A 56995-nucleotide genomic window follows, 5' to 3' on the forward strand; every position below is an offset into this window, starting at 1 on the left:
CGATGACCGAGGCGTTGATGACCTCATGGAAGAGATCGATCATCTCTTTGTTCACTCAACTGCTGAAGCTAACGTGCAAAGCTGAGTCAATGAGTGCGGGCATCGCGGACCTCCTGCTGGGACAGATCGAGGACTCGCCCGCCGAGCAAGTCGTCGCGCCCGGCGCGTCCTGCCGGTCCCAGATCGACGACTTCGGCGACGGTTCCGCGGAACCGCCACATCCTATCGAGATGGTCGCGGCGGCGCTACAGTAGGTCAGCTCGCGTTGCTGGGGCCACGAGGCACGGCATCAGATTCCGATGCCGTCCCGCTGTTGTACCGTCACGTCGTGTCCGTCGACTGTCGACCGAAGCGCCTGCGTGAAGGGCTCAGCGTCGAACTGGCCGTGGACTCTGACCGTTGTCGAACCGCCTGTCAGCGGCTGGGCCGTGATTTTCGGCCGACCGACCCGGCCGCCAGTGTGGATCTCGATTCTGTCGAGCGTGTCGTAGGACTGTGTCTCCACCTGTTCCGCGGTTTCGAGGGCTGCAGGGACGCCCTCCTCGGATACCTGTGACGCGAACGCCGCGGCCCGCTGGTCCGGCGACCCGAACAGCAGGTCGACTGGCGTCAGATAGTCGTACTCGACGAAGTAGGCCCGCTCCGTACAGAACAACACGTCGACCAGCCGGAGCGGGTACGACCCCCGCATCGTGTAATGCAAGTGAACGCGGAGTTCGTCAGTCACGAGAACCACCCTTGCGCGGTGGCGGCGTCAGTGACCGTTCCGTCCGCCGCGACCTTCGCACGCCCCACCCGATACATCGTATACGCCTGGACGAGCAGGCAGATCGCCCAGAGGGCGTACCCTCCCAGTGCGCTGCCGAGCACCGTCGTCTTGACGGCAAACGCCTGCAACCCCAGCCGCGTCGCCAGCCCCGTTCCGACCAGGAGGACACTGAAGTAGCCGAAAAACGCCGCGGCGACCCACATCGCGACGACGCGGCCCCAGCCCGGCATCGTGTGCTCCGGGAGTCGGACCGTGTTGACGAGCTGGACGATGACGATGTACGGCCACATCAACAGCCCGGACATCGCCGCGCCGACGACCAGGAGCCCGAAGGGATCGGATATTGATATCGGGAGGGTGAGGATGAAGATGCCCCAGCCACAGAAGACGGTCAGCAGTCCCCAGAACAGCCGCGGCAGGCTCCAGCCCGCCTCCCGACCGTACAGCTCGTAGATGATGTCGGAGCTGTTCCGGACGAACGACTCGATTATCGCGTATTCGGTCGTGAACAGGGCGAGAAACAGCGTGACGTAGATGACGCTCGTCGTGAACCCGCCGACCGACGGCGCGATCTCGATGAGCCACATATCGACCGCGTCGCTCGTCGCTCCCGGGGCCTGTGACACCGCGATGACGACCAGGATCGTCGTGACGAGGAGGAGGCCCAGCAGGAAGGTCAACAGGTGTTCGAGCTGTGTCACGCGCCACCACCCTCGCCAGCGTTTGAGGTTCTGCATGTCCGGGGTGAACGTGAACCCGTCCTCGTGGACCGTCTCGGGGTCGTCGCCGGCGAAGGGGTTCTTGATCCGGCCCTGATACCGCCCCATCCCGTAGCCCTTTTCGCGTATCCAGAGGCTCTGTGAGAGGTTGAGGTAGCCGCCCGCGCCGGCATAGGCCAGTGCCCCGACCAGCACGGCGATGGTTCCGACCGGCGAGTAGTCGCCGACCTCCGTCAGGCTCCCCGGAACACCGACCAGCACATCGACCGACCCGATGAGAACGAACAGCAGCAGCGTGAACGCAATAGACAGCGCCACCAGAACGAGCTGGAGGCTCTCGACGACGTTGTACATCAGCGGCGTCACCTGGTAGGTCACCCAGATGAACACCATGAGCGCGATGCCGAACAGTCGCCAGCCGACGATGTCGACGCCAGCGACGTCGTACGTGCCGAGTCCGAGGCCCTGCGCGCCAATCTGCGCGGCGCTCGCGGCCCACCCCGGCCAGCCGAGGCTGATGAACCCGCCGACCAGCATGGCCAGCGGGAGGACCGGATGGACCCGTTCGAACGCCCGGAACACGCTCTCACCGGTCGCCAGTGTCCACCGCTGTATCTCCGTGTTGATGACAAAGTGGAGACAGACAGCCGCGAGGAACAGCCAGTACAGTCCCCACCCGTAGCTGGCGACCAGATGCGGCCAGAACAGCGTCTCACCGCTGCCGAGCGACGCCCCCAGCATGATCGCGCTGGGACCGACGACGTGGCGGAGTTTCGGCACTTTCGGCAACGAGAGTTCTCTGAACCGCCCGCCCGTCCCCGTGTCCGGATGGGCCTCGCTCTCCGGTGCCGCCTCGAGGTTGTCGTACGCGACTGGGGTGTACGACGAGATGGGATACCGCTGCTCTTTGCGAGAGGCGTACACTTCCGATGTCTCTGACTCCGCGTCTTCCGCTACGTCCGACTGTTCCGTCGGCTTTTCCTCTGGCATCGGTGAACTCACCCACCGACGTAGTGCCAGACGTGCTCGTGGTCGGCAGCCAGGTCGACCTGCGGGAGGTCTTCGAGCGCGGGTCCGATAGCGTCCCACCACTCGTCAGCGGTCTTGTAGCCCGCCGGATGCTCCTGAAACACCTCGGTAATAAGCTTCCCGGCATCCGTGTCGGGGTTTTCACGGAGGTAGTCGTACGCGGCCCTCAGCGCCGCACGTCGATCGTCGAGTACCTCCCCCGTCCCCGGCAGGTCCGCGTCGGCGATACTGTGCTCGACCGGCGGCTCTCGCTCCTGTTGTGATTGCGTGCCCGAGCCGACGAGCTGGGAGAACGGGATCCACCAGACCCGACTCCGTGCACCGACCTTCCGTGTTTCCAGCTCACCCCGTTCGACGAGTACTTCGAGCTTGTTGTGTGCCGTCTTCCGGGAACAGCCGAGTGCGTCCATCACATCGGTTGCCGTCAACGGCTTTGCCTGGTCCGCTCGGTCCCGAAACACCGAGAGCACTCGCTCCGGTGTGAACTCTGCCGTGGACGGTGGCGACCCGTCGGCCCGACCATCGTCCGCGGTATTGCTCATACGTAGCCATTACAGTCGTATGTAATAGACTTTTCTGCAGCGAACTCCGTTTCGGGAGCAAACGACCTCCTTCCGTCTGACGCTCGATGGGTCTCAATTTCACACGAAGGTAGGCATCACTTCCCCGTCGACGCACCGACTATGGCTGTTGCAGATATCCCAAATCCGGTCCACTTCCGACGGCAGCCACGTTCCCGTCGGACCGGCCCACCCCTTACTCGGCCGGTTCCCGCGGCGGCACCGACTGCTCAGTTTCCACGACCGCACGGTCGGGGAGTTCGGGGTTGGGTGTCCGACCGACCGTCAGCAGGCGTTCGGTGAGTGTCAGCTCCTCCGGACTGGGGCTCGGTTTCTGGACTTCCTCGTAGTCGACGACCACCTGCCCGTCTTCGGCCGTAATGCGCACCGCACAGAGCTGGTAGGAGGGGTAAAACACCGGGGGAAGGAGCCCGATGATGCCGTCCCGACGGTGGAGGCGTTTGAGCCAGGTCCCGCTGTTGACGACCAGCCCGCCGTCGACCGACTGCACGCTCGGCCGGTGCGTGTGACCGTAGCAGAAGACGACCGCATCTTCCTTTTCGTCGAACACTTCCCGGGCGGCTTCCTTGTACGGCGTCTGGGTATCGACCGTGAGATCGGTCTCGAAGACCCCGAATCGGTTGATCGTCTTCTTGATGTCCTGGCGCAGAAGATACAACGGGATGCCCACGAGCAACAGCAGCCCGGCCAGCGACGCGTTCACGACAAGCAGCAGCCAAATGGCGGTGCCGACCGTGCCGAACTGGCCCAGAAACGACGTCGTCGTTTCGACCGGCGCGGACCAGACGCCCAGCAGGTTCAGCGCCGCCAGAATCGCCAGGATGGCGCTGATGTTGAACAGCAACAGGAACGGGACCAGCGCGTACCGCAGCAGCGGGTTCATCTCCCGGTAGAAGTACTTCGAGAGCATCCACACTGGAACCCGCTCGGTCGGCGTTACGGCCTGTACGTCCTTGAGCCAGTTGTACCGGCCCCGGTCCGAAAGCTGGCCGGCCCGACTCGTCACGAGTGTGTTGTAGTAGTAGCCAAGCGGCGTCACGTTGGTATCCCCCCAGTCTTCGATGCGGTTGTTGGGGTCCTGCTGATTGCCGTGTTCGAGGTGGATGGCCTGGTCCCCCACCGGACGGGTAATCGACTTCGACTGGACAAGGTCCACGTTGTACGCCGCGAACCGCTCCACGTACTCGTCGTAGGCCGCGAGTTCGTGGTCGTGGTTGCCCGGTATCAGCGTGATCTGGATGTTCTCGCCGGTCTTTCGCAACTGCTCGAACAGCGACGGATAGGTCCCTTCGAGGACGTCGAACTTCTCCAGTCCCGACATACCGGTGAACTCCCACAGCCCGAACGCGTCGCCGTTGATGAGTAGCTCGGCGTCCTCGTCGGTGGTCTCTAACCGCGCCAGAAAATCGAGCAGTTCGTCGAGAAATTCCACGTCCTCTAGCTGCTCGTCGCCGCCGATGTGGAGGTCGCTGATGACGTAGTAAACGCGGTCGTCGGCGGTGCCGTCCATTGAATACGGGTTCTTGACCCACAGACAAAGGCGTTGCTCTCCGGGAAATCACGACGGAAGATTGTGGTCTCAGCTGGGACTGTGGCTTATAGACGCGCTTCCACCGATATCGAGACCTGCTCGATTACAGTTCCAGCACGGCCCGGAACCGCGCTTCGTTGTCGATCATCCGCCCGTATGCTTCGTTGACGTCTTCGAGCGGGTAGGTCTCTATCTCCGGCGCGATGTCGCGGAGCGAACTGAACTCCAGCGTGTCCTGTGAGTCGCGCGCGTGCCCGGAGGCCCAGCCCTCGACGCCGCCCCGGCTCTGGACGAGCTGCTGTGCGCTCACTTCCACTGGCTCGCCGGGGACGCCGACGACTACGACTGAGCCATCGACGCCGATTCCGCTGACGATAGAACTGATAGCGTCACTCGACGGTGCCGTCGCCAGCACGACGTCGGCCCCACCGAGTTCCTGCAGTCGCTGGCCGGCATCCACCTCCGCCGCGTTGATGAAGTGGTCGGCGCCCAGTTCTTTCGCCAGCGATTCCTTCTCCGGCGTTCGGGAAATGGCGGCCGTCTCGAAGCCAGCCGCGTGAGCGTACTGGACCCCGAGGTGACCGAGTCCGCCGACGCCCTGCACAGCGACTAGATCCCCGACGTTCGCATCGCTGTTCCGAAGCGCGTTGAACGTCGTCACGCCCGCACAGAGCAACGGCGCTGCGGCCGCCGCGTCCAGCGCCTCCGGAATCTTGGCGAGCGCTTCCGACGGTGCGGTCATGTACTCGGCGTAGCCGCCATCGTAGCTCAGCCCAGTGATTTCGCCGTTCTCACACTGGAGGAAGTTCCCCTGTCGACACTGCTCACACGTCGAACAGTGGCCGCCGTGCCAGCCGACGCCGACCCTGTCGCCCACGTCCCAGGCATCGACAGCGTCGCCGACGGCATCGACGTGTCCAGCCACCTCGTGGCCGGGAACCCGCGGATAGGAGACGACCGGGTTGGTCCCCTCTTTCGTGAACACGTCGCTGTGACAGATGCCACAGGCATCGACCGAGACCCGTACCTCGCCGGGGTCCGGTTCGGGCACGTCCCGTTCGACGACCTCGAAGTCTGCCCCTGCCTCAGGCACGACCGCCGCTCGCATTGTGTCTGACATAGCGATACTTCCGGCTCGACGCGGATAAGCGGCCAGTTACCAGAGAGCTGTACGGGCGCGCTTGCTTCGATACAGCCGTGCCGACCGGGTCGGTCCGCCTCCCGATTCATACTGCCGGCTGTACGTCCGTGAAGACTCTCGCCACCTCGGGGTGGCAAATCTCTTGAAATAGTTACAGCCGGCAGTATCAGGACCGGAGCCGCTGAATCCGCTTCTCCGTCGGGGGGTGGGTCGAGAACAGTTTCTCGAACAGCCCCTTGTCGGCGTTGAAGATACAGAGGGCGTTCATGCTATCCTCGACTTTCGATTCGCGTCCTTCAGCACCGCGAGAGATTTTTTCGAGCGCACGGGCCAGCGGCTCGCCGGTGCCGATGGCGCGGCGCGCGTCCGCGTCTGCGACGTACTCCCGATACCGTGAGATAGCCAGCACGAACACCATGACCAGCGCGTTCGCGAGCGAGGAGGCGATCATCGCCATGATCCAGGAGCCGACGTTTCGCTCGCCGCCGAACAGCACCGCGAAGTAGGCGACGTAGCCGACGAGCATCCCGATGGATTGGCCGACGACCATCGTGATGACGTCCCGGTTCTTGATGTGGGCCAGTTCGTGTGCGATCACGCCCTCCAGTTCGTCGTCGTCGAGGAGTTGCATCAGTTCGCTCGACACGACGACGACACCCGCACCTTTCCGTCCGACCGCGAAGGCGTTGGGCACGCCCATGTCCATCACCATCAGCCGGGGCTCCTCGATATTCATATCTCTGCAGAGCCGCCGGACCATCTGGTGGACGTAGCCGAACCGCTGGTCGTCCGGCATATCCTCCGCGCCACGGAGTGCCAGCCACTTCCCGAGTTTGTACTGGATCGCCGGCACCACGAGGATTCCGACGAGGAGCACCGGGACGAGCGGCAGGCCCAACAGCACCGACAGTGCCGTGCCGGCGAAAACGTAGAACGCGAACAGAATCGCACCGACGACGAGCATCCGCACCTGTAATCCAAAGTCTGCCATACAGGGTCAAGTCCGTCCGGCCGTATAAACCGTCTGGCCGACGATGCCGCTCGTGTCACTGGGTTTCGCCGCAGATGTGGTGACGACTCCGAGGAAATTCGCCGGCTTAGTCGGTACAGCGGACGGTCCTTACTCCCTGGAGAGCGCGTAACTCCGACGGTCGTGCGTTTCGAGCGTGAGAGACGCCAGCCGCCAGTCGGTCTCCGCACAGAACTGGTGGACGGCAGGGATGACGCCGTTCACGATTTTGTAGTCGTCGCCCGCGATGTAGCCGCCCGCTGTGACGGCCCGCTGGCTCTCTCTGAGTTCGGCCAGCGTCGCCTCGTACTCGTGGGAGCTGTTGATATACACCCAGTCGAGCGAGTCGGTGTCGGCATCACGAAGCACGGTGATCGGTTCGGCGTCCCGCAAGTGAACGGTGCCCTGATGCTCGCTGAATCGCCGCTTGACAGCCTGGCGCTCCCCGTCACTTGCCCACTGATCGACCAGATAGAGGGTCTCCGGCTGCGTGATCCGGACGATTGATTCGGCGAAGGAACCGTCTCCGGGCCCGAACTCGGCGGCGGTCGCGCTGGTCGGCATGTGTTCGAGGAGGGCCGTCCGGTGGGGGAGGAGTTGCACGTTTTCAAGCTCTGCTGCCGGGAGCGACTCCGGGACGGCTGCCTCTCGGTCCAGAACGGTTGCCGCTGCGGCTCCCCCGGACGTGTCGGGTGGGAACGCGGTCTGGTAAAGTCCGGCGACCACCGGGTAGCGGCGGTCCGGACAGGACTCAGTGATAGCGCGTTTCACCCGCGATAGTGATATTATGATGTCACGATACCGCAACGGAGCCTAAAAGCATGCCGACTCCGACTCTCACTGGAGAGCCGAAAACCTATGCGCTTGGGTTCGAAACGACCCTGGCATGTCTCTATCCCGTTTTGTCGGGCGGTTCCGGCCTTACTCCGTCCCGATCTGTCTGTTTGCCGTGGTGGCTATCGCTGTGCTGTTCGTCCCGACCCTAGTTCTCGGGGGCGCGACCGGACGCACGTATGCCCTGACCATGGCAGTTCTCATCGTCGCGATCTCGTCGGTCCTTCCGTATGCCGTCGCCGTCGGTGTGCTGACCGTCCCGTTCCTCTACACTGGAATCGGTAGTTACGCGGCCCCGGAGGTGTTGCCGACCGATGCAGAGCCGTTCGGGCTGGCTGCAGCACTCCGGCACGTCATCGCTGGCATCTCGTATGTCGTCGCGGCCACCGCCGTCGGCGCTGTCGGCATCGGTCTCGATTTCGCGGCTTCGAGTGGTTCGGACCCGTTTCCGGCGGTCGGTTTCCCGCCGTTTCCGGCACTCGGGTTTCCGCCGTTTTTGCTGCTCGGCGGGGTGGTCATCGCCGGTGTCTACGTTGCGGTCCAACTGTGGCGGTACGAGCGACCGGTTCGGGGCCTGGGGTGGGATACGGTTCTCGGGACAGGCGTCCTCGGCGCGTTCCTCGCCGCATCGCCCCTCGTCGCGCTCTGGATTTTCGGGTCGTACGGCTTCTGAACGCCCCTGTGCTACCTGTGATAGCCGGCTTCTCCGTATACTACCGATAGTCGGCGCTACCCGCCGGCTTCCAAACGGCTTAAAGTCGCAAGCTCCGGTATCCGATAATGACTCAGCAACAGTCACCGACAGACGGCGGTCCACGAGCGAGCGGCATGCCGATGCTCGGGCTCGGAACGTGGCAGAACGACGACGCAGAACAGTGTGCGGAAAGCGTCCGGACGGCGCTGGAGGCCGGCTACCGACATATCGACACCGCACAGATATACGACAACGAAAGCGCCGTCGGTGACGGTATCGCCGCGGCCGACGTGGACCGCGACGATATCTTCCTGGCGACCAAGGTCTGGATCTCGAACCTCTCGCACGACGACGTGATCGAGACGACCGAGGAAAGCCTCGACAAACTCGGCGTCGATTCGGTAGACCTGCTGTACGTCCACTGGGCGGCGGGCGAGTACGAGCCCGAGGAGACGCTCCCGGCGTTCGACGAACTCGTCGACCGCGGCCTGATTGACAACGTCGGTGTCTCGAACTTCGAACCACACCACGTCGAGACGGCGATGGACGTGCTCGATGCTCCGGTGTTCGCAAACCAGGTCGAGACGCATCCGTTCCTCCAGCAGTCGGAACTCCGCGAGCACGCGGCGGAACAGGACTACGAACTGGTCGCGTACTCCCCGCTGGCACGCGGTGAAGTGTTCGGCCACGATGTCATCGAACCCATCGCCGACGACCACGACGCGAGCGAAGCGCAGGTCAGCCTCGCGTGGCTCCGCGAGAAGGGCGTGACGGCGATTCCGAAAGCCACGAGCGAAGCCCATATCACGGACAATCTGGCGAGTCTCGACCTATCGCTGACAGACGACGAAATCAACCGTATCGACAGTATTGAGACAGTCGACCGACGCGTCGATCCGGACTGGTCGCCCGCCGCCTGGGACTGAATCGATTTCGAGCGTTCCCGGTGGGAGTTGCCGATACGACTGTCGGCCCGTGACACCACGTCTCCCACAGCCCTCTTCACATTTCGACCCGTTACACAGGTTATGAGATATCTTCGCTCTAACGGGTGGTCCAACTGACCTGGCCTATGTTGCGGTCCACGTTTTCCGATCGGCCCTCACTCCCGGCCCGCTATCGTGACAGCGCGTTGTTCGTCCTACTCGCGGTATTGTTCGGCGGCTCGTTCGTCGCGATCAAGACCGGGCTCCGTGAGCTTCCGCCGGTGCTGTTTGCCGGCCTCCGATTCGACCTGGCAGCGGTGACGCTGCTTGGCTACATCGTCGTTACCCGGCCCCGGTCGACGTGGCTCCCGCGGACTCGCGAGGACTTCGTTGGAATCGGGATGGCGGCGCTGTTCCTGATCGCGCTCAACAACGGGCTGTTGTTCCTCGGTCAGGGAACGACGACGCCCGCAGCGGCGTCCGTGATGTACGGCCTGAACCCGATACTCGCCCCCGTGTTCGCCTGGTGGCTGCTGGGCGACCGCCTCTCCTGGATCGGTGCACTCGGTATCGGTATCGCGCTGAGCGGCGTTATCCTCATCGTGCAGCCGTCGCCGTCGACGTTCACCGATGCGAGCGCTATCGGGCAACTTCTGGTCCTCGGCGCGGCCGCGGCCGTCGCACTTGGCAGCGTGCTCCTCCAGCGTGTCGGCCCCCAGATGGACAGTACACCGCTGACTGCGTGGGCGATGGCTGTCGGTGCGGTGCTCCTCCACGTCGCGAGCCTGCTGGTCGGGGAGTCGCCCACGGCCGTCATCGGCATCGGCCCCGAAACGATTGCGAGCATTGTGGCTGTGGGCATCCCCTCGACGGCAGTCGCGTACGCCATCTACTTCGGCCTCATCAAGCGCATCGGCCCGGTCCGTGCGAACTTGGTCGCGTACGTCGTGCCGATTTTCGCCGCGCTCATGGGCTGGGTACTGCTGGGCTCGCCGGTGTCACTGTGGACGCTCGTCGGCTTCTTAGTCGTCGTTGCGGGCTTCGCTCTCATCGAGCGTGTGACCATCCGCATGGAACTGCGCCGGCTCTATCACCGCTTCGAGGAGACATCCTCGTCGAAACAGACGCCGCCGTGTGACGACTGACGTCAGCGGTTGCAGTAGAGCGATCACGATCTGGATTTGACGAAACGGGCCCAGCCAATCATGTACTGGCAGCCCCAAGCCACGATATGGACTCTTCCGACGTGGAGACGGTGTTCGTCGCCGGAGCCAGCGGCGGGACCGGGCGCGCGACGCTCCGACTGCTCAGTTCGCGCGTGCCGACGGTCCGAGCACTGACCAGCACGCCGTCGAAAACAGACGACCTGCAAGCGGCCGGCGCTGACGAGGTTGTCGTCGACGACTTGCTGAACCCGGCTGCGTTGGCCGAGGCGCTGTCGGACGTTGATGTCGTCCTGAGCGCCGTCGGCTCGAACATCACGGACGTCTGGTCCCGGGACGAGTACGTCGACGGTGCGGGGACGATCAATCTCCTCGATGCGGCCGTCGACGCTGGCGTCGATGCGTTCGTCATGGAATCCGCTATCGGCGTGGGCGACGAGCCGGCCAGTCCGCTCGCGACGGCCTTCGACGTCGTCATCCAACCGATACAACGTGCGAAAGCGGAGGCCGAGGCCGCGATTCGCGACGCTCCGGTTCGACACACGATCCTCCGCCCGGGCGTGCTCACGAACGGACCGCGAACTGACACCGTCTCCGTCGCCGAGCCCGGGGCGAAGCTCTGGGGCAGCGTTTCGCGGGCCGACGTGGCCCGACTGATGATCGCATCACCTGTCACACCGGCGGCCGAAGACCGGACGCTGGAAGTCGTTGCCAGGCCGTCGTTCCCGAACCGCGCGCTGGACATCGAGTGGCGGCTTCCCCGGAGTGGGGGGTCGGAGACCGTGACAGTCGATACCCCGGATGACGACCCGTAGTGGGCAATCCACCCGTGTGCAAATACGCCTCCAGCGTGAAAGGCGGCTGATGACTGACGTGGACCACGCGAACGCTGGCTATCGGCGGCTGTTCGGGGGGGACGGCCTCTCGTTCGGCCTCGGGTTCCCGCTCACGGGCGAAACGGAGTCGACGCCGGATATCGACGCGGAACTCCGGCTCGCAAGCCACGCCGAAACAGTCGGCTTCGACGCGCTCTGGGCGCGAGACGTGCCGACGTACTGGCCGCGTTTCGGGGACGCCGGCGGGGCCTTCGACCCGTGGTCGCTGCTGTCCCACGTCGCCGCACACACCGAGTCGGTGGCGCTTGGCACCGCGAGTATCGTTCTCCCGCTGCGCCATCCCATCCATGTGGCGAAATCGGCCGCAACCGTCGACCGGCTCTCCGACGGCCGTCTCGTGCTGGGCGTCGCCTCGGGCGACCGCGACCCGGAGTATCCGGCGTTCGGCGTCGACCCCGAGAACCGGGGCCAACTCGTCCGTGAAAGCGTCGACGCGCTTCGCGCGCTCTGGCGCGAGGAATACCCGACGCTCGATGGCTCCTGGGGCCACCTCGACGGAGAACTCGATGTCCTCCCGAAGCCGACGACGGACACGCTCCCGCTCTTCCCGACTGGTAACGCCAGACAGTCCACGGAGTGGATCGCCGAGAACGGCGACGGCTGGATATTCTATCACCTCCCCGAGTCGACGCTTGAGTCGTACCTCGATACGTGGCGGAGCCACGCGTCAGAGAAGCCGTTCACGATTGCCGTTCAGGTCGAGTTCGCTGCTGATCCGACGGCGGAGCCCGAACCGCTCCACCTGGGCTATCGGGCCGGTGTCGAGTGGTTCCGGGAGTACTTCAGACGGCTCGAAGAGTACGGCCTTGACCACGTTATCGTCGGACTTCGTGCGGCGGAACCAGAGGCGGCGATGACGACCTTCGCCAGCGAAATCATCGACGAACTGTGACTCCAGCCGTCGATACCGTTCCTGCGAAACTCGCGGCGGATGACGCTGCCGTCGTTCCAACTGACTGCCTGCCGTATTCCGGTCTGGACTTCCCAGCAACAGCCCTCTGAGCTGGGCTTACGGATCGAACTCGTTCTGCTTGAGCCCTTTCCGGACCGGTTCGTGTTCGGCGTCGGTCGGCGGCGGTGCCGTCACCAGTAACGCCTCCAGTCGACTCTCCTCGTCCGCTTTGACACCGCGGTCGGTGTCGGCCTCGACGACCACCACGTCGCCCGGTTCGACCGCCCGCTCCGTGTCACCGTCACGGACGATACCGGTCCCGGACTGGACGTGTATCGCGACATCGCTCGCGGGCGCGTGTACCGGAATAAACTGGCCGGGTTCGAAGTAGCCACAGACGACTTTCATCCGGTCGCTGCGGAACACTTCGACAGCCGAGAACTGGTCGTCGTCGTATTCCCGGACGGCGTCGAAATCGGTCGCTGTCATCGCGCGTCCTCCCGATAATTGTACTCTCGAAGAACTACAGGGCCGAAGTCGCGGCCGGTCGATGCGGACTGGCTCGAACGTCGGCAGGTGCGTGAACTCGCTCGCTGTTGGTTTCGGTGCTGTGGGTGCATCGCGAGGAGTTCCGACCGCACGACGGAAAGCCTCGGTCCCGAACCGCTTCGTCTGTAGTCGCGCCGCTTCGTACTCTGGATGCATATAAACCGTCTCCGAACATCTTCCCGATAAGAACCACGGGCAGTCCGTATAAAGACCCTCCAAATGGTGTCTGTAGGCGCATTGGCGACGACAGTACTGATGGCGGTACTGCTCGTCGGTATCGCTGGGATACTCGTACGGATCGAAGACTGGCGGTCGTATACGATTGCGATCGGTGGCGGCCACGGGACGCACGAACGCACCCACGCGGAGAAGCCGAGCGGGATTCTCCGGTGGCTGACGACGGTCGACCACAAAGACATCGGGATTCTCTACGGCGTGTTCGCCGTCGTCGCGTTCGCCTGGGGCGGTATCGCCGTGGTTCTGATGCGGTTCGAACTGCTGTACCCCGCTGAGGACTTCCTCAGTGCCAGTGCCTACAACGGCCTCCTGACGACCCACGGCATCACGATGCTGTTCCTGTTTGGGACGCCAATGCTTGCGGCGTTCTCGAACTACCTGATCCCGCTACTCATCGGGGCCGACGACATGGCCTTTCCGCGAATCAACGCCATCGCGTTCTGGTTGTTGCCGCCGGCGGCGCTGCTCATCTGGGGTGGCGTCCTCGGCGGGCCGTTCCTCGAAAACATCGAACCGGCACAGACCGCCTGGACGATGTACACACCGCTGTCGATCGAACAGCAGAACCCCGGCGTGGACCTGATGCTGCTCGGCCTCCACCTCTCGGGCGTCGCGGCGACGATGGGGGCGATCAACTTCATCGCGACAATATTCACCGAACGGAGCGAGGACGTGACATGGGCCACCCTCGATATCTTCTCCTGGACTGTCCTGGTGCAGTCCGCACAGATCCTGTTTGCCTTCCCGCTGCTGGGCAGTGCGCTGGTCATGCTCCTGCTCGACCGCAATCTCGGGACGACGTTCTTCACGCTGGACGGCGGCGGCCCGCTGCTGTGGCAGCACCTGTTCTGGTTCTTCGGGCACCCCGAGGTGTACATCCTCGTCCTCCCGCCGATGGGACTGGTGAGCTACATCCTGCCGAAATTCTGCGGGCGGAAGCTGTTCGGCTTCAAGTTCGTCGTCTACTCCACGCTGGCGCTCGGAGTCCTCTCCTTCGGCGTCTGGGCCCATCACATGTTCGCGACCGGCATGGACCCTCGACTACGGGCCTCGTTCATGGCGGTCTCTATCGCCATCGCCATCCCGAGCGCGGTGAAGACGTTCAACTGGATGGCGACGATGTGGAACGGCGCGTTACGGACGACCGCGCCGTTCCTCTTCTGTGTCGGGTTCGTCGGGAACTTCATCATCGGCGGCGTTACCGGCGTGTTCGAGGCCGCCATCCCCGTCGACCTCATTCTCCACGACACCTACCACGTCGTCGCGCACTTCCACTACGTCATCATGGGCGGCATCGCCTTCGCCGTCTTCGCTGGCATCTACTACTGGTTCCCGCTGTACACCGGTCGGTGGTATCAGCGGTCGCTGGCGAAGTGGCACTTCTGGCTGACGCTTGTCGGCACGAACGTTACGTTCTTCCCGATGGTCCTGCTCGGCTACGCCGGGATGCCCCGCCGGTACGCCACGTACGCTCTGACCGCTGGCCCGGTGGACCTGTTTACGCTCCTGCACCAACTGGCGACGCTTGGCGTCGTTCTGCTGGTCATCGGCCAACTCATCTTCGTCTGGAACCTCGTGACCTCGTGGCTGGAGGGACCACTGGTCAGGGACGGCGACCCCTGGGACCTGGCGGCGACGGACCAGTTCCCCCGGGAGTTCGCCTGGTTCGAGCGCGAGCGGCTCCCGGCGCTGGCCGACGGCGGCGAAGAACCGACCGGGGATTGATCTCCGAGTTCTTCTGGTTTCCCGTTCGCGGTACCCTTCTTGGTTGTTCTACGGCCACCTCTAGAGTGGTATAGAACCGTTATCACACCCAGTTTGAAACGGTCAATACAACTCAAGCAGTAAATGAGCTTGAGAATTGGTCGGACTGGACGACTCAATATGGGCGGGAAATCTACTATATTTACGGGAATATTTTTATTCTTTCCCACACTAAGGCTGAATACGTCATGTCGAAGACGACAGACGAACGAGGACGGATCTACCTCCCGAAGGATGTCCGCGACCGGTTCGGTGACCAGTATCGTATCGTTGAACTCCCGAGCCACGTCGCACTCTTCCCAGTTGACGAGGACCCGCTAGAGGGGCTCCGAGCGGCCGTTGGCGATGCCTTTGCAGAGACAGAGGCCGACAAGCTGAAAACTGAATCGCGGAAGGCGATCTCACGAGAGGTTCAAGAGGAAGCGGAAGATCGGACACAGGATGGCGAGGCGTAAGTCGTGTACGTTGAAACTGACTTTCTCACCGCACTGTTGAAGGACGACGACTGGCTTCAGGACGCCGCAGTCCGCGCCCTCGAAGAACACGATGACATACATACCTCGATACTCGCGTACGCCGAGGTTCTGGTGCTGTTCTACGACCGTGAGGCGGCCGAGTACGAGATCGATGCGCCGCGGGCAATTACCAACCTGCTCGAACTGGTTCCAATCGTGCCGGAAGAGCACGAGGACGCGGTTCTGGCCGCCGCGGCGTTCCTCGACGAGTACGATCTCACCCCGTTCGATGCACTCCACGCTGGACTCGTCACAACCGGCGAAGAGCGAGTCCTTTCGACCGAGCAGGACTACGACACTGTCGGCCTCGACCGCACATCGTTGGAACCTGCGCCCTCTGAGTGAAGATGGTAGATACGCAGACCGACTGTGCAGCTTGTTCAGTCTACACTGCCTGAAATCAATAGCCTGTGACGAGTTGTCTGACACCCTGTCTCCGTCTGCTACCCTACTCCGAGATGTCCGGATACGACTGCCGACCGCCCTGTGACTTCCTGGCGACCAGTTGGGCGGTGGCTGCGGTCGTCCCGTCCCTCGTCGCGGTGCGTTCGTCGTAGTGCAACACCGTCAGGTCGAGTCCGGCCCTGAGCAGTTCGTTCGAGGCGAACCGGTACCGGTCCCCGGAGGGGCCGCCGTCCACGTCGTCGGTCGTCCGGAGGTGGTGCTGGATGAACAGACAGCCGCCGTCGGCCAGCGCCTCGATAATGTCGGGGAGGCGGTCGACGGGGCGATAGAAGCTAATGGTGATGAGGTCGTACCTCGACGCCGGATACGCGAACGAGTCGAGGTCCGCCTGTATCCACTCGATATCGTCTTCGACGCCCGCTTCGCGTGCATTTTCACGGGCAATGTGCAGCCCCGCACGCGATTGGTCGACCGCATCGACGCGGTACCCGGCCGCTGCGGCCGGAAGCGCGTTCCGCCCCGTCCCGGTTGCGATATCAAGCGCTCGTCCCGGTGGAAAGGTCGGCAGGTATCGTTCTAACACCGGATGTGGGTCCGGGCGCTGTGGGTACGTACCCGCTCGGTATCGCTCGTCCCAGGTCGTCATGGCTCCGTCAACCGCCCGCCGAACCATGAAGCCTGTGGGCTGTGACACAGCTCTTGCGTTGCTTCCCGTTTCCGGACGCGACAATCTCAACTGACTTATCGGCACACCTGTACCTATCCACAAGCTGTAGCCATGGACAGTCAAACGGGTGTGACCAGACGGCGCCTGCTCATCGCTCTCGGAAGCGGACTCGGTCTGCTCGGGGGCGGCGGTGCCTACGTGTACTGGTCGCTACAGGGCGACTCGGGCGGGTACACTGCACCGGACTCACAGCCGGTCGTCACTACGCGCGGGCTCCTCGACGCGGCGGAGGGGCCAGCCTTCGAGACTGGTGGCATGTGGTCGTTCGACGACGCGTCGGAGGTGTTCCTGTTCGTCCACGGATTCAGTACCGACGCCGAGAGGGCGCGCGACAATGCCTATACGGCGCAGGTAGCGCTCGACGGAACACGGCCCACACCGGTTATCGCGTACAGTTGGGATTCCGATGTCGAGTGGGTGCAGGCGAAGGACAACGCCGAGGCGAACAGTACCCACCTCGCTCAGTGGCTGGTCGAGTGGGCCGAAACCGACGGCCGGCCGGTCCATTTGCTCGCTCACTCACTTGGTGCGCGGGTGACCGGTGAGACCCTCCGGGAGCTAGCCAAGCGAGGGGTGCCAGACGCGCTTGCTTCGGTGTCACTGCTCGGCGGCGCTATCCCCTACGATAGCGTAACTACAGACGGTCGTTACGGCGACGCCATAGCGGCCGTTGACGCTCCGGTGTCGAACTTCTACAGCCACAACGACAAGGTCCTCTCGTGGGTGTACCGAGCGTCGGACCGGACACACGCTGTGGGCCACGCTGGAACCCGCGATGCGGGGCCGCCTCCCGACGGCTATCAGGACGTGGATGTCACTGATCTCGTAGCCGATCACTACTCGTACTTCGAACCGGATGCGGGCTGTTTGCCGCGGGTCGTCGCCGAACTCGGGTAGGCTGTCGAGGGGAACTCAGCGACCAAATTCGTGTTCCCTGCCGCTCCGGTCACACAGCGAACAGTCGCTATATATCCAGTTTGACCGTCCCGGAGACACTTACCCGTCTACCGAGAGAACAAGGTATGGACCGACGACAGTATCTCGCTTCTGCTGTGGGACTCGGAGCCGGCAGTCTCGCCGGGTGTAACGGCTACTTCGCGGGCGAAACCGGCACCGCCGGGGACGACAATGGCTCGCCCGCACCCCCAAACGCGCTTTCGGCTGGTTCGTATACCGTCACGCTGGCCGACCCACGGGTCCGTGCGTCGATACGTGACGCCGGAGTCCACGTCGATGTCCGTGCTGAGCATGGGAGCCAGTTTCTCGTGCTGGATGCCGAGACAGGTGATGCCAGAGTCGAAGAGATCCCAGTGAGGGTTGTCGCGGACGGGGAGCCGATAACTGACCGGCTGTCACTCGTCGGCCGCCCCGAGCGGAAAACTGCGGGTGTCATCGGGTTCCCCGTTCCAGTGTCGGACTACCGAACCGTTGCGCTGGAGCTCGAATCAGCGGGGGAGACCGCCCGCTGGCGGGTCCCCGATGCCACTGTCGAGATGCTTTCCAGAGCTCCCGAGTTCACCGTAGACGGTATCGAGGCTCCCGACAGCGTGGACGTCGGCGAGTCTTTCGACGCGTCGTTCACCGTCGCCAACGACGGCGACCGCGACGCCCGCTTTCTCGCGGAGTTCGGGCACACGCTCCTCTCCGACACTGGGGCAGTAGAAGTCGCCGTGCCGGCCGGCGAGCGTCGCACGCACACCACCACTATCGACCCGTTCTACGACGAGAGTCCCGCCGAAATCCCGGTGATACTCGATTGGGGTCTTCAGGCTCACCATGCGACCGTTACCGTGAAGCGGGAGACGGCAACGGCCGACCTTCCACCGCGTTCAGATGCGCTCAGCATCGAATCGAGCTATCCCATCGACGGCACGATGGTCAACGTCGGTGTGGGCGGGACGGCCCGCAATACCAGCACGAGGGCGCTTACGAACTGTGTCATCGTGGCCTCGGGCGATGTCGGTGACCAGGGTTTCAGCGCGGCCACACGCCGTGACCGCCTCGAATCGGACCAGCCATGGGACTGGGAGGTCGCGTTCGGTGACGAAGCCGACGCACAGCGTGAGCCTGTCAGAAACATCACTATCGAGACCCGGGCAGAACCGTCCGGATGACAACGACTATACGGCCCTCCATGTCGGTACTGCGTTCGGTCATTGTCGTCATCTGTGGGAAGAAGGCATGAGTTAGCGGTCTGCAGTGACGCCACCAGCATAGCGGCCACAGGTGTCTAACTGTTCATCGTCGGTAATGGTAGCACCGGTGCGCCACTCTGTACTGCGAGGGTCACTGGCTTCGATATTTTCTCCTCTGGGGACACATCGGCTGCCCCCGTTGCGTCTGCGTCTCCGGACGAAGCGCCTGCCGCGGACAACTAACTTTTATTTACTGCCCTTTTCGACCCCCTCGTTCGGGGTTCGACGTGGCTACGTTTCGGGAACCATCGATAGACGAGTCCGGGTACGAGCTCGTGAAGTTCGGTAAGTACGACGATAGCCCCGGCGTATGCGACGGCGACGTATCGGCCGAATAATGACTACCTCTTGTCACACCGCTGCTACAGATGCATCACATATAAACCGGGAGGCAGTTCCGTCTCGCCTACGGTCTGTGGCAGTCAGCGCAGGCTCGGTCTCTAGCGGTGGGTTCGACATCAGTTGGGGTGATACGTTCGCTCTCATACACCTATATAGGGCTCATATAAAACGCCTATAGCAGATTCACCGACGTACCGTCAACGGCTCCACATCGATGGTCTCACCACCGACGTTTCATCCGGACCTCGGCGCATCACACCAGCGAATCCACGGCGATGACTGGGAGGAGATCTATGTCGTCGGCGACGTCCACGGCTGTCGCCCGACGCTCGAACGGCTCCTGACTCGGCTGGACCCCACAGCGGACGAACTGGTCGTTTTCGTCGGTGATCTCGTCCGCAAAGGGCCCGACAGCGCCGGTGTCGTCGATATCGTTCGACAGCATCCGAACTTCATCACCGTCCGGGGCAACAACGAACAGAAGATCATCGACGGCCGCAAATCCCTTCCCTCGCTGACCGACGACGACCTGTCGTGGATCGCGTCGCTCCCGGTGGCGATATCGTGGGACGATTCGCTGGTCGTCCACGGCGGCGTCGACCACCGAAAGCCTCTCGCGGAACACGAACTGACTGAACTGCTGAATATGCGCTCGCTCGTTCCGGACGGGAGCTACGACCGCCCGTACTGGTTCGAGACGCGCCGCGACGACCCGCGTATCTTCTTCGGCCACACGGTGCTTTCCGAGCCATTCGAGACGCCTACTGCGGTTGGCCTCGACACGGGGTGTGTGTACGGCGGGCAACTGACGGCGTACCAGTGCTCGACGGGTGAGTTCGTCACAGTCGCCCCAGAGACGACCCACGAAGACCGATCGTCCGATAGCATCGTCGACCCAGAGCGCGCACCGCCCACCTCATCGTAATCCGATGAATCAACCCTCAGAACCGGATATCCCCGCATACGAGCCGGAGGATGTCGACCTGAATGACCCGTCGCTGTATCTCAACCGTGAACTGAGTGCGCTCGCCTTCCAGCGGCGCGTACTCCACGAGGCACTGGACGAACGAAACCCGCTGCTGGAACGGGTTCGGTTCCTCGCTATCGTCACCCGCAATCTGGACGAGTTCACAATGAAACGCATCGGCGGCCTCAAACAGCAGATCGAGGCCGACGTGACCGAGACGGCCCCCGACGGTCGAACGCCAGAGGAGCAACTGGAAGCGGTCCACGAGACTTTGCGGCCGATGTTAGCGACGCAGGCCCGTTGCTACCGCGACGCGATTCGGCCCGCGCTTGCTGCAGAGGGTATCGAGATTCTCGACTACGACGATGCTTCCACCACAGAGCAGTCTGAGCTACGAACCTATTTTGAGGAATCCGTGTTACCGACGCTGACGCCGCTTTCGTTCGACCCGGCACATCCCTTCCCGTTCATTTCCAATCGATCGCTCTCGCTCGCTGTCCTCACTCGGCATCCGAACGCCGAGGACCCGACGTTCACCCGCATCAAGATTCCGCCGAACAGGCCCCGTCTGGTCCAGCTCGGGAACGAAACACGGTACGTACTGCTCGAAGAGGTCATCCGTGCGAACCTCGATCTGCTGTTGCCGAACGTCGAGATCGTCGACACGGCCCTGTTCAGACTGACCCGCAACGCGGAGGTCCGGCGGAATCAGGAGATAGCCGAGGACCTCATCGACATGGTCGAGGACGTGCTCGAACAGCGGCGCTTCGCGTCGGTCGTCAGAATGGAACTCGCTCCCGATGCAGACCCCCGTATTAGATCGACACTCGCGACACAGCTCGGTCTCGACGAGCGTGAAATATACGACCTCGCGGGACCGCTGGACTACCGAGACTTTGCGGAGCTGACCGATCTCGACCGGCCCGATCTCTCGCTTGACGAGTGGACGCCACAGCCGCATCCTCGTCTCAACGGTCGCCGACAACAGTCGTTCGGGACGCCGGATACGACGGACCCGAGCGTGTTCCGGCGTATCCAGGATGGCGACATATTGCTCCATCACCCGTACCACGACTTTACCGACACTGTCCAGCGATTCCTCTCCGCGGCAGCCGAAGATCCCGATGTACTGGCGGTGAAAGCAGCGATCTACCGGACTGCAAGCGACTCACAGATCATCCAGTCGCTGATAACGGCTGCGGAAAACGGGAAGCAAGTCGCGGTGATGGTCGAACTGAAGGCCCGCTTCGACGAGCAGAACAACCTCGAATGGGTACGTAAGCTGGAGGAAAACGGTATCCACGTCGCCTACGGAACGGTTGGACTGAAGACCCACACGAAGACGGCACTGGTCGTTCGGGAGGAAGACGACGGCGTCGAACTGTACTCACATATCGGGACCGGGAACTACCACTCAGAGACGGCGAAGGGGTACGTCGACCTCGGGCTGTTGACCGCTGACCGCGACATCGGCCGCGACCTGACGAAGGTGTTCAATTTCTTCACCGGGCCGTCGCTGGATGAGGAGTTCCGCGAACTCCTCATCGCACCGGTGACGATGCGCCAGAAGTTCACCCGGTGTATCCGTCGGGAAGCCCAGCACGCACAGGCCGGCCGTCCCGCACGTATCGTCGCGAAGGTTAACGGACTCGAAGACCCCGCTATCGTTGCCGAACTGTACCGCGCCTCGATGGCGGGTGTCGACATCGACCTCATCGTCCGTGACATCTGTCGCCTCCGGCCCGGACTGGACGGCATCAGCGAAAACATCTCGGTGTACTCGCTCGTCGGACGCTTTCTGGAACACTCCCGCATCTTCTACTTCGAGAACGGCGCACGGGCCGAACCCACTGCTGAAGACGACTGGGGCGAGCCCGAGTATTACATCGGCAGCGCCGACTGGATGACACGCAATCTCGATTACCGGGTCGAAGCAGTCGCGCCCGTGACCAGCCCCGAGATCCAGCGCCAACTCCGCTTCAATCTCGAACTCGTCCTCTCGGACAACCGCAAGCTCTGGGAGATGGACAGCGACGGCGAGTACCACCAGCGGTACCCGGATGACGGCGAGCGCGTGATCAGCGCACAGGACATTCTGATGCGTGAAGCGCTGAAAGCCGGTCGTTCGGACGACCTCGCCGCAGGAATCCCTGGTGACTATCCGCTAGCTGCTGAGCTCTGTGTCGTAGGCGACGGTGAGCACCAGCCAACTGCGTCAGCTACCCAGTCGGAATCTGCAACCGACACAGGCGGTGCAACTGCGGCCGATCGAGCGTCCTCCGATCCCGATGCCACTGACGGCGAACCATCTGAAGTCACGGACGGTGGAAACCCCGAGGAAATACTGTCTACATACAGCGACCAGTGGTATGTCCCCGACAGTGTCGTGTACAACTACACTGTTCGGACGCCCGACGGGGAGCGGCGCTACCGCAAAACCAAAGCCGGCGTCACTGATCTCCTCGAACGCTTATATAGCGATACGGAATAGCTATTCGACTATACTATTCCTCAGTTCCTTTTCGGCTCAGTAACTGCGTTGCTCCATCAATATGAGACCACTTCACACAAAATGCGTTTTAATCCTTCAAGAAGTCTATGAGCCTGGCCTGTCCAGTGTCTCGATGTAGCTATGGATTTACAGGAATTCGTCCGCTCCAACGCCCCCGTAGACGGCGGCGATGGGTTCCAGAAGGAGAACAACAGACTGCTCGACATCCCGCTCGACGGAACGGTGATGGTCAAAGCCGGGTCGATGGTCGCGTACACTGGCGAGGTGACGTTCACCGGCAAGTCCTCGGCGGAAGGCGGCATCACGGGCATCGTCAAGGAGGCCGTGAGCGGCGAAGGGACGCCGGTCATGGAGGCCGAAGGAAACGGCCACCTCTACGTGGCCGAGAACGGCAAGAAAGTGCAGGTGCTGGCCCTCGGTGACGGGGAGTCGATATCGGTCAACGGCACCGACGTGCTCGCGTTCGAATCAAGCGTTGACTACGAAATCAACACCGTCGGCAGTCTCTCCAGTATGGCCGCCGGCGGCCTGACGAACGTCTTCCTCACCGGCCCCGGCGAAGTCGCGCTGACAACGCACGGCGATCCGCTGGTGATGACGCCGCCGGTCTTCACCGACCCGGATGCGACCGTTGCGTGGAGTTCGAACCTCTCGCCGTCTATCGAGATGAACAAGACGTTCGAAATCGGCCAGACCTCCGGGGAATCGATACAGATGGAGTTCACTGGCGACGACGGGTTCGTCGTCATTCAACCGAACGAGGAAGGGTCTGTCACACAGAGCCAGAGCTAATCGCCGCCGAGTTATCGCGTCGGCGACGTGGCTCGCTTGCGGAGCCGTCCCCGAACGAACGGACGGATCGGCGTCACGCCGAGATTGAGCCGCCCGATTTCGACCACGTCGAACGACCGGTCAGCGACGAGTCGCGACCCTGTCTGCCGGGTGAGGTGGCAACCGCCGGCGAGCCGCCTCCAGAGCGGTGCGAGGGCCGACTGAATCTCAGCGCGCCACCCGTCGTCGATGACGTGCTCGAAGAACCGCAGTTCGCCGCCGGGTTTGAGTACGCGGGTGATTTCACTCATTGCGGACTCGATATCCGGAATCGTACAGAACACCATCGAGGCGATGACGACGTCGAAGGTGGCGTCGTCGTACGGGAGGGTTTCCGCCGGTGCTGACTCGATACGAATCGGCGTGGCCTGCGCGTTCGCCTTCTCTGTTGCCTGTCGCCGCATATGTGGGTCCGGCTCGGTAGCGTGAAACTCCGTCGCCGCGTTCGCAACGCTATCGAAATACGGAAACATCGCGCCGGTTCCGGCGCCGAGGTCCAGCACTGTGCCATCCAGATTCGCTACCAGATACTCACGATGTGGCCGTAAGAGCGTCCGCTCAACGAGCGCTGTGGCCGGATCGTAAATAGCTGCAAACAGCGGCGACGAGGGATCCTGACTGGCGTTCGGTTCTGTGGGCATGGCAGTAGTAACGGCGGCTCGCCTGAAAGTATTGGTTCACTTGCGGGGTGTCACTCGCTCGCCACCCACCGCTGTCAGTCTCCGTCAGCCGACATCTCGACGCCCGCTTCGTCAATATCGACTTTGGCTTCGGTGAGGTTGCTGTCTCGCCACGTCCCGCGTCGATACCAGCCGTAGGCGATGAGCGCCCCTGCGACGTTCGAGACGGCGAACGACAGCCAGATGCCGGATTCACCCATCGGGCCCGCGGCGAACCACGCAATCGGGAAGCGGATGATTCCGAGCATCAACACCGAGATTGCCGCGGCGGTGAGCGTCTTCCCGGCACCGCGGAAGCTCCCGGTGTAAGCCCGCATAATCCCGATAAACCCGAAGGAAAGCGCGACGTAGCGGAGGAACTGCGTCGTGATTTCGACGACTTCGGGGTCCGTCGTGAACAGGTCGGCTATCGGTGCGGCAATGAACCAGACGAGAACACCAGCCAGGGTGAGCACGCCGAACAGCACCGTCGCCGCGAGGCCGGCCGCTTTCGCTGCCCGGTCCGGTTTGTCGGCCCCCATGTTCTGGCCGGTCATCGTCTCGACGCCGCGAGCGACCGCGATAGCCGGCAGGAAGACGACCGAGAACACGCGCGTTCCGATGCCGTAGGCGGCGACGACCGTGTCCGGGAACATCGCGACGATGACCAACAGCAGGTTCATCGACAGCGCACGCCCCGTCCCCTCGACGGAGGCGGGTAGGCCGATGCGAACGAGACGGCGGAGATACGAGAGGTCCGGGGCCATATCGCGGAGGTGAATCTGGACGCCGCGGTTCCCCCGGAACATGATCGCCAGCCCGACGACCAGCGCCAGCGCCCGGGAAAAGACGGTCGCGATGGCGGCCCCTTCGATCCCGAGCTCGGGGAACGAAATCGTCCCGACGAGCGGCGCGTTCTCGACGACCGTCCAGCCGAATATCAGGAACGGGTCGATGATGATGTTGAGCACGACCGAGCCGAACATGACGAGCATCGGCGTTATCGTGTCGCCGTAGCCCCGCATGAGCGCGACGAAGACGAAGAAGCCGAACATGAACAGCAGGCCGAGCGAGATGACCTCCATGTAGCTGGTCGCCATGGGCAGGACGTCTTCGGACGCGCCCATCAGGCTCAGAAACGTATCGACGCCGAAATAGCCCGCGATGCCGAGAACGAACGAGACGATGACGGCGAACGTGACCGTCTGTGAGGCGGCGTACTCGGCGTCGCGCTCCTCGCCCGCGCCGGTGAACTGCGCGACGAGGACGCTGCCGGCGACGGATATCCCCATCCCGAGCGAGATGAGGAGGAACACCATCGGGAACGCGAAGCTGATTGCCGCCAGGGCGTCCGTGCTGTACTGGCCGAGCCAGAACGTGTCCGCGAGGTTGTACGCGGTCTGGAAGAGATTCGTGATGACGATCGGCATCGAGAGGAAGAACAGCGGCTTCCCGATGCCACCAGACGTGAGGTCGAACTCCTCGGGCCCCTTGAACAGCGCACTAACGCGACTTCGAATCCCCATCAGCGGGTCGCCTCCGCTGGCGTGTCCGTCAGGAGATGTGTCTCAGCGTATCGCGTAATCGTCTCTTTGAATCTGTCTATCGAACGGTCTGTGGCGACGTGTCGGGTATGGGCACCTGTAATCGCCGTCACGAGAAACTCAGCTGCGACGGCCGGCTCGACCCTGCTATCGAACTCCCCGGTTTCGACGCCGGCCGCGATGATTTCCCGCAGCCGGTCGAAGAGCACGGCATCGAACCTGGCCAGTTGTGTCCGGAAGGCGTCGTTGTACGGGGCCTGTGCCTTTATTTCGAGTATTGCCGTTCTGAACTCCTGACCGGGCGTCTGTCGCCCATCAGTGAGAACGGTGTCCAACAGCAAATCGAGTTCTTCCCGTGGTGTACTCCCGTCGACCCCCGTAATCTTTGCAGTGTATCGTTCGTACAAGAAGTCCAGAAACTCCGTAAAGAGGTTCTCTTTGCTGTCGTAGTAGTAGTGAATAGACGCTTTGCTCCGGTCTGCCTCGGCAGCGATGTCCTTGACCGTGAGCGCGGCGTACCCGTGCTGGCAGAGGGCGCGGTACGTCGCCTCGAGAATTTCGGTAGCTGTCTCGTCATCCATAGCGGCTGTGACTGTACTTACTAACTAGTTAGTCAAAAACGCTTTGAACTCCACAAAGTGAGTTATAAACGATAATTTAGACCGTTCAACACTCAGAGAACTAACTAACCGATAATTCAACTGCACAATAGTAGGTGGGTCACAACGGTTATCCAACCGTGGGTGAAACCGGTACACAATGGCTGGACCATCGGACCGCACCTTCTCGGACCAGACCGAGGAGATAATGCAGGCGACCTACCGGGCGCTGCGCGAGCACGGGTACGCCGACCTCACGATAAAACGGATCGCGGACGAGTACGGTAAATCGACGGCTGCAGTGCATTACTACTACGACACGAAAGACGACCTTCTTGCGGCCTTTCTCGATTATCTGCTGGAGCGGTTCGTCGATTCGATTCACGACGTCGAGACGACGGACCCCGAAGCCAGACTGGAAATCTTGCTCGATGAACTGCTCGTCAAACCCCAGGAAAACCCCGATCTCTCGGTCGCCCTGTTAGAGATGCGGAGTCAAGCACCGTACAAGGAGGCGTTCAGCGACCGGTTCCGACAGAACGACGAGTACATTCGGTATATGCTCAAGGCGGTCATCAATCACGGGATCGACGAGGGTGTGTTCAGCGACGTCGACGCGGATCACGTTACCCGTTCGCTGCTGACGATCATCGACGGTGCCCGGACCCGCGCCGTGATGCTGGACGACACCGAGGAACTCGAAACAGCCCGACAGACGGCGAGTGAGTACGCCGACGCGATGTTACGGTAACCAGCCACCTTATACCGCCACCGCTCAGCCGCCGTGTATCTGCATCACAGGGTCCTGACGACACCGGCTATCGTTAGCTCGAAGCCTCGGGGCCACAGACGTCACAGCCTATCGACCAGAGGGCGATCAGTGCGATAACGGCCGGCACATGCGCGAGGACTAGCAACGGGACGACGAGTCGACCGAGGCCGAGGGAACTTCCCAGGGTGCGGACACCAGTTCCGAATATCGGGAGCGAGAGCAACGCTCCGAGTGTTATCACGCCTCGTATAGACAGCGACTGTTCGTCGATGACGTGACGGAACTGCCGAATATGGTCACGTATCACGAACACTGCACCTCCTATGTGACGGCTGAGGGAGGGTTCTGGGCTGTGTCTGGCCTCTAGTTTTAGGCTTACCTAAACACATTCAAGCCTGACTGCGACCAGATACAGGAAAATGATTTGCACGAACGTGTTCGACACCTCAAAGATATTGGTTGACAAATCTTGGGTGGAGAGGAGCAGTACTGTAAAGGCTGTCAATCGGCCTTTTGACCGTCAGACTTGGCCCGCGAGCTGTGATTCCACCTGCGGGAACAGGACGTTGTTCTCCTTGTGGACGTGCATATGTGTGTCCTGCTCCAGTGTTTCGAGTCGTTCGAGCAGACTCTCATAGCTCGGACAGGCGTCGTCCGGAACTGCGTACCCGTCGCTCAGCTCCGCAATCCGTTCGAGGTGCTCGGCCGTCGCTTCGTGGTCCGATTCGAGGTCCGCGAGCGCCTCGTCCAGACGCGCTCTTTCCTCGCCTGTGAGTTTGTCTCCGCTGTCGAGCTTCTCGATGACGGGGAACACGTCCTGTTCCTCATCTGTCGTGTGCTGATGCATCTCTTCAGCCAGTTCGAGGACTTCCCGCTCGATGTCCGCCAGCTCTGGGTGCTCTTCCGCGTGGACGCTCCGAACTTTCTCAGCGAGCTGCTTTAGCGCGGGCAGCTCCTCGCGGAGGTACTGGTGATGGGTGTCGACGACGTGTTCGATGAGTGTAGTCATCGAGTCCCATTCGTCCTCGCCGTTTTCGCTTTGTCGGCGCGCCTCGTCCAGTTGCTCCCGGACGGCATCGAGATCGAGGTCCGCTTCGGTACAGGCTGTCCGGAGCATCTGGTCACCGCCACAGCAGAAATCAAGCCCGACTGCTTCGAAGACACGAGCGAACGCCGGGTTCTCTCTGACGAGTGCGCCGAGCGGTCGGTCCGGATCGATTGGTTCAGTCATTGGTAGCTGTTACTTACGTTCGTTGTAGGGAGCGCTCTGTTCCCCGCTCTCGAAGTTTGGGTCGGTAGTCCATGGTCAGAACGGGACCTCCGTCTCTTCGTCGGCTGACTCGTCGACGGTCGGCTCGGCCTTTCCGATCAGGACTCTGAACTCACCGGGGTCCTGCTGGCGGTAGGTCCAGCGGAACTCCGGGCCCGCCTCGGCCTCGAACTGGTGGTACAGCGGCTTGGGGTCGTGGTCGTTCACCAGCACGAACCCGCTCCCGGTGTCCAGTTCGGCGTACGCCTCGAAGATCTGCTCGTGTCGCTGTGCCGGCGGGAGATCTCTGACATCGAGTTCGTCGGTAATCTCGACTGACTCGTCGTCAGATGGGGCTGCCGAAACGTCATCGGCAGCGGTATCCGATTCACCGGACTCCCCCGTACTCTCAGTTTTCGTGATCTGGACGCGACAGCGGCCTGGCTCAGATTCGACGACCTCCCAGGCGAACGCGTCGCCGTACTGCTGTCTGAACTCCCGTTGCAGGGGCCGCGGCTCGTGTGGGGCGATGAGTTCCATCGTCCCGCCCTCGGGTATCATTCCGTATCGGTGATGGATCGTCGGATGCCGCTCCTGTTTGGGGATTTCGCGGACGTCGTACCGCGTAACGATGTCTTCATCGGTGGCCTCGGAATCGCCGGTCTTGACGATCTCGACCCGCCATTCGCCCCCGCCCTGACTCGCGTAGTCCCACTCGATTACGTCCCCATGCATCGATTTGAGCTCGTGGTACAGCGGCTTGGGATCGTGGTCGTTGACGAGGACGAACCCGTCACCCGCCGCCAGACCATCGAAGATATCCAGAAGCGCCTCGTGTCGCCGTTGTGGCTTCAGGTCACGGACGTCGATTGTGGGGAGCGACTCGTCCCCGAGCGGCTCGCCGACGGTCACCTGCAGCTCTCGCGGCTCTGCGTCGGGATGTGCGTATTCCCACTCCAGCGACCGGTCCTGTTCCAGCTGGTAGCGCACCAGCTGGGGGTCGATATCCCTGTCGGCCACGACTTCGATGGTATCACCGACCTCGGCTCCCGACAGTACGTCGAAGAGCTGTTCCCGGCGTTGTCCTTCCGACTGGTCTCGCAACTGAATCTCTCTTGGCATCTCTATACTGGATGGTACACGAGTGGACTGATGTCACCTGTCCCGAAGGGGTTCGGCAGCATTCCGATCCCTCTACCGATTGGACGGCAACCAGCCGGGTATCCTGTCACTGTCGTACCCGGTTCGAGACTGAGAACGGGCCGCGGATCCGCTCGCTAATAAGTTCGCCGTCACGGTCTTCCGCTGACTTGTTTGACGACGTGGAACGGGCGGTTCCGAACCGGCGAGAGATTCGATAGCGGGTGCTGACGACACTCCCCGTCTATGGAACGCACTGCTCGCCGTCGCCGTCTCCCTCTGGACAGAGGCCCAGACACGCTCCATCCACCTGGCTTCGGAGACGAAACACACCGTTTTTCGGGAGGAGGAAGCCGATATCGAACGCCGTCTCTTCGTCGAGGGTCGTATCTAACACCGATTCGAAGAAGGTGGAAACGACGCAGAAACGCCACCCAACCTCCGTCGCGAGAGCGTCCCCGCGATCCGTGAGCGTCACTCCCTGATATTTTTCGTAGTCCACCAGTCCCCGCTCGTCGAGTTTCGACACCATCTCCGTGACGCTGGCCGGGGTCACGTTCAAGAACTCCTGCAGTTCCCCGGTTGAAACCCGCTACGTGGGAGATTCCGAGAGGACAGAGACGGCGAAGAGATATCGGCCTGCGCTCCGCTCGATATCGGAAACCGACGGCGTGAGCGACGAAGCGGACCCTGTTTGCGATTCTGAGGACATATCTCTTGGTCTCTCAGCTATTGCGGAAAGTGTAGTCCCGAACCCCTTCGCTCTGTCTCGGGTACGAAACCGACCGAACATCTCCGGCCCCAGGGTTTTGATTAGGCGCACCTAAAACTGGTTTGCTCATGGGTACGGGAGAAGGTGAAAACAGGGCGATCTCGTTGCTCGGCCGTACTGTTCCGGTACAGGTACTCAAGCCGCGGCTCGTTTTGGCACTGTTACTGACCGGGTCGCTGGCTGGCATCTGGGTCGCAAATCTGGCTGCCCCGGTGCTGGTTCGGGGTATCAGGTGGGTTACCCTCGCCACGCTCGGTGCCCTTGTCGGTGGGCTCTATTGGCGACTCGCTCTCTTCGACCGGTCCGAGTTCGCCGATGACGACACGTACCGGACCGTCACGCACCGGTGGCAACGGATCGAAACACTCGCTGTCGTCGGATTCGTCCTCTCCGGGACTGTCCATCTCGGCCTCGGTGTCCGCGATGGCCAGTTCGGAACCGGCCGTGTGGCTCTCGGTCTCGGCGTCATCTCTGCCCCGGTTCTCTGGGTCGGTATCAGACGTATTGCTGACGGCTCGCCGACTCGCCGGGCGGTGTCGGTTCGGTCCACGCTGCTCCTCGCCAGCCTCGTTTCGCTTGCTGGATTCGCTTGGGTGGAAACGGGGACGACACTCGTGGACTGGGGGGTCCGGCTTGCTCACGTCGGCGCGTTCTCGCTGTGGCTCGGCGGCGCGATCTGGCACAACTTCGTCGTCTTGCCGACAGTACGGTCCCGACCCGACGCTGGCGAGGCGCTGAAACCACAGGCACACGCGTTCCGCCGCCACCTCCCCGTCGTTCTTCCGGTCGTGTTCGTGACCGGCGTTTACCAGACTGCCGGGCTCATCGGGCTGTCCGCTCCAGCGCTACTCGCTTCACCGATTGGGCACCTCGTCGCCGTCAAACTGCTCGTTCTCGCCGTCTTGACCGCAATAGTTGCCGCCAGCTTCAAGCGAAACGGGTAGTCGGCTTTACGGACCGCCACCACGGCCGAGTCGGCATCTCGCGCCGACTGTCTTCGGGTCACGAGGTCCGTCTGCCGGTAACAGTCCAGAGCGTACTCTGTATCGATTTGCCCACAAAGTACCCGATAAGGCCCCATAGAACGCTACTTTCGACGCCTTGCAACACGGCTCCGACACCAGCACAGAGGACACCGAGGACAACGCCGGGATAGTTCTGTGCAGGCGATAGTACTTCCATAGACCCTTTCAGCTATTTGTAAAAAAGAGCATTCGTCCGAACCTGTTCGTGTCTGCGTTGACAGACCGCTACCGAATTGTAGTAACAATTGACACGATTTCCACACTGATCGTACTGCCGTCGTGCGATCAGGTGTGCATTGATTTCCAACGGCTACTATAGCTGTGGCTGGTCGGGGATACCCTCTTGACCGTGATTCGGGTCCCGCCGACTGGGGCGGAGCCCTCGTATTGTCGACTGACGCCGACGGAAGCACGCTTTTGAACTACAGAACGGGCGTTCTAAACTCGCAAAATGCACCTTGTAACCGTCGCCGCTCGTCCCCATCAGCCAGCGACAATCGAATACATTCAACTACCAACCACATTCGTTTCGGCCCGTTTGAACAGCCGACGGGTCGCCTACGAGTCCACAGTATCGCCGCCGGCGACACTTTGTTCTGTCGGCGGCTGAATGGTCAGGTGATCTCGCTTCGATTCGATGAGGGACGCCGGCAATCGAATGTCGCCGTCGGAATCCCGCTCAACGCCGAATATCTCCTGCACCTCGCTGTTGATGACAATCGTCTGAAGTTCTCCCGTAGCTGTATCGAGCGTAATGTTTTGCAGTGTGCCGACTTCGCGGCCATCGGTACTCACGACCCGGACGTTGGAGAGCTGGTTTGCGAGGACCGTTCGCATACTAGTCACTCATCCCGAAATTACCATAAAAATACTGATCTCTCCCAACTTCCCACGCCCTGTCGTCTCTTACTGCAAAACGACTGCATATGTTGATGGTATGAACATCGTCGACGCCGAAACGGCATAACAGAGAGGACCGTTTGCAGCAGAGCGGCCTCACCGGCTCTCCAAGCTGATTAGTACTGCCGAGTTCAACGTGGTTTTAAGCTATCGCAGACGGTTTTTCAGTCCCACTGCAACTGCCAGTCGTATGCAAGCGAATTGCCCTCCACCTGCAAACCGGTACTGTCTGCAGCATCGCCCTCGAATACATGCACAGTTGCCTGCTCTGCGGGAGGTGGTTCTGTGAGGGTTCGGTCGGTGGCGCTGGCCGCGGTGCTTATCGCCGCAACGGCGACGGCTCCGGGGCTGGCCGCTGCTGAGCAACAGGCCACGGTCTCAGAGGACAGTCTTCCACTGCACTCAGACGAACAGCAGGTGATCACCGGAGAGACCACGCTGGAATCCGGGACTGAGATGACGGTCAGAATCCAGTCAGCTGATGCGTCGAACCCATTCCTTCAGCAAAGACAGGTCAGCGTGCAGCCCAACGGGACGTTCGTCGCCCAGTTCGACATGTCTGGGGTGCCGGCGAACACGTCCTACGAACTGTCCGCTCACGTCGACGGTGACACGCTGTTTGAACGTACTGGAACCGTCGCTGAGTGCGACAGCAACTGTACTGACCCGGTACCGGATATCCAGACTCCGACAGAGACTGACGAGGACGAAAACGTCGTCACGGTCTCTCAGGGAGAAACCGCTGAAATTCCGGTCTCGATGACTGATGGCGGGAACAAAACGCTCTCCGTCGGCAGCGAGGCAGTCAATTATCAGATCAACGCGACTGTCAGCGACGACGACGATGACGGTGAGGTGCTGGTCCTCTTCGACACCGCGGCTGCCGGCACCGACGCGGAGACCCTCAGTGTCGCGGACGACGGCGACTCGCTCACCGTGACTGCGACAGAGCCGGAACTCCCGTCGACGCTTGCCCCCGCCGCGTACACCTACCGCGTGTTCGACGGCACGACCGACGATTCGCCGACTGTCGGGACGCTCGTCATCGAAGCAAACGAGACGGCAAACGAGGAGTTCGAGGTCGAGGAGACTGCCGAATTCGGCTTCGAGGAGTCGGTGACCCGGGCTCAACAGGGCGACACTGGTCGGATTCCAATCGTCCTCGCAACCGCTGACGCGGCCACTGTCTCTATCGGGAGCCCGGCCACCAACTACGAGATCAATGCGACCGTCCGCGACGGGAACGGCGATGATCGTGTCGTGCTCCTGTTCGACACCACGGCGGCCGGCCACGACGAACCCACCCTCGAAACCGCGGCGGACGCCGACGCCGTCGCAGTCGAGTCCGGTTCGGAGGTTGCCCTCGATTCGCAACTCGCCGCGGCGAGCTATGAATTGTCGCTGTTTCGCGGGACCGAGGCGGCCGACGAACCCGATGCGGTCGGCACACTACTGATCACTGATGGCACCAACTCCACTGCGGACGCGTCGTCCGATGGCGTCGATTCAGTTACCGGCGAAACGCCGGCCCCAGGGCAGTCACAGGACGCTGGCTTGGGAATCGGTACTGGCGCTCTCGCCGTCGGCGCAATCCTCGCCATTGCCGGCGTGGGGATATGCTTGCGGTCTATCATGAACTGACGCTGTGACGGGCATCTAACCGTCCGTTTTTTGAAACCACGTCTGGACTGTTCGAGGCGGCTTTTCTGGTCAGACACCCGCTCCCACCGATATAATTACAACTACAACGCCGGGAGCTGGCTCGGTGAGCTATTCGGCCCTGCGCGCTGACCGTCTACAACGGCCGTCTCGTTCTCGGAGCATAGTCTGTGCAACGTCAGTCCTCAGTCAGCAGCGCAGCCATACCGAGAACGGTGAGACAGAGACAGAAAAACAGCACCCCCGGCTCGACGACTTCGAAAACGAACCACGCGAGTGTGCTGGTTCCACTGACCGGTCCTGCCTGCGGACTTGCTGGGGCTAGAACGCCACTACTCCCGGCTGAGTCCGCCAGTTTCTCCGCGCCCCACTGGACGAAGAGGCTCGCGAAGCCGATGAGTCCCAGCCCAGTGACGACATCAGCCATCGACTGCTGGAGACGCGGCTCCAGGTCGCGGTCGCCGACGAGCACAATCGGATCGCTTGCGGGACCGTACACGGTCATCTCGTTGCCCTTCGAGGAGTAGACCGTCTCGACCGGTTCGATGAGCTCTGCGTCTTCGAGATTCGAGACGTGGTAGTGGACGTTCTGGACCGACGTGTCACACCGGTCCGCTATCTCGGACGGCGTTCCAGGCTTGTCGTACAGCGTGCGGAACAGCGACCGGCTGGTGTCCGATGCGAGCGCGTCGAGGACGTCGTCGGTTTCGTTCTCCGCAACACCGAGTACCCGCGGTGATTCGTCTGCTGTCCCGGTCCGCTCCTGTAACGTTTCGATAGGGCTCGACATGGGTCACTGTCGGATATATGATACGGCACTCCCCAAAGGTCTGTGGCTGGGTTAAAACGAGTTTTAACCATCAGTACGGTTCTGTGCTGCCCGCACCGCGCGGACTGGCTCGACCGCCCCGTGGCCGGTTCCGTTGTCGAGTCCCGGTCGTCCCACGTCTCTCGTGGTCTGTTCCAGCAGGTGTTCGGTTTCGCGGGGGGACAGCGACCCGTTTGCGTCCAGTAGCAAGGCTGCGGTGCCACCGACGTAGGGGACTGCGGCCGAAGAGCCGACGAAGCCGTCAGGTGCTGCGGCGGCGAACTGTCTATCCGGGGCCACGACGTCGACGCCGACTCGGCTATCGACTGTCGGGCCTCGTGAACTGAACGGTTCGAGCTGGTCGATACGGCTGTTGTACGCCCCGACAGTGACGGCTTTCCGGGCCGTGCCCGGAGCCACAATGCTGTTCCGAGTCGTCGTGTGCTGGAGGTCGTGCGTCGGTGACACGAGCCGGAGCCGCGCGCCAGTCGGCGATGCTGGCCCTCGAACGACGAGATAGTAGTCGCCGGGTCTGACGTCGGCAACGATACGCTCGTTTGGTACATCGTCACCGCGGTAGGGCTGTGAGCGGGCGACGAGACGGGAGTCGGTTCCGTTCGTCCGATACAGTTCGACTGTGTACTCCTCGTCTGCGTGGCCTCGGTCCCACGAGAGCCAGACCGTGATTTCGGTCCCGCCTCGAACGTAATTCTCCCGACTCCCGTTGGTAAACGCGACTGTCCGATTCTGGACGGCCTCGGACGTGTACTGCCCCGACCAGTGGGACTGCGCGAGATTACCGGCTGGGGCGATGAACACTGACCCACTCTCCGTCGCTCGCGTCGCACTCCGGGCGACCGGTCCGGTTCCATCGCCTGGCTGCCCGTAGAACGAAACGGGTGCGACAATCACGTCGACGTCCGCTTGAACGAGCCAGTTGACTGCCTGTCGGTAACTGTCGACGCTATCGACCCGGGCGAGATAGAGGTCGGCGTCCGGTGCGGTCCGCGACACGACGGCGGCCGTCGCGGTTCCGTGTGCCTCCCGTGTGTCGTCTACGGACCCACCGCCGAAGCTCCGTGTTTCGGTGACCTGTCCGGCAATCGGTTCCGACTCCGTGTCGAATCCGGTCGGATCGACGATGCCGACCGAGACGTTCGAACCTGTGACCCCGGCCGTGTGGAGACGTGCGAACCGGCCGGCTGCTCCGTCCGACACCGATACTGATGCGGCATCGGCCCTGTCCGGGCGGGAGTCTGTTGGCCCTGTCACTGCGAGCATTGCGATGCTACCAGTGAGTGATACGATTGCGACGACGGCCAGTAGCAGAACAGTCCGATCACGCACTGCTGACCACCTGCCGCGATACGCCCGTCGGAATGTGGGGCGCCGGCCTCTCAGCGAACACTGCCCGGGAATCGAGTGCCGTACCGAGATGTCCGGCTACTCGGTGATACATATCGTAGAACACGTCGCCTCTAAAAAACGACGCGCGTACATTCACATAGCAACAGTATAACCGGCATACACGTCGTTTCATGGTTACTTTCGGTCTGTGGTGTGGGTCTCAACTGTAGTGCCAACGCACTGTTAATTGAGCAGTCGACAACGGGGAGGGCGGGGTGTGCCCGTTGCCGTGTGGACACCCGGACTGGGATGGATTCCGATTCGTGGAAACCGGCGGCATACGGGGAGGGCGCTGGCAGCCGGGAACCGTCTCAGGCGGTCGCCGGCGTTTGACCCGTCGGTCGGGAGCATACTAAAGCTACCAGAGACTAAAAACTGGTTTTAAACGTCGAGAGCTGTGGGTTGTAGACAACCCACACACCTTGGTACTCGCCGTCGACGGATTTGCACCGGACTGCGAGATGGAAGACAATTTTGGGTCGCCCATCGGATTCCGACTGGATGTTGCGTCCTGATATTGGCCTGCCGAGATTCAGGTGGGGCCGTTGGTTCTCGTTGTAACGTACCTCCTGGTAATTGTCGTCCTCTCCGGACTGGTGATCATCTCCCCCGGCGTATCGCCGCCGCCCGTCTTGGGAATGCTCTGAGGTGTCTTCCTCGTCGCACTCACGGTTGGTGCGCTCAGAATTGAGACCGTCTCACCGCGCTCTCTGCTCCCGCCTGTTCGCACACTGATTCCCGTGATCGGGGTGGTCATCGCGTTCTGGGGACTGTACAACCTCTGGCTCGTCGCCCTGTTCCATGCATCGATGAATCAGCCGCCGGTCGTCGTATCGATGAACATCCCGTCCGAGCTACATTTGGTCGCCAGTGTGATCGAGTATGCCGCCATCGTCTCGCTTGTCTACCTGACTGCTCGCGTGGTAGAACCTGCCGGGACACCGCTGATCTGGTCACGGCGGAACAACCCTGCCTCGACCGGGGACTGATACTGCCGGCTGTACGTCTGTGAAGAATCTCGCCACCTCGGGGTGGCGAATCTCTTGAAATAGGTGCAGCCGGCAGTATGAGCAGTCGCTCCGCAGTTGAGGTGTGGTCCGGGCCGTACGTGTTCCATTTTGTGTAGATGGCAACCAACCGTAACAGGCGGAGAGAGACTGGGCTTTATTTCCGCTTCGTACAGAGACGTGACCATGGATCTACAGACGGAAACCTGGACTGATATGGCGGCTGTCGAGACGAGCCTGGCGCTGCTTCCCGTCGGGAGCACGGAGCAACACGGGCCACACGCGCCGCTCGGGACGGACACGCTCGACGCCGAGGCGGTCGCCGAACGCGGTGCCGAGCGGTACGACGACCCCGTCGTTGTCGCTCCGGCAGTCCCTGTCGGCGTCGCCGAGGAGCATCGGGCGTTCACCGGCACGCTGTGGACCTCCGAGTCGACGTTTCGGTCGTACGTCCGGGACATCGTCCAGAGCCTCGCGAGCCACGGCTGGGACCATGTGGTGCTGGTCAACGGCCACGGCGGCAACATCGACGCGTTGCGGGAAGTGTCCGGCACGATAACCCGCCACGACGAGGCCTTCGCCGTCCCGTTCACATGGTTCAACGCGGTCGGCGACCACAGCACCGATATGGGCCACGGTGGGCCGCTGGAAACCTCACTCCTCCAGCACACGAATACCGAAACAGTCCACGAGGACCGACTGGACGAGGCGGCGGCCGGTGGTAGCGACGGCTGGGGGGAGTGGCAAAGCGGCGTCAACCTCGCGTTCGATGCAGACGAGTTCACCGAAAACGGCGTCGTCGGTGACCCGCGCGAGGGGAGCGCCGAACGCGGGGAGACGCTGCTGGAGTTGGCGACCGATTCTCTCGTCGACCTCCTCGATGAGATCGCGGACCGACCGGCCGGACCGCGTGAGTGAGGACTGACAGCGACATCGGTAGCGCAGGCGTGGATAGACTAACTGTGAATATATCTGGACATTTCAAATCTATCTGTCGGACAAGTGTGCGTCAATCGGTTTAGTATGGAGAAGGAAATACGCAGAACTGACGTTTGGAACTAAATCAGACTTAAATATAGCCATATGTGTGAGAGCGGTCAGAATTTGTCCGGCACCATTGACGTTCCCGCGTATTGGACGGAAGTGGATGCCCCGGTTCAGTCGTCGCCTGCCCCTCGCTTCCGGATCTGTTTCCCGCCGGCGTCTGGCGTCCGAAGCACCGCTTCGTCCGTTTCCGGACCCAGCACCTCCACGCGGACGCTCGACACTTTGTACTCGGGGATGCCGGCGGTCGGGTCGAACGTCTCGCCGGTGAGCTTGTTGACCGCGCCAGCTGCGAAGTGCATCGGGATGAACAGCGTCCCCGGGCCGACGCGCTCGGTCACCTGCGCCTTGACGACGATGTCGCCCCGGCGGGACTCGACGCGGACGTACTCGCCGTCACTGATGCCGAGTTTCTCGGCCGTCTCGGGATGCACCTCGACGAAGCTCTCGCCGACGTGGCTCATCAGCCCCTCGACGCGGCGGGTGATCTGGCCCGTGTGCCAGTGATACAGCACGCGCCCGGACGTGAGCGTGAGCGGGTACTCCTCGTCGGGAATTTCGCCGGGGTGCCCGCCGTCGGCCGGAACGAAGCGGGCTTTGCCGTCCTCGAAATTGAAATTGCCGTCCTCGTAATCATAGAGATACGGCGTGCCCTCGTGGCCCTCGTCCCAGCAGGGCCACTGCAGGCCGTGTTCCTCGCCCGATTCGAGCCGGTCGTACGTGACGCCGCCGTAGATGGGCGCGAGCGAGTTGATTTCGTCCATGACCTCCCGCGGGTGGTCGTAGTCCCAGTCGTAGCCCAGCCGACGGGCCAGCGCCTGCGTGATTTCCCAGTCCTGGCGGGCCTTGCCCGGCGGCTCGGACGTGGGGCGGACCCGCTGGATGCGTCGCTCGGTGTTGGTGAACGTACCGTGTTTCTCCGGCGAGGTGGCCGCCGGCAGCACCACGTCGGCGTAGTCCGCCGTTTCGGTCATGAAGATGTCCTGGACGACGAGGAACTCCAGGTCTTCCAGGGCCTCGGCGGCGTGCTGGATGTCGGGCTCTGAGAGCGCCGGGTTCTCGCCGACGACGTACATGCCGCGGAGGTTCCCTGCGTGGGCCTCGGCGAGCATCTCTGGTACTTTGAGTCCGGGCTCCTTGGGCGGGCGCTCGCCCCACGCGTCGGCGAACTTCTCGCCGACCTCGTCGTCGGCTGGGTTCTGATAGCCCGGGAGACTCCCCGGCAGCGTCCCCATGTCGCCACCGCCGCCCTGCACGTTGTTCTGGCCGCGGAACGGCGAGAGGCCGGCTCCCGGCTTGCCGACCTGCCCGAGGACGAGCGCGAGGTCGGCCATCGCGATGAGGTTCTCCGTGCCGTGGCTCTGTTGGGTCATCCCCATCGCCCAGCCGAAGACGACGCTGTCGGCGTCGGCGAGTGTCTCGGCCGCCGAGGCGAGTTCCTCGGGTGACACGCCCGCCAGTTCCTCGACTTTTTCGGGCGTGAACGCCTGGACTTTCTCCTTGACTTCCTCGAAGTTCTTCGTGTTGCTCTCGATGAACTCCTCGTCGTGGAGGTCGTGTTCGATGATGTACCGCATCAGGCCGTTGAGCCAGGCCACGTCGTAGCCGGGGTTCGTGCGAGTGTACTGGTCGGCGTGTTCGGCGATGCCGATCTTCCGCGGGTCGAACACGACGAGGTCGGCCCCTTCCCGGACGTTCTGCTTGATGCGAGTGGCGAGCACCGGATGTGACTCCGTGGTGTTGGAACCGCTGATGAGGTAGGCGTCAGCCTCGCCGATGTCCTCGTTGATACGGTTGGTCATCGCGCCGTAGCCAAGCGTTTGCTGGAGCGCTGCGACCGTCGAGGAGTGGCATAGCCGGGCGCAGTTGTCGATGTTCTTCGTGCCCAGCACCTGCCGGGCGAACTTCTGGACGAGGTACGCTTCCTCGTTGCTGCCCTTCGAGGAAGCGAGACAGCCCAGCGAGTCGATGCCGTGCTGGTCCTGAATCTCGGAGAAGCGCTCGGCCACATAATCGAGCGCCTCGTCCCAACTCGTTGGTTCGAGTTCGCCGTCGTCGTTGCGGATGAGCGGCTCGGTGACCCGCTGTTTGCTGTTGGCGAACTCGTGGCCGAACTTCCCCTTGACGCAGGTCGAGAAGTTGTTCGCGGGCGCGTCGTCGGGGTCATCGACCGGGACGACGCCGAGTGAGTCGCCGTCCTTGCCCCACATCTCGAAGCGACAGCCGACGGCACAGAACCCGCAGGTCGTCTCCTGCTTGTCGATTTTCGAGAGGCGGTAGTCGCTGACCACGCTGGCGATGTCGAACAGCCGGCCCTCGGGCATCGTGTTCGCTGCGATACTCTCGGCGGTGTGTTCGCCGGCGAGGAACGCTTTCTTGCCGTAGTCCTTGGCGATGTCACCGGCCCGCCGTTTCGCCGCAGACGCGAACTTGGCCAGGCCCTTCTTCCCCTTCGGCGCTCTCGGGTCGCCGGGCTCGAACCCGCGGTTCGGAGCGGTGGTGTCGTCGATGGTCTCGACGTCCTCGTGCTCGATGACTTTCCCGATTGAGTTCCGTTGGGTAAAGCCCGGAAGCGGAAGCGTCGCCGCACCGCCGATCCCCTTCTCTGTCAGCGAGCCGGTGGGGCACACTGTCGCGCAGTGGCCACACGAGACACACTCCGAGTCGTGCATGGTTTCGGCGTCGGACTGGAAGCCGATACGGGTGTCCTCGCCGTGGCCCTCGATACGGAGGACACCCTCGACCTGAACGTCGTTGCAGGCGTCGACACAGCGGTTACAGAGGATGCACTTGTTGCGGTCTATCTGGATGAACGAGGAGGTGTCGTCGATGGGTTCGTACTGGTCGCGCTCGTCGAAGACGCCGTAGCGGGGGTGGTCGACGTCTTCGCTGATAGCGGCGTCTTGCAACTCACAGCGGCCGTTCCCGTTGCAGGTGGTACACCGGAGATTGTGGTTCGAGAGCACGAGGTCGAGATTGACGCTACGGGCCTCCTCGGCGTCGGGGGAGCCCGTCGAGACGGTGAGGCCGTCTTCGGCGGGGAACGAACACGACGGGACGAGGCCGTGTTCAGCCGTCTCGACCATGCAGGTGCGACACTCGCTGCGCGGGCCGATCTCGTCGCTGCAGTCACCACCGCGGTCGTAGTAACACAGCGCCGGCACGTCGGCGTCGTCTTCGACGCCGTCCGCGCCGGGGTCGACGCTGACGACGTCGTCATCGAGGTCCTGTAGGGCGTCGATGATGGTCGACCCCGGACCGACGGTGACGGAGTGGCCGTCGACGGTGAGCGTCGTCGGGTCGTCCGTGTCGGTCCCCACGTCGGGGTCGTTGGCAGTTCCGGTCTCGAACTCGCGGGTGACTGCTGTCTCGGGCTGTGGGTCGTGTAGGTCTGGAACTCGTGGAATCGATTTGTCTGTGCTCATAGTTTCTCCGTGCAGGTGCCGCTGGGACAGTGGCCGTCCGTGTGGGCGCGGAACTCCGGCTCGAACTCGTCGATGGCGGTGGTCACCGGCCGCGGCGCGTGCGCACCGATCTGGCAGTTGCTGGACTGGCGCATCACACGGCCCAGTTCGCGTATCTTGTCGCTCTCGAACGAACCCTGGTAGATGTCGCGAAGGAGTTCAGCGAGCTGTTTTGTCCCCTCACGACCGGGGACACACCGGCCGCTGTTTTCCATCGACGCGAACCGGGCCCGTTTCCCGACCGTCTCGACGGCACAGCGGTCGGTGTCGAACAGTTCGACGACGCCGTCGGTCCCGAGGCCAGCGGCTCGAAGCGACTGGGCGGTCGGTGCCATGTCGAGGTTTCGAGTGATGCCACCGAGGACGCCGCCGACACAGGCCATCTTGCACGAGCCGTCCATCTCGACCGCCTCGCGGGCCGCCGTGAGGCTGCCGCTCGATCCGAGTTCGACCGTCGCCGGGTCCGGAACGTCGCCGGTGACGGTTACGATTCGCGTCCCCGGGTCCGCGGCGTCAGCATCGATGCTTTCTGGCTCGGCGACGGCCCGCTGGACCTGTGCGAACGTCCGCGGCGTGTGGATGACTGTTGGGCGACCGTACAGGCCGTGCTTGGCCGGTGAAGGCGGCTGGAGCCGCGGTTCGACGCGGTCAGCCCCCTCCAGTGCTTCGAGCGCCGCCGTGGGTTCGCCGGCGCGGAACTCGTCCGGACCGGCCACCAGTTGCGGCACGACGGGGAGCGTGTCGGCGGCCGCGTCGATTGCCTCTCGGAGGTGCGCCTGTAAACCCGTCTGTGATTCGTTGATGTAGATGACAGCGTCCTCGGCGTCCACGTACCCGGCGACCGCCGCAATCCCGTCGAGGACTGCCATCGGTGCTCCGGACAGGAGTGTTTCGTCGCCTGTCGGGAGGGTGCTGGCGTCGTTGGCGTTGCAGACGACCACCGGGTCGCCGTCGGTCGCTCTGACCGTTTCCCACACGTCGGTGATTGGCTCGTCGGCGGCCGCGTCCCCGCGGCCCCGACCCAGCAGCCCGGCTTCCGCCGCAACGTCGGCGGTCCGCTCAGTCGAGACAAACGACCAGTCGGCCGCGTCCAGCGGGGCGACCCAGCCACAGGGACCCAGCACCGACCGTCGGCCGACCGAGAGCGGGCCGCGCTCCGGGACGGGAAGCGACGCCGTCTCAGGGTCGTGCTCGACGACGGCGTCCGCGTCGGCTGTCAGTACTGTCCCCGCTTCGAGTTCGTCGACGAGGTCACGAACGGTCCCCGGTGACGGGTCGCCGTAGAACGCTGTCCGTCCGCCACTCGTGACCATTACCAGCGGCGTGGCCGCTGTGATGCCCGTCGGCCCCGTCCTGACGACCGGGACCGAGTCCGCCGCTGTCCGTGCCGCGGAGCGGACCCGGTCCCCGCTCTGTGACCCGCCATCCGTCGACACGCGGACGACGGTCGTATGAGCGAAGGCCGTGGTTTCCTGTGTCATACTCTGTGCGTCGTGCTGAACGATTAAAAACCCCGGCCGAGCGGTCCCGGTCGCAGTGGAGCCATCTATCCCCACAACATATCACTTGCGTATACACTGATCGGACAGCGCTGGCCGGGTCGTTCCGTCGAAACAATGAGGCAGCGGGACCTTACCCCAATCGAAACGATGAATCCACGATTCGAGGAAGTCAAAACGGAGGCGTCAGCCGCGATAACCGAATCCGACCTGCGCTCGGTGTACACTGGCATCATCCACGAGGACGGCCGCCACGAGTACTACTTCGGTAACGACACCGAAGAGGCGGCCGAACTCCGCGAGGCAGCGGCGATACAGCTCGGGATGTTGCTTCGCGTCCTCGCGGACCGCTCGGACAGTAGCGTCGGGGAACTGACGACCCTCGCCGCTGAGCGAGCCGAACAGATGGAACTGCGGTAGAGAACGGAGCGGCCGCACTCGCTATAGTAACAATTGAAACGATTTACACACTGATCGCACTGCAGTCGTGCGATCAGGTGTGCATTGATTTTCAATGGCTACTATAGNTGCTATAGTAACAATTGAAACGATTTACACACTGATCGCACTGCAGTCGTGCGATCAGGTGTGCATTGATTTTCAATGGCTACTATAGTCGGCGGTGGCGATGGCTTCGATTTCGACCGCTGCGCCCTTCGGCACCGCACCCACGCCAACGGCGCTCCGTGCCGGCGGGTCCGACTCGAAGAACTCGCTGTAGGCCTCGTTGAACACGTCGAAGTCGTCGATGTCGTCGAGATAGACCGTCGTCTTGAGCACGTCATCCAGCGAAAGGTCCTCTGCCGCAAGAATCGCCTCGACGTTACGGAGACACTGCCGCGTCTGGTCGGCGACTGGCTCGTCGTCGAGGAGTTCGCCGTCTGTCGTTAGCGGAAGCTGCCCGGCAGTGATGAGGAGGTCGCCGTTCGACGCTGCCTGACTGTACGCGCCGACCGCGGCCGGTGCCTCGTCGGTGCTGATTACGCGCTTCATACCCAACCCTACCTGACCTCGTTGCATAAATCCCGCCCGTGTCGGGTCGCACTCGCACAACGTTCTCGGGAGCTTACCAGTTGTGTCCAGTCATTGATTGATGACGACAATCGCGGTCAGCGCCAGTCCGATGCCCGCGGCTTTCGTCAGCGTCATCGACTCCCCGAACGCGATGACGCCGATGACTGCGGCGGTGATGAAGTACATCCCACCGATGGTGGAGACCACCGACGTCGACCCGACGGTTACGCCGACGAACGTCGAAACCACGCCGACGGCTGCCGCGACGCCGGCCGCGCCCGCGAACAGCAAGCCTCGGTTCGTGACGACCAGTGACGCGTCGGAGACAGCGACGTACATGCCGGTGACGACAGTTGCGGCCGCATACGACACGAACGCCGCAGTCTCCGGGTCCATCGTACTCGACGCGACGTTGCCGAACGCTATCCAGAACCCCCAGGCTATCATCGTCCCCAGTCCGAACAGGACGGCGGCGTTCATCTGTCCGGCCTCCGCGTGAGTCGGTTCCAACTCCCTCCAAGCGCTCCTGGCGAACAGCGACATCTGTACTCGTGCAATCGACGCATTGATAAGATCGTACGGGGCCCGCTGTCTTGAGTGCGGTGTCCGCTCGCCGCGTGTTTTTTATATCGACTCCGACAACAGTGTGTCAATGGCTAACGTCCCGGAAGACTCCTCGGACCGGACACTGGAGGACGTGTTCTATCCGGCCGACAGGGTTCCGTTCGTGGAGTGGGACGAGCTATCCGGCGCGAAGCCGACGGTCGTTCTGACCGGTGTGGTAACGCTCCTGGCGTTCGTGACCGGACTTTCGAATCTCAGTCAGGCGTCGCTTGCGCTCAATGGCCCGCTGACCGCAGTCGTCGACCTTCCGTTACCCTTCGTCAGGTTCGGTGGGGTGTTGTTCGCGTTCATCCTCGGCGTCGTGACGGTCGGGCTCCAGCGACGCAAGCGACTCGCCTGGCGCGTCGCGGCTGTCGTGTTTCTCGGTCTGGTGCTCTTGCCGCTTGCCACGTTTCAGCCCACGGACATCCCCCTACTGGTGATGACGCTGGGCACGTACCCGTTGGTGGTCCGGAACCGCCACCGCTTCGACCAGTCGCTCGACCTCTCGCCGATTCAGATCGCGTCGCTGTCGGCGATTTTCGGGGTTATTCTCTACGGGACTGTGGGCGCGTACGGACTTCGCGCCCAGTTTCTCGAACTCGACAGTTGGAGCGATGCCGTCTACTACGTCGTGGTCACCATCGCGACGGTCGGCTACGGCGATATCACACCCGTGACAGCGGAAGCACGGTGGTTTTCGCTCTCGATCATCCTGTTCGGGACCGGTGCGTTCACCGTCGCCGTGGGCGCGCTCATCGGGCCGGCTATCGAGTCCAGAATGGCGACAGCGTTCGGAGTCATGACAGCATCAGAACTCACACTTCTCGAGGACCATATCGTGGTTCTGGGGTACGGAGACGTTACGGCATCGCTGCTCGATGAACTAGGCGACGAGACGGAAGTCGTCGTCGTCACGCCCGACGAAGAAACGGTGGCGTCGCTGCAGGGCGAGGGCGTGAATCTGCTCACCGGTGACCCCACCGACGAGGATGTCCTCAGGGACGCACGCGTCGGGTCGGCAAGCGGCGTTGTAGTGGGGAGTAACGACGACGCACGGGACGTGCTCGCGGTCATCGCGACGAAAAACGTCAATCCGGACATCAGGACAGTCGCAGCGGCGACCGCCGAGAAACACGTCGAGAAGTTCCGCGCTGTCGGGGCGGACGAAGTCATCAATCCCCGCTCTATCGGCGGGCGGCTCTTGGGCCAATCGGTACTGGGCCGTGGGTCGAGCGAAGCAGTGCTGGACAGAATCGGGACAGGCGGCGACGGGACCGAAACCGACGCCCCGAACTAAACTGTCCTGCAGCCTGCCTGCCACTGACAGGACCGAGACGCCCTGACTCCAGGTTGAAGCGCGCTCTGGGATAGTAATATATGTATTCGATACTGAATATCAGGGTATGGCCACCTCGGACGCCAGTGGCATTGCGGAGATCGTCGGCCGAGTACTGGTGCCACTGTGTGCCGCGTCCGGGGCGCTCGTGCTCGCGGGGTTCTTCTTTCCGACGCTCGTCGGCGAAGCCGTGACCGGCCCGGCGTGGCTGACTATCGCCCTCGTGTTTTTCAGCTCTGGACTGTGTTACATCGCGCTGCTTCCGTACTCCGAAGACGACACCGCGCCGGCCGCGGCCGATGTCCTCCTTCGGGTCCGTAGGACCGATGTCCGGCAGGCCGTCCGCGAGTTTCTCACACAGCACGAGCCAGCGATCCTCACGTTCCCGGTGCTCGTGTTCGCCGCGTTCTTCGGGCTCCAGGCGGCATACCCGACACGGACGACCAATGCCGTTGACGCGGCAGCAGCCACGGTGCTGCGTGGTGGTGGCCCGCTGTTTCTCGCCGCCGTCTTCCTCTCCGTCTGTTACTGCCTGTTCTTGCTGGTGGGTCCCTGGGGCGACATTAAGCTGGGCGGTCCGGATACGGAGCCAAGCTACACCTATCCGACGTACTTCACGCTCGTGTTCACGGCCGGTATCGCGGCCGGACTGGTGTTCTGGGGCCCGACAGAAGCCCTGTTTCACTTCGAGCAGCCGCCCCCCTACGTCGGTGTAGCGGCTCAATCACCGGAAGCTATCAACGGCGCGCTGCTGTACACCCTCTTCCACTGGGGCGTCTCGGCCTGGAGCGCCTACGCCGTCATCGGTGTCCCGATAGCGTACTTCGCGTTCACCCGGGGTGCACCGCTTCGCGTCTCGACGGTGCTAGCGCCGATTCTCGGCGCTGAGGGGCTAGATTCGGTGTGGGCCAAACTCGTCGACACGCTGGCCGTCTTCGCCACTATCGGCGGCATCGCCACTTCAGTCGCGCTCGTGAGTGAGCAGTTCCTCGCCGGTATCAACTACCAGTGGGACGTGGCAGCCGGTGATGTTGGGCCGGTCCTGTTCGTCGGTGGATTGACGCTGATATTCGTCGTCTCCAGCGTGACCGGAATCCACCGCGGCATCCGCCGTATCGCCGGTCTCAACATCGTCCTGTTCGGCCTGTTCGCGCTCCTCATCGTCGCCGTCGGTCCGCGGTCGTTCATTCTCCAGCGAGGAACGCAGGCGCTCGGGACCTACGTGGTGGCGTTCGTGCCGTTGAGTCTCCACACGGGCGGGCAGTGGGTCACGGAGTGGACCGTCTGGAACTGGTCGTGGTGGTTCTCCTGGGCTCCCTTCGCGGGGCTGTTCGTCGCCGCCCTCTCCCGCGGTCGTCGGGTCAGGACCGTCGTGTTCACGAGCGTCGTCGCAACCTCGGCGGCGACGATGGTCTGGTTCCTGCTACTCGGTGGTACGTCGCTGTTCATCCAGCAGACGGGCCGGGCCGATATCCTCGCCGCTATCGCACAACGAGGGGGTTCGGAGGCTATCGCCGGGTTCCCGCTGTTCGCGTCGCTGCCACTGGGACAGCTCCTGATGTTCCTGTTTCTCGCGCTTATCATCGTGTTCATGACCACTTCGGCGGACACCTCGACGCTCGTCGTCTCGGTTCTGGCGACGCGCCGGGGACTCGCACCGTTGACGACGCACATCGCCTTCTGGGGCGTCTTCCAGGGTGCGGTCGCCGTTTCGGTGTTGTTACTGGGGGGCGCTGAGACGCTACAGGCGCTGGCTGTTCTGACCGGCGGGCCGTTCGCCGTGATATCGCTCGTGGCGGCTGGCGGGCTGACCGTGACCTGGTACCGGAACGAACAGGACCACACGTCCCTCGTCAGGGGCGCCGTCAGGAAACTGCCGGACATTCAGACGCATCACGACGTGGACCCGCCAGAAAAGAAATAAACCGCGGGCGTTGCGGTTTCAGGCCTCGGCGATCCCGGTACAGAAGTTCTCGACGATCTGTTTCCCGGCGTCAGTCAAGATGCTTTCCGGGTGGAACTGGACGCCGATGTGTGGTTTCTCGGCGTGCTGGACGCCCATCACGATGCCCTGCTCGTCGTTCGTGTGGGCTGTTTCCTCGAGCGTGTCCGGTAGTTCCGTGGCCTCGACAGCCAGCGAGTGATACCGCCCGACTTCGAAGGGGTCGTCGACCCCGTCGTACAGCCCCGTCCCGTCGTGGTGGACTTCCGAGGATTTCCCGTGGACCACGTCCGGTGCATGGCCGACGGGGGTTCCGTGGGCCGCACAGAGCGCCTGGTGGCCCAGACAGACGCCGAGTGCAGGGTACTCCGTCTCGGCGAAAACGTCGATTGACACGCCGGCATCCGCCGGCGTCCCGGGGCCCGGCGAGACGACGACGCCGTCCGGGTCGAGGTCGCGGATGCCGTCCACGTCGATAGCGTCGTTCCGGCGGACGGTGACAGCGTCGAACTCGCCGACGTACTGGACCAGATTGTAGGCGAAGGAGTCGTAGTTGTCGATGATGAGTATCATCGCATCCCCTCCATCGGTTCGGTCCCGGATTCGACCGCGAACGACCCCTGTTCGCCGAGCGCCTCGTCGACAGCAGTGACGAGCGCCCGGGCCTTGTCCAGCGTCTCTCGGTACTCTGCCGCCGGAACGGAGTCGTGGACGATTCCGCTTCCGACCCGAAGCCGATATTCGCCATCGTAGTGAACCAGCGTCCTGATGGTGATGTTCAGCGTGGCTCGGTCGTCGAAACCGAACATCCCGATGCTGCCGGTGTAGGGGCCCCGGCGCGTCGTCTCCACTTCGTCGATGATCTCCATCGTCCGGGGTTTCGGCGCGCCGGTGATGGTTCCGCCGGGGAACACCGCAGCGACCGCATCGGCGATGCTCACGTCGTCGCGCAACTCTCCGTCGATGAGAGAGACGAGGTGCATCACCTCGGAATACCGGTCGACGCGGCGGTACTCGGCGACGTCGACAGACCCGTACTCGCTGACCTTGCCGAGGTCGTTGCGTTCGAGGTCGACCAGCATCGCGTGCTCGGCCCGCTCTTTCTCGTCGTTGCAGAGGTCATCCTCCAGTGATTCGTCTTCTTCTGGAGTCGCGCCCCGCGGGCGGGTACCGGCAATCGGCTCTGTCAGCAACTGGTCGCCATCGACGTCCAGCAGCAGTTCCGGGCTGGCGCTGACGAGGTCGACGCCGGGGAACTCAAGTAGGGCCGAGTACGGGGCCGGGTTCACCCGGCGGACGGCGTCGAAGGTGTCGACCGGATGGACGGCCGCCGGGGCGGTCAGCCGGTGTGATACGTTCGTCTGGAAGGTGTCGCCGTCCCTGACGTACTGTTTTATCTGTCGGACGCGGTCGGCAAACGCCGCCTCGCCGCACTCGCTCTCGAAGGTGGCCTGACTCGCCGCGGTCGGCTGGGCCCGGACGTGTGTCTCACCGCGGATGGCGTCCTCGGCCAGTTCGCGGGCCATCTCACGGCCGCGGCCGTATGCCGCTCCAGGAGACCCGTCGACGATGGGACACGCTGTTACGTGTAGTTCCACCTCCCCGTCGTGTGGCTCCTCCCACGCGGCGACGCAGTCGAAGACGCCTAACTGGAGCCGTGGGAGGCCGTCCGAAACGGTCGTCTCCGGGATATCTTCGAGCTCCCGCGCCACGTCGTACGACAGCCAGCCGAACGCGCCACACGGGTACGGAACCGTACAGTCACCCCGCACCAGGTGTTCGCGGTCGAGTAGCTCGTCGATGGCCTCGATACTCGGACTCCCGCCGTCCTGTGCGGGCGTTGCCCCCGCAGAGACTTCGATTTGCTCGACCGGGTCGACGCCGAAGTACCCCCAGCCCGACTGCCCGCCGGTCGTTTCGAGATAGAAGCCGTCTGCGTTCCCGTCCCGTACACGGCGATACGCCTCGAACGGGTCAGGGACTGTGACGCGTGCTTCGACCGGCACGCGAGCGCCGTCCGCTGCGGTCCTCGCGGTTTCGATGAACGATTCTCTGTCGGTGCTGATCCGAATCTCACTCATAGTGCAGTTGCTCCCGGACGAGAGGCTCATGCCTCCCGGTATGGTTGTGTAGACCAACCACGGGTTCGGACAAAAACCTTCGGTCCCCCGACCTCTGTCGGAAATACTGTCGATTTGTCGACCGCTTGTGGTGGCTCACTGGACGAATAGCCGTCGGGACTTCAACGGTTGGACTATTCCGCATCTCCCACTATACCCGCAGGGTTTGAGACGGGTATCGAACGCTTGCCCGGCCCCGGCAGCCGACCGTCCAGCAGCGGTTCCCACTCCGGACACCTGACCGGGGACTCCCGGGACGATAGCGAACCTAGCAATAATGACTACAATCATCGACGGCAACGAGATCGGCGACCAGATCACAGCGTGCGTCGCGGCGTGCACGGACACGCTCGTCAGCGAGGGTGTCACACCAGGGCTGGCGACGGTGTTGATGAGCGACGACGGCGCGAGTGAGACGTACGTCTCAATGAAACAGCAGGCCTGTGAGGAGATCGGCATTGAGGGGTTCCATCACGAAATCAGCGCGGACGAACCGGCTGAGACGCTGTTTTCGACCATCGACGAACTGAACGCGGACCCGGCCGTCCACGGAATCCTCGTACAGATGCCGGTCCCCGACCACGTTACCAAACGCGACGTATTGGAGCGCATCGATCCGATGAAAGACGTCGATGGGTTTCATCCCGAAAACGTCGGCCGGCTCGTCGCGGGGAACGCACGATACAAGCCCTGTACGCCCCACGGAATACAGAAGATACTGGCCGAAACTGGTGTCGAGACGGAAGGGAAAGACGCCGTTGTCGTCGGTCGCTCGGACATCGTCGGCAAACCGATGGCGAACCTGCTCATCCAGTACGGGCCGGGCGGGAACGCGACGACGACCGTCTGTCACTCCCGGACCGAGGATCTCGCCGAAAAGACCCGCGGCGCGGACATCGTGATCGCCGCCGCCGGGGTTCCGGAAATGATAGACGGGTCCATGCTCTCGGACGGCACCACGGTCATCGACGTGGGTATCAATCGGGTCGATGCTGACACCGACAAGGGATACGAACTCGTCGGCGATGTGGACTTCGAGAGCGCGAAAGCGATGGCGGACGCTATCACTCCGGTTCCGGGCGGCGTCGGCCCGCTCACCATCGCGATGCTGATGTACAACACCGTGAAAGCGGCTAGCCTGCAGTCCGGCGTCGATATTTCCCTCCCATAGGACGGGGCCACGGCCCGTCCGCAGGGCTTCCTGCGTGGATTGCTACACGGTTTCGACTTCGCCACATTCCGGGCACGTAATCAGGAGTTCACCGGCCGGGTTCTGTCCCCCTTCGATGACGTTGTGGCCGCTAGCACACTGTTCGTGCATATACACCTCGTGGCTGTCGTGCTCACGCAGCCAGATGTGGCCCTCCTCCGGTGGGGAGACGATGCCGTGACAGAAGTAGCACTCGCCGTTCATACAGACTCGATGACAAGCCAGTCTCAAATAGCTACCTCTCAGTGTGGGATTCTGCTCGTTTGCAGTTCTACTGCGCCAGCGAGAACACAACATATCGCCAAAGGGACAACTGTTGTTTCAGAACTAAGGTGATTCAGCCCAACCATCCGATATGGACTACTGTTACACCGGCAACACACACGAGAACCTGTTCGAGGCGTACCGGGCCGACGAAGAGCCGTTCCCTACCCAGACACAGATGGAGTTCCCGCGACGGGAACACCGACGGCCGGAAGTCGACATCCTCAAGCGACTGTTCTTCCCGACCTGCTGGAACGCCGCCGAACTGGTCCGGGACGAACTCGCCGTGCTGGACCGTCTCGACGCTCTTGGCGGCCTCTTCTTTGCCGGTATCAGACCGTACTCCGGATCTGACCCCGCCGAGACAGTCGACGCTGTCATCGATCAACTCCCAGCGGTTCGAACGCGACTCAAGAAAGACGTCGAGGCCGCGTTCAAGGGCGATCCGGCGGCGAAGACGTACATGGAAATCATCCGATCTTATCCGGGGTTCATGGCGATACTCGTACAACGGGTCGCACACACACTCTACGAGGCCGGTGCCTCTGAGTACGCTCGCGAACTCACCGAATACGCCAAGACTGAGACCGGTATCGACATCCATCCCGGCGCTGAAATCGGCGACTACTTTTTCATCGACCACGGGACCGGCGTTGTCATCGGCGAAACCACGACCGTCGGGGAATGGGTCCGTCTCTATCAGGACGTGACGCTCGGGGCGCTCCACTTCGAAGCCGACGAGAGCGACGAACACAGATTGAAAAAGGGGTACAAACGGCACCCGGATATCGGCGACCACGTCGTCATCGGCGCGGGCACGAAAGTCCTGGGCGCTATCACCGTTGGCGACCACGTCAGTATCGGGGCGAACTCCTGGGTCACCGACGACGTTCCGGACCAGACGAAAGTGTACGTCACAGACCACCCGACACAGGAACGGAAACGAACCAAGTAAAACGGCAACCGGTACCGCGCGGTTTCTGAAACCGCAAAGCTACCACTAGTCGGCCGGACAAACGGTTCTGGCTGGTGTCACCGGCCCGGAAATCGCCCACACTGCCGCTGTCAGTTCAGTCGCCAGAAGTATTTCGGCTCTTATACGTTAAGATAACAACTGTACCAGCATTAGTCTCTGTTTCAATCACGACCGCCGGGGCCTTCTAGTCGTCACCGGGAACGAACTCGACGACGCCGCTCAGATTTCGTGACCAGACGCCCTCACTTAGGTCGAGTCCGTCGTTCCACTTCCCGACGACGGTCGAAACTGCGAGGTCGCCGGTGACGTTGTTCATCGTCGCAATCCGCCCGAGAATGGGGTCGACGCCAGCGACGAACCCGACGACCTCCAGCGGGAGGCCGACCTGCGTGAGAATCACGGTGAGCATGACGATGCCCGCTCCCGGAACGCCGGCGGTTCCGATGCTGATGAGAACGGCCACGATCAAGACGAAGACCTGTTCTGTGAGCACCAGTGGCTGTCCGACGACGTTCGCGGCGAACATCACGGTGACTGCCTGCCGGATGGCGGCCCCGTCCATGTTCGCCGTCGCACCGACTGGGAGCGTGAATGAATACACCCGCTCGGCGATCTGCAGGTCTTCGTCCGCATTACGCATCGTGACGGGGAGCGTTCCGCTCGAGGACCGAGTCGCGAACGCGGTTACCATCGCGTCTTTCGCCCCGCTGAGGAACGCAATCGGTGACACGTCGGCAACCACGCCCATCAAGAGAACGAGATAGGTGAAGCCGATGTGAATGACGATTGCGATAGTGACTGCCAGCACGAGTTCGCCCAGTGAGGAGAACAGTCCGATACCTTCAGTGCCGATTCCGGACGCCATCAATGCGAATACACCAAGCACACCGAATTCGAGGACCCCACGAACGATGACAAACATCGCTTCAGCACCCACTTCGAAGGCCTCGAACACTGAATCGACACTATCCGCGAGCGCGTCTTGCTGGGCGCGGACGTACGTCAGCGCGATTCCGAACACGATGACGAAGAAAACCGTCGCCAGCAGATTCCCCTCCGCGAGCGCCGCGACGGGATTGTTCGGCACGATACCGAGAACGACATCCAGCAGCGACGGCGGCGCTTTCGATTGCGCTTCACCGCCGCCGAACTCGAGCCCCCGGCCCGGCTGAAGCACGTTTGCAACCGCGAGGCCAACGATACCTGCGAGGGTCGTCGTCAGGGCATAGAGCCCGACTGTCGCACCGCCGATCCTTCCAAGCTTCGCGGGGGAGAGCTGTCGAATCCCGGTCAGCAGTGTGAAGACGATGATCGGGATGACCAGCATATTGAGCAGCCGAAGGAAGAGGTCGCCCACTGGTCTGACGACAGCCATCTGCTCCCCGAACGCGATACCAGCACCTGCGCCCAGTACGAAGGCGACGAAGATACGCCAGATGAGTGGGATGGATCGATACCGGCTCCATAGCGTGCGAATGGGTTGTATCATAGTACACAGCAACGGGTAGTCTTATAAAAACCCGTCAGCCCCGCCAGTATGTGCACGCGGCTATGATGCGGGCTTCGCTTACAAGATTCCGTTTGCAGACGGATTTGTCGGTACATAGCAAGTCCTGTCGCCGATCCGCTGAAAAGATAGCAAAATAACGGCTGTAGTTCGCATGTTTTCAGAAATCCAAGGCCGCTATCACTCCTGCCTGACGGTCATTCTTACCGTTTCTCGCTCCGCTATCGCTTCTCCTGAAGTGGTAGGGTCCAATCAGTGACAGTCTGAGGACTCGTCTCTGGTCAGTCGGCCCGCGGATTGGTTCTCGGTTCGACGACCCGACGAAGTTCCGCTCGCAACGTCGCCCACTTCGCTACGATGAATCCCATGAGGATGCACGCGAACCCACCAACGGTCGCGAGTGTGACCTGCTGCCCCAGCACGAGCCAGCCGGCGAGTGCGGCGAACAGCGGAATCACGTACTCGATGAAGCTCATCTCGATAGGACCTAGCTGGTCAAGTAGCCGGAAGTACAGCAGGAAACCGCCGATACCGGCGACGACGGCCAAATACAGCAGCGCCGCAAACGCGGACAGCGTCCACGATGCGTCTGCAAACGACTGTCCGGGGAGCGCGAGCACGGTGACATGGAGGACAACGGCCCCGATAGCCATCAGCCAGGCCTGTGTGGCCAGAAACGACATCGACGGACTGGTGTCGTGCGTGACGACGGCTGGGATGGCAAACGCCAGCGCCGACGCAAACACGAGCGCGATCCCGATAGTGCTGCTGAGGAGATTCGCCGGGTCGGGGTCAGCGATGACGATGACGCCGACGAACCCGAGTACTACGCCGACACCGGTATTCGCGGTGAACGTGTCATCGCTGGACGCGAGCTTCGTCAGCGCGGGCGTCACGACGGGGACGAGACCGAGCAGGACGGCGGCGACAGCCCCGGTGACGTACTGCTGTCCGGTGAACAGGAATACGTGGTGGACCCCGATCATGAGCGCACCGCCGACGACGACGTACACGTAGTCATCGCGCGTTTGCGGTCGTTCTAGCGACCCTGTGACGGTCAACGCGGCGAACAGGAGGACGGAGGCGATGTCGAAGCGGGCGGCGGCGAACGGTACCGGCGGCAGGTCGGCGAGGCCGACGTCTGTCGCCATGAATGCAGTACCCCAGATTGCAGCCAGAAGGAGAAAGCAACCGGTCGTTCGATAGCGACTCATTCAGTTGTCGGTCACCTCCCGACGGTAAAAGGGCCGTCGAAGCCCGTTGCAAATTGCTAGATGTTGCCACTGCGTCAGCGAACACTTGACGCAGTGCTGACGGCAGGACTGCAGTTGTCTGTGAATACTCGACCGAGACCAGTACGTAACTTCGACAGCGATCTAACTCTCACACCGCACGCTCCGTCACAGTCAGATCGCCTATCTGGATATCGTCTCCGCCATATGAATTGGAAAATCATCTCTCTGAAAACTTCCATCACGGAATGTACTGAGAATCTGTGTATATTTGCGAATAGCAGACTTCTATTGGCGAATACATGGCTAAATCGTGTGAATTTGACTCCGCACCTCTCCTATATTCGCACTTTCTACGATTGTATCCGCTGAGTCGATTGCTGTCTCGGGAATGCGTTCGTCCGGGTCGAACAACACCGCGGTATCTGCCTCGACGAACGCCTCCGTATCAGTGTGTGAGTCGCCGATATAGGTGATTGACGAAGGGTTCTGCGTGATTCGGATCTCTCTCAGTAGTTCTCCTTTCTGATCGGGACCGACACCGACATCGATACCCGAAATCCGGCCATCTTCGAACCGAAGCCAGTTTCCGCGAACGAACGCTGGCTCGTACTGCTCGAACTGCGTCGCGAGGTTTGCAACGCCGGCACTGAGAATGCCGAATCTGATATCCGTATGCTGGAGGTGGTCGAGGAGGTCGACGGCACCCGCTTTCGGCTTGACGGCCCGAGTCGCACGGGTGATATCTGTCCGGGTGATATCGTTCGCACGCCACACGTCGACCGCACCTCGACACCACTCCGCGAACGTAATCTGACCGGCCTCGAACCGCTCCATCAGTGTATCGGCCGCCGGTGTCGTTCCGTAGAGTGTGTGCAACAGCTCGAACCCACCGCGTTGTCGCGTGAGTGTCCCGTCGAGGTCGAAAACTACCAGATGCGACATACTACCGTTCCGCGATAACTTCTATCTCGACGTCGATGTCCACTGGCAGTTTAACCACCTCCACAGCGCTGCGAGCGGGATAGGGGGGTGACATGAGCTCACCGTACACTTCGTTCACCTCGTCGTAGTACCGCATATCGCTCACGAACACCGTCGCTTTCACCACATCGTCGAGCGAAGCACCACCGGCATCCAGAACGGCCGCTACGTTTCGGAGTGTGCGCCGAGTCTGTTCGCCGGGCGTGCCCTGGATTACCTCGCCGGTATCCGGGTCGACCGGTCCCTGTCCGGAAACGTAAACCCGGTCACCGCTAGCGATGCCTTGTGAGTACGGTCCGATACTGTCGGGGGCGTCGGCAGTTGTTAGTTCTTCCATGGGTCGTGAGTCAATTTGTCGTCGGCTGGTCGTCCGCGTCGTAGACTTCGTTGATGAACGATGTCGGCAGGCTCGTCGTCAATCCGCCGTCGAGCACCAGGTTCTCACCGGTAACGAAACTCGACAGCCCGGAGGCGAGGAACAGGGTCGTATCAGCGACTTCCCTCGGTGTCCCGAACCGACCGAGCGGATACTGGTCGAGCCAGCGCTCCCGTGCGCTCGTCTCACCGGTCCGTTCCTCCGTGTTCTCCATCTCCGCCCGCCTGTTCGCTGTTTCGATGGTCGCCGCCGAGATAACGTTCGAGCGGATCCCGTGCTGACCGTAATGGGCGGCGATGTTCCGGGACAGTGCCAGCAGTCCGCTTTTCGCCTCGGAGTAGCCGGAAAGCCCGATACCGAACAGGCCGTTGACCGATCCCATGTGGATCATCGACCCGCCGCCGGCTGCGACCATCGCCGGCAGTACCTCTTTGCTCAGGAGGAACTGGCTCTTCAGGTTCAGGTCGAGCATCGACTCGAAGGTGTCCTCGTCACACCGGTGCAACAGATTGGCGGACTCGTCTGCGCCGCCAGCGTTGTTCACGAGGACCCGGATGTCCCCGAACTCCTCGATGGTCGTGTCGACGAGGTCCCGTACCGCTGCCCGGTCTGTGACGTCACATTCGACCGGAACAACGCGGCCATCGTGTGT

The 56995-nt window shown here is 62.4% G+C and carries 54 protein-coding genes and 1 pseudogene (1 of these 55 cut by a window edge); 24 read left to right on the forward strand and 31 right to left on the reverse strand.

Annotated elements, in window-relative coordinates; translation table 11 throughout:
- Positions 1–254, forward strand: a 254-nt coding sequence (locus tag C442_RS22540; protein WP_008312150.1) for a hypothetical protein, incomplete at its 5' end; no start/stop codon positions are given.
- Positions 255–289: 35 nt separating this feature from the next.
- Here the strand turns inward: C442_RS22540 and C442_RS15745 are convergent.
- From C442_RS15745 to C442_RS15775, 7 genes are all read right to left on the reverse strand, one after another.
- Positions 290–736, reverse strand: coding sequence for a hypothetical protein (locus C442_RS15745; RefSeq protein ID WP_008312152.1), 447 nt, complete (start codon positions 734–736; stop codon positions 290–292).
- A complete protein-coding gene (locus C442_RS15750; protein ID WP_008312154.1) occupies positions 724–2478 on the reverse strand; it encodes an Nramp family divalent metal transporter in 1755 nt (584 codons plus the stop codon). Before C442_RS15750 ends, C442_RS15745 begins: the two co-directional genes overlap by 13 nt.
- An 8-nt stretch (positions 2479–2486) precedes the next feature.
- Positions 2487–3059 (reverse strand): helix-turn-helix transcriptional regulator, encoded by a 573-nt coding sequence (locus C442_RS15755; protein ID WP_008312156.1) that lies wholly within the window; start codon positions 3057–3059, stop codon positions 2487–2489.
- A gap of 214 nt (positions 3060–3273) precedes the next feature.
- Complete coding sequence (locus C442_RS15760) at positions 3274–4608, reverse strand: metallophosphoesterase family protein (RefSeq protein ID WP_008312158.1); 1335 nt, start codon at positions 4606–4608, stop codon at positions 3274–3276.
- 124 nt (positions 4609–4732) lie between these two features.
- The gene (locus tag C442_RS15765; RefSeq protein WP_008312160.1) at positions 4733–5737 is read right to left on the reverse strand and encodes an alcohol dehydrogenase; all 1005 of its coding nucleotides are present in this window, start codon (positions 5735–5737) and stop codon (positions 4733–4735) included.
- 199 nt (positions 5738–5936) lie between these two features.
- Positions 5937–6761: a M48 family metallopeptidase gene (locus tag C442_RS15770; RefSeq protein ID WP_008312162.1), complete on the reverse strand. Its 825-nt coding sequence runs from the start codon at positions 6759–6761 to the stop codon at positions 5937–5939.
- 129 nt (positions 6762–6890) lie between these two features.
- Positions 6891–7550 (reverse strand): class I SAM-dependent methyltransferase, encoded by a 660-nt coding sequence (locus C442_RS15775; protein WP_008312164.1) that lies wholly within the window; start codon positions 7548–7550, stop codon positions 6891–6893.
- A 115-nt stretch (positions 7551–7665) separates the two neighbouring features.
- Between C442_RS15775 and C442_RS15780 the strand changes: the two genes are divergently transcribed.
- From C442_RS15780 to C442_RS15800, 5 genes are all read left to right on the forward strand, one after another.
- Entirely contained in the window at positions 7666–8286 is a 621-nt protein-coding gene (locus C442_RS15780) for a hypothetical protein (protein ID WP_049943046.1), read from the forward strand.
- Positions 8287–8441: 155 nt separating this feature from the next.
- Entirely contained in the window at positions 8442–9233 is a 792-nt protein-coding gene (locus C442_RS15785) for an aldo/keto reductase (RefSeq protein WP_008312168.1), read from the forward strand.
- Positions 9234–9379: 146 nt separating this feature from the next.
- A complete protein-coding gene (locus tag C442_RS15790) occupies positions 9380–10378 on the forward strand; it encodes a DMT family transporter (RefSeq protein ID WP_008312170.1) in 999 nt (332 codons plus the stop codon).
- An 86-nt stretch (positions 10379–10464) separates the two neighbouring features.
- A complete protein-coding gene (locus tag C442_RS15795; protein WP_008312172.1) occupies positions 10465–11211 on the forward strand; it encodes an NAD(P)-binding oxidoreductase in 747 nt (248 codons plus the stop codon).
- A gap of 49 nt (positions 11212–11260) precedes the next feature.
- Positions 11261–12184, forward strand: coding sequence for an LLM class oxidoreductase (locus tag C442_RS15800; RefSeq protein ID WP_008312173.1), 924 nt, complete (start codon positions 11261–11263; stop codon positions 12182–12184).
- 117 nt (positions 12185–12301) lie between these two features.
- Here C442_RS15800 and C442_RS15805 read toward each other — a convergent pair whose 3' ends face one another.
- Positions 12302–12673, reverse strand: coding sequence for a cupin domain-containing protein (locus tag C442_RS15805; protein WP_008312175.1), 372 nt, complete (start codon positions 12671–12673; stop codon positions 12302–12304).
- 315 nt (positions 12674–12988) lie between these two features.
- Here C442_RS15805 and C442_RS15810 point away from each other — a divergent pair, with 315 nt between their 5' ends.
- From C442_RS15810 to C442_RS15820, 3 genes are all read left to right on the forward strand, one after another.
- Positions 12989–14695 (forward strand): cbb3-type cytochrome c oxidase subunit I, encoded by a 1707-nt coding sequence (locus tag C442_RS15810; RefSeq protein ID WP_008312177.1) that lies wholly within the window; start codon positions 12989–12991, stop codon positions 14693–14695.
- A 227-nt stretch (positions 14696–14922) separates the two neighbouring features.
- Complete coding sequence (locus tag C442_RS15815) at positions 14923–15189, forward strand: hypothetical protein (RefSeq protein WP_008312179.1); 267 nt, start codon at positions 14923–14925, stop codon at positions 15187–15189.
- A 3-nt stretch (positions 15190–15192) separates the two neighbouring features.
- Positions 15193–15594: a PIN domain-containing protein gene (locus C442_RS15820; protein WP_008312181.1), complete on the forward strand. Its 402-nt coding sequence runs from the start codon at positions 15193–15195 to the stop codon at positions 15592–15594.
- A 103-nt stretch (positions 15595–15697) separates the two neighbouring features.
- Here C442_RS15820 and C442_RS15825 read toward each other — a convergent pair whose 3' ends face one another.
- On the reverse strand, positions 15698–16300 hold the full coding sequence (locus C442_RS15825; RefSeq protein WP_008312183.1) for a class I SAM-dependent methyltransferase: 603 nt from the start codon (positions 16298–16300) through the stop codon (positions 15698–15700).
- A 132-nt stretch (positions 16301–16432) separates the two neighbouring features.
- Here C442_RS15825 and C442_RS15830 point away from each other — a divergent pair, with 132 nt between their 5' ends.
- The 5 genes from C442_RS15830 (at position 16433) to C442_RS15850 (ending at position 23189) form a co-directional block, all read left to right on the forward strand.
- Positions 16433–17278 carry a DUF726 domain-containing protein gene (locus C442_RS15830; protein ID WP_049943048.1) on the forward strand — a complete coding sequence of 282 codons (846 nt, stop codon included), beginning with the start codon at positions 16433–16435 and terminating at the stop codon, positions 17276–17278.
- Between the two features lie 125 nt (positions 17279–17403).
- Entirely contained in the window at positions 17404–18495 is a 1092-nt protein-coding gene (locus tag C442_RS15835) for a hypothetical protein (RefSeq protein ID WP_008312187.1), read from the forward strand.
- A 637-nt stretch (positions 18496–19132) separates the two neighbouring features.
- On the forward strand, positions 19133–19843 hold the full coding sequence (locus C442_RS15840; RefSeq protein WP_008312189.1) for a metallophosphoesterase family protein: 711 nt from the start codon (positions 19133–19135) through the stop codon (positions 19841–19843).
- Positions 19844–19847: 4 nt separating this feature from the next.
- Entirely contained in the window at positions 19848–22376 is a 2529-nt protein-coding gene (gene ppk1 / locus C442_RS15845) for a polyphosphate kinase 1 (RefSeq protein WP_008312191.1), read from the forward strand.
- Between the two features lie 141 nt (positions 22377–22517).
- Positions 22518–23189, forward strand: a complete 672-nt coding sequence (locus tag C442_RS15850) for an AIM24 family protein (RefSeq protein WP_008312194.1) — start codon at positions 22518–22520, stop codon at positions 23187–23189.
- An 11-nt stretch (positions 23190–23200) separates the two neighbouring features.
- Here C442_RS15850 and C442_RS15855 read toward each other — a convergent pair whose 3' ends face one another.
- The 3 genes from C442_RS15855 to C442_RS15865 all read right to left on the reverse strand — a co-directional run bounded on the left by C442_RS15855 (position 23201) and on the right by C442_RS15865 (position 26012).
- Positions 23201–23869, reverse strand: a complete 669-nt coding sequence (locus C442_RS15855; RefSeq protein ID WP_008312196.1) for a class I SAM-dependent methyltransferase — start codon at positions 23867–23869, stop codon at positions 23201–23203.
- Positions 23870–23943: 74 nt separating this feature from the next.
- Positions 23944–25413 (reverse strand): MATE family efflux transporter, encoded by a 1470-nt coding sequence (locus C442_RS15860; RefSeq protein WP_008312198.1) that lies wholly within the window; start codon positions 25411–25413, stop codon positions 23944–23946.
- A complete protein-coding gene (locus C442_RS15865; RefSeq protein WP_008312199.1) occupies positions 25413–26012 on the reverse strand; it encodes a TetR/AcrR family transcriptional regulator in 600 nt (199 codons plus the stop codon). Before C442_RS15865 ends, C442_RS15860 begins: the two co-directional genes overlap by 1 nt.
- Before the next feature lie 178 nt (positions 26013–26190).
- On the opposite strand from C442_RS15865, the gene C442_RS15870 reads away from it, so the two are divergent.
- Entirely contained in the window at positions 26191–26781 is a 591-nt protein-coding gene (locus C442_RS15870; protein ID WP_008312200.1) for a TetR/AcrR family transcriptional regulator, read from the forward strand.
- 73 nt (positions 26782–26854) lie between these two features.
- Here the strand turns inward: C442_RS15870 and C442_RS15875 are convergent, their stop codons facing one another.
- From C442_RS15875 to C442_RS15890, 4 genes and pseudogenes are all read right to left on the reverse strand, one after another.
- Positions 26855–27109, reverse strand: a complete 255-nt coding sequence (locus C442_RS15875) for a hypothetical protein (RefSeq protein ID WP_239642321.1) — start codon at positions 27107–27109, stop codon at positions 26855–26857.
- A gap of 213 nt (positions 27110–27322) precedes the next feature.
- Complete coding sequence (gene ric / locus C442_RS15880) at positions 27323–28033, reverse strand: iron-sulfur cluster repair di-iron protein (RefSeq protein WP_008312202.1); 711 nt, start codon at positions 28031–28033, stop codon at positions 27323–27325.
- A 75-nt stretch (positions 28034–28108) separates the two neighbouring features.
- Positions 28109–29173: a DUF2249 domain-containing protein gene (locus C442_RS15885; protein ID WP_049943049.1), complete on the reverse strand. Its 1065-nt coding sequence runs from the start codon at positions 29171–29173 to the stop codon at positions 28109–28111.
- Positions 29174–29435: 262 nt separating this feature from the next.
- Positions 29436–29768 (reverse strand): annotated as a pseudogene (locus C442_RS15890) (metal-dependent transcriptional regulator); the annotation flags it as partial.
- A 263-nt stretch (positions 29769–30031) separates the two neighbouring features.
- On the opposite strand from C442_RS15890, the gene C442_RS15895 reads away from it, so the two are divergent.
- Complete coding sequence (locus tag C442_RS15895; protein ID WP_008312207.1) at positions 30032–30907, forward strand: hypothetical protein; 876 nt, start codon at positions 30032–30034, stop codon at positions 30905–30907.
- A 639-nt stretch (positions 30908–31546) separates the two neighbouring features.
- Here C442_RS15895 and C442_RS15900 read toward each other — a convergent pair.
- On the reverse strand, positions 31547–31825 hold the full coding sequence (locus tag C442_RS15900; RefSeq protein WP_008312209.1) for a PRC-barrel domain-containing protein: 279 nt from the start codon (positions 31823–31825) through the stop codon (positions 31547–31549).
- A gap of 348 nt (positions 31826–32173) precedes the next feature.
- On the opposite strand from C442_RS15900, the gene C442_RS15905 reads away from it, so the two are divergent.
- Positions 32174–33529: a DUF7827 domain-containing protein gene (locus C442_RS15905; RefSeq protein WP_336330244.1), complete on the forward strand. Its 1356-nt coding sequence runs from the start codon at positions 32174–32176 to the stop codon at positions 33527–33529.
- Positions 33530–33725: 196 nt separating this feature from the next.
- Here C442_RS15905 and C442_RS15910 read toward each other — a convergent pair whose 3' ends face one another.
- Both C442_RS15910 and C442_RS15915 read right to left on the reverse strand, forming a co-directional pair.
- The gene (locus tag C442_RS15910) at positions 33726–34337 is read right to left on the reverse strand and encodes an ArsR/SmtB family transcription factor (RefSeq protein WP_008312215.1); all 612 of its coding nucleotides are present in this window, start codon (positions 34335–34337) and stop codon (positions 33726–33728) included.
- A gap of 63 nt (positions 34338–34400) precedes the next feature.
- On the reverse strand, positions 34401–35702 hold the full coding sequence (locus tag C442_RS15915) for a S8 family serine peptidase (RefSeq protein ID WP_049943050.1): 1302 nt from the start codon (positions 35700–35702) through the stop codon (positions 34401–34403).
- Positions 35703–36502: 800 nt separating this feature from the next.
- Here C442_RS15915 and C442_RS22670 point away from each other — a divergent pair.
- Positions 36503–36751, forward strand: coding sequence for a hypothetical protein (locus C442_RS22670; RefSeq protein WP_008312220.1), 249 nt, complete (start codon positions 36503–36505; stop codon positions 36749–36751).
- A 204-nt stretch (positions 36752–36955) separates the two neighbouring features.
- The gene (locus C442_RS15925; protein WP_008312222.1) at positions 36956–37687 is read left to right on the forward strand and encodes a creatininase family protein; all 732 of its coding nucleotides are present in this window, start codon (positions 36956–36958) and stop codon (positions 37685–37687) included.
- A 239-nt stretch (positions 37688–37926) separates the two neighbouring features.
- Here the strand turns inward: C442_RS15925 and fdhF are convergent, their stop codons facing one another.
- Together fdhF and C442_RS15935 are read right to left on the reverse strand one after the other, a co-directional pair.
- Positions 37927–41238, reverse strand: a complete 3312-nt coding sequence (gene fdhF, locus C442_RS15930; RefSeq protein ID WP_008312224.1) for a formate dehydrogenase subunit alpha — start codon at positions 41236–41238, stop codon at positions 37927–37929.
- Complete coding sequence (locus tag C442_RS15935) at positions 41235–42758, reverse strand: NADH-ubiquinone oxidoreductase-F iron-sulfur binding region domain-containing protein (protein ID WP_008312226.1); 1524 nt, start codon at positions 42756–42758, stop codon at positions 41235–41237. The genes fdhF and C442_RS15935 overlap by 4 nt, the downstream gene beginning before the upstream one ends.
- Positions 42759–42926: 168 nt before the next feature.
- Here C442_RS15935 and C442_RS15940 point away from each other — a divergent pair, with 168 nt between their 5' ends.
- Positions 42927–43196, forward strand: a complete 270-nt coding sequence (locus tag C442_RS15940) for a hypothetical protein (RefSeq protein WP_008312227.1) — start codon at positions 42927–42929, stop codon at positions 43194–43196.
- A gap of 180 nt (positions 43197–43376) precedes the next feature.
- Here the strand turns inward: C442_RS15940 and C442_RS15945 are convergent, their stop codons facing one another.
- Together C442_RS15945 and C442_RS15950 are read right to left on the reverse strand one after the other, a co-directional pair.
- Positions 43377–43769 carry a Rid family detoxifying hydrolase gene (locus C442_RS15945; protein ID WP_008312229.1) on the reverse strand — a complete coding sequence of 131 codons (393 nt, stop codon included), beginning with the start codon at positions 43767–43769 and terminating at the stop codon, positions 43377–43379.
- Between the two features lie 90 nt (positions 43770–43859).
- A complete protein-coding gene (locus C442_RS15950; RefSeq protein WP_008312231.1) occupies positions 43860–44270 on the reverse strand; it encodes an EamA family transporter in 411 nt (136 codons plus the stop codon).
- 172 nt (positions 44271–44442) lie between these two features.
- On the opposite strand from C442_RS15950, the gene C442_RS15955 reads away from it, so the two are divergent.
- Both C442_RS15955 and C442_RS15960 read left to right on the forward strand, forming a co-directional pair.
- Positions 44443–45693 (forward strand): NAD-binding protein, encoded by a 1251-nt coding sequence (locus C442_RS15955; protein ID WP_008312233.1) that lies wholly within the window; start codon positions 44443–44445, stop codon positions 45691–45693.
- Positions 45694–45799: 106 nt separating this feature from the next.
- The gene (locus C442_RS15960) at positions 45800–47656 is read left to right on the forward strand and encodes a BCCT family transporter (protein ID WP_008312235.1); all 1857 of its coding nucleotides are present in this window, start codon (positions 45800–45802) and stop codon (positions 47654–47656) included.
- Between the two features lie 18 nt (positions 47657–47674).
- On the opposite strand, the gene C442_RS15965 is transcribed toward C442_RS15960, so the two are convergent.
- Positions 47675–48247, reverse strand: a complete 573-nt coding sequence (locus C442_RS15965; protein WP_008312236.1) for an anthranilate synthase component II — start codon at positions 48245–48247, stop codon at positions 47675–47677.
- Positions 48244–49755, reverse strand: coding sequence for an anthranilate synthase component I family protein (locus C442_RS15970; RefSeq protein WP_008312237.1), 1512 nt, complete (start codon positions 49753–49755; stop codon positions 48244–48246). Before C442_RS15970 ends, C442_RS15965 begins: the two co-directional genes overlap by 4 nt.
- 316 nt (positions 49756–50071) lie before the next feature.
- On the opposite strand from C442_RS15970, the gene C442_RS15975 reads away from it, so the two are divergent.
- A complete protein-coding gene (locus C442_RS15975; protein ID WP_008312238.1) occupies positions 50072–50965 on the forward strand; it encodes a bifunctional methylenetetrahydrofolate dehydrogenase/methenyltetrahydrofolate cyclohydrolase in 894 nt (297 codons plus the stop codon).
- A 42-nt stretch (positions 50966–51007) separates the two neighbouring features.
- Here the strand turns inward: C442_RS15975 and C442_RS15980 are convergent, their stop codons facing one another.
- Positions 51008–51208 (reverse strand): hypothetical protein, encoded by a 201-nt coding sequence (locus tag C442_RS15980; RefSeq protein ID WP_008312239.1) that lies wholly within the window; start codon positions 51206–51208, stop codon positions 51008–51010.
- Between the two features lie 151 nt (positions 51209–51359).
- On the opposite strand from C442_RS15980, the gene epsC reads away from it, so the two are divergent.
- On the forward strand, positions 51360–52223 hold the full coding sequence (gene epsC, locus C442_RS15985) for a serine O-acetyltransferase EpsC (RefSeq protein ID WP_008312240.1): 864 nt from the start codon (positions 51360–51362) through the stop codon (positions 52221–52223).
- A 205-nt stretch (positions 52224–52428) separates the two neighbouring features.
- Here epsC and C442_RS15990 read toward each other — a convergent pair whose 3' ends face one another.
- From C442_RS15990 to C442_RS16010, 5 genes are all read right to left on the reverse strand, one after another.
- The gene (locus C442_RS15990) at positions 52429–53733 is read right to left on the reverse strand and encodes a dicarboxylate/amino acid:cation symporter (RefSeq protein ID WP_008312241.1); all 1305 of its coding nucleotides are present in this window, start codon (positions 53731–53733) and stop codon (positions 52429–52431) included.
- Positions 53734–54032: 299 nt separating this feature from the next.
- Positions 54033–54965: a DMT family transporter gene (locus C442_RS15995; RefSeq protein WP_080504329.1), complete on the reverse strand. Its 933-nt coding sequence runs from the start codon at positions 54963–54965 to the stop codon at positions 54033–54035.
- A 324-nt stretch (positions 54966–55289) separates the two neighbouring features.
- Positions 55290–55928, reverse strand: a complete 639-nt coding sequence (locus C442_RS16000; protein WP_008312245.1) for an HAD family hydrolase — start codon at positions 55926–55928, stop codon at positions 55290–55292.
- A gap of 1 nt (position 55929) precedes the next feature.
- Positions 55930–56304 (reverse strand): Rid family detoxifying hydrolase, encoded by a 375-nt coding sequence (locus C442_RS16005; RefSeq protein ID WP_008312247.1) that lies wholly within the window; start codon positions 56302–56304, stop codon positions 55930–55932.
- Positions 56305–56314: 10 nt separating this feature from the next.
- Positions 56315–56995, reverse strand: the 3' portion of a protein-coding gene (locus C442_RS16010; protein ID WP_049943051.1) for an SDR family NAD(P)-dependent oxidoreductase. 162 nt of this gene lie beyond the right edge of the window; 681 of the gene's 843 nt are visible here — the last part of the coding sequence; its start codon lies beyond the right edge, outside the window; the stop codon is at positions 56315–56317.

Source organism: Haloarcula amylolytica JCM 13557 (assembly GCF_000336615.1).
In the GTDB taxonomy this organism is placed as follows: Archaea; Halobacteriota; Halobacteria; order Halobacteriales; family Haloarculaceae; genus Haloarcula; species Haloarcula amylolytica.

What these genes read in the sequence shown, in the direction of transcription:
- C442_RS15750 (WP_008312154.1), bottom strand. Translation starts at nt 2,478, where the DNA reads ATGCCAGAGGAAAAGCCGACGGAACAGTCGGACGTAGCGGAAGACGCG.
- C442_RS15755 (WP_008312156.1), bottom strand. Translation starts at nt 3,059, where the DNA reads ATGAGCAATACCGCGGACGATGGTCGGGCCGACGGGTCGCCACCGTCC.
- C442_RS15760 (WP_008312158.1), bottom strand. Translation starts at nt 4,608, where the DNA reads ATGGACGGCACCGCCGACGACCGCGTTTACTACGTCATCAGCGACCTC.
- C442_RS15765 (WP_008312160.1), bottom strand. Translation starts at nt 5,737, where the DNA reads ATGCGAGCGGCGGTCGTGCCTGAGGCAGGGGCAGACTTCGAGGTCGTC.
- C442_RS15770 (WP_008312162.1), bottom strand. Translation starts at nt 6,761, where the DNA reads ATGGCAGACTTTGGATTACAGGTGCGGATGCTCGTCGTCGGTGCGATT.
- C442_RS15780 (WP_049943046.1), top strand. Translation starts at nt 7,666, where the DNA reads ATGTCTCTATCCCGTTTTGTCGGGCGGTTCCGGCCTTACTCCGTCCCG.
- C442_RS15785 (WP_008312168.1), top strand. Translation starts at nt 8,442, where the DNA reads ATGCCGATGCTCGGGCTCGGAACGTGGCAGAACGACGACGCAGAACAG.
- C442_RS15790 (WP_008312170.1), top strand. Translation starts at nt 9,380, where the DNA reads ATGTTGCGGTCCACGTTTTCCGATCGGCCCTCACTCCCGGCCCGCTAT.
- C442_RS15795 (WP_008312172.1), top strand. Translation starts at nt 10,465, where the DNA reads ATGGACTCTTCCGACGTGGAGACGGTGTTCGTCGCCGGAGCCAGCGGC.
- C442_RS15800 (WP_008312173.1), top strand. Translation starts at nt 11,261, where the DNA reads ATGACTGACGTGGACCACGCGAACGCTGGCTATCGGCGGCTGTTCGGG.
- C442_RS15805 (WP_008312175.1), bottom strand. Translation starts at nt 12,673, where the DNA reads ATGACAGCGACCGATTTCGACGCCGTCCGGGAATACGACGACGACCAG.
- C442_RS15810 (WP_008312177.1), top strand. Translation starts at nt 12,989, where the DNA reads ATGGCGGTACTGCTCGTCGGTATCGCTGGGATACTCGTACGGATCGAA.
- C442_RS15815 (WP_008312179.1), top strand. Translation starts at nt 14,923, where the DNA reads ATGTCGAAGACGACAGACGAACGAGGACGGATCTACCTCCCGAAGGAT.
- C442_RS15825 (WP_008312183.1), bottom strand. Translation starts at nt 16,300, where the DNA reads ATGACGACCTGGGACGAGCGATACCGAGCGGGTACGTACCCACAGCGC.
- C442_RS15830 (WP_049943048.1), top strand. Translation starts at nt 16,433, where the DNA reads ATGGACAGTCAAACGGGTGTGACCAGACGGCGCCTGCTCATCGCTCTC.
- C442_RS15835 (WP_008312187.1), top strand. Translation starts at nt 17,404, where the DNA reads ATGGACCGACGACAGTATCTCGCTTCTGCTGTGGGACTCGGAGCCGGC.
- C442_RS15840 (WP_008312189.1), top strand. Translation starts at nt 19,133, where the DNA reads ATGGTCTCACCACCGACGTTTCATCCGGACCTCGGCGCATCACACCAG.
- ppk1 (WP_008312191.1), top strand. Translation starts at nt 19,848, where the DNA reads ATGAATCAACCCTCAGAACCGGATATCCCCGCATACGAGCCGGAGGAT.
- C442_RS15850 (WP_008312194.1), top strand. Translation starts at nt 22,518, where the DNA reads ATGGATTTACAGGAATTCGTCCGCTCCAACGCCCCCGTAGACGGCGGC.
- C442_RS15855 (WP_008312196.1), bottom strand. Translation starts at nt 23,869, where the DNA reads ATGCCCACAGAACCGAACGCCAGTCAGGATCCCTCGTCGCCGCTGTTT.
- C442_RS15860 (WP_008312198.1), bottom strand. Translation starts at nt 25,413, where the DNA reads ATGGGGATTCGAAGTCGCGTTAGTGCGCTGTTCAAGGGGCCCGAGGAG.
- C442_RS15865 (WP_008312199.1), bottom strand. Translation starts at nt 26,012, where the DNA reads ATGGATGACGAGACAGCTACCGAAATTCTCGAGGCGACGTACCGCGCC.
- C442_RS15870 (WP_008312200.1), top strand. Translation starts at nt 26,191, where the DNA reads ATGGCTGGACCATCGGACCGCACCTTCTCGGACCAGACCGAGGAGATA.
- ric (WP_008312202.1), bottom strand. Translation starts at nt 28,033, where the DNA reads ATGACTGAACCAATCGATCCGGACCGACCGCTCGGCGCACTCGTCAGA.
- C442_RS15885 (WP_049943049.1), bottom strand. Translation starts at nt 29,173, where the DNA reads ATGCCAAGAGAGATTCAGTTGCGAGACCAGTCGGAAGGACAACGCCGG.
- C442_RS15895 (WP_008312207.1), top strand. Translation starts at nt 30,032, where the DNA reads ATGGGTACGGGAGAAGGTGAAAACAGGGCGATCTCGTTGCTCGGCCGT.
- C442_RS15900 (WP_008312209.1), bottom strand. Translation starts at nt 31,825, where the DNA reads ATGCGAACGGTCCTCGCAAACCAGCTCTCCAACGTCCGGGTCGTGAGT.
- C442_RS15910 (WP_008312215.1), bottom strand. Translation starts at nt 34,337, where the DNA reads ATGTCGAGCCCTATCGAAACGTTACAGGAGCGGACCGGGACAGCAGAC.
- C442_RS15925 (WP_008312222.1), top strand. Translation starts at nt 36,956, where the DNA reads ATGGATCTACAGACGGAAACCTGGACTGATATGGCGGCTGTCGAGACG.
- fdhF (WP_008312224.1), bottom strand. Translation starts at nt 41,238, where the DNA reads ATGAGCACAGACAAATCGATTCCACGAGTTCCAGACCTACACGACCCA.
- C442_RS15935 (WP_008312226.1), bottom strand. Translation starts at nt 42,758, where the DNA reads ATGACACAGGAAACCACGGCCTTCGCTCATACGACCGTCGTCCGCGTG.
- C442_RS15940 (WP_008312227.1), top strand. Translation starts at nt 42,927, where the DNA reads ATGAATCCACGATTCGAGGAAGTCAAAACGGAGGCGTCAGCCGCGATA.
- C442_RS15945 (WP_008312229.1), bottom strand. Translation starts at nt 43,769, where the DNA reads ATGAAGCGCGTAATCAGCACCGACGAGGCACCGGCCGCGGTCGGCGCG.
- C442_RS15950 (WP_008312231.1), bottom strand. Translation starts at nt 44,270, where the DNA reads ATGAACGCCGCCGTCCTGTTCGGACTGGGGACGATGATAGCCTGGGGG.
- C442_RS15955 (WP_008312233.1), top strand. Translation starts at nt 44,443, where the DNA reads ATGGCTAACGTCCCGGAAGACTCCTCGGACCGGACACTGGAGGACGTG.
- C442_RS15960 (WP_008312235.1), top strand. Translation starts at nt 45,800, where the DNA reads ATGGCCACCTCGGACGCCAGTGGCATTGCGGAGATCGTCGGCCGAGTA.
- C442_RS15965 (WP_008312236.1), bottom strand. Translation starts at nt 48,247, where the DNA reads ATGATACTCATCATCGACAACTACGACTCCTTCGCCTACAATCTGGTC.
- C442_RS15970 (WP_008312237.1), bottom strand. Translation starts at nt 49,755, where the DNA reads ATGAGTGAGATTCGGATCAGCACCGACAGAGAATCGTTCATCGAAACC.
- C442_RS15975 (WP_008312238.1), top strand. Translation starts at nt 50,072, where the DNA reads ATGACTACAATCATCGACGGCAACGAGATCGGCGACCAGATCACAGCG.
- C442_RS15980 (WP_008312239.1), bottom strand. Translation starts at nt 51,208, where the DNA reads ATGAACGGCGAGTGCTACTTCTGTCACGGCATCGTCTCCCCACCGGAG.
- epsC (WP_008312240.1), top strand. Translation starts at nt 51,360, where the DNA reads ATGGACTACTGTTACACCGGCAACACACACGAGAACCTGTTCGAGGCG.
- C442_RS15990 (WP_008312241.1), bottom strand. Translation starts at nt 53,733, where the DNA reads ATGATACAACCCATTCGCACGCTATGGAGCCGGTATCGATCCATCCCA.
- C442_RS15995 (WP_080504329.1), bottom strand. Translation starts at nt 54,965, where the DNA reads ATGAGTCGCTATCGAACGACCGGTTGCTTTCTCCTTCTGGCTGCAATC.
- C442_RS16000 (WP_008312245.1), bottom strand. Translation starts at nt 55,928, where the DNA reads ATGTCGCATCTGGTAGTTTTCGACCTCGACGGGACACTCACGCGACAA.
- C442_RS16005 (WP_008312247.1), bottom strand. Translation starts at nt 56,304, where the DNA reads ATGGAAGAACTAACAACTGCCGACGCCCCCGACAGTATCGGACCGTAC.